Genomic DNA, 55,415 nt, shown 5'->3' on the forward strand with positions numbered 1-55,415 from the left:
GGCGGGCCGGCCGGCTGGGCCGGCGGCGCGGAGGAGCTGGAGAACGGATTGGAGAACTGGCTGAGACTCTGCTGGACGCCGGCGCAGGCCGACAGCAGCGGCGCGCCAACCAACAGGCCGAGCGCGCTCCGCCGGGTCGCACCCGACGATCGGGGCCCCGGAACGGGAGATTTTGGATGACGCGGGCCCAGCATGACAGCTTCTCTTCCGACCTGCTGTCGCCAGCCGGTCACACCATTCTTTGCCGCGACGGAAGCCGCGGATTCAGGCATATTGTCGGCAAATAGTTAACCAAAACAAAAGGATAATGACCGCTTAACGCGGCCGCCTTCCCGTCCTGGCGAGCTGTTCGCCGTTCGTCGCCTAGCATCAAGGGGGCGTTTCCGTCGCGAATATGGCGCGAGGGCCCTCACTCCCTCGCGACGTGATCCCGGATCGATCACATTCCCGTCCGTTCCCGCCCCCTCACCTCGGCACGATCTTTTCCAAGAGCAGTTCCCAGCCCCGCGGATCGTGCCTAAGTTGGCTTCATTATGCGCGCAAAGCCGGCCCCGATAAATACGCCTGAAGACCCAGACGCCGCCCCGCGCGGCTTCTCCATCGATGCCCACCGGCTCCCGGCCCCGAAGGCGGCGCCGGGCCTCCATCTGGTCGCGACCCCCATCGGCAATCTCGGCGACATCACCTTGCGCGCGCTGCAGACGCTCGCCGGCGTCGACGTCATCGCCTGCGAGGACACCCGCATCACGCGGCGCCTGACCGAGCGCTACGACATCTCGGCGCAGCTCAGGCAGTATCACGAGCACAACGCGGAGGCCGCGCGCCCGAAGATACTGGAGGCGCTGGCGCAAGGCGGTTCGGTGGCGCTGGTATCGGATGCCGGCACGCCGCTGATCTCCGATCCCGGCTTCAAGCTGGTGCGCGAGGTCTGCGCCGCCGGCCACGCCGTCTACGCGCTGCCGGGCCCGTCCTCGGTGCTGGCGGCGCTGTCCGTCGCGGCACTGCCGACCGACCGCTTTTTCTTCGAGGGCTTTTTGCCGGCGAAATCTGCCGCGCGAAAATCGCGCCTCACCGACCTCGCGCGCATCGACGCGACGCTGGTGATGTTCGAATCCGGCAACCGGGTGCAGGATACGCTGGCCGAGCTCGCCGAGATCATGGGCAACCGTGAAGCCGCGATCTGCCGCGAGCTGACAAAACTGCACGAGGAGATTTCGCGCGCGACGCTTTCCGAGCTGGCGCGCGATGCTACAACGCTCGAGACGCGCGGCGAGTTCGTGCTGGTGATCGCTCCACCCGCGGCCGACGCCGAGGTGCTGACATCGGATGCGCTCGACGAGCTCCTGCGCGCGCAGCTTGCCGCGCACAGCGTCAAGGATGCTGTTGCACACGCCGTCGCACTCTCGGGCCGGCCGCGCCGCGAGGTCTATGCCCGCGCGCTCGAGCTCGCAAAAGATTCGCGGGGCGGCGATGGCGAAGACTGAGGCGCCGGCGGAACCGAAAGTCGCCTCGCCCGAGCGCGTCGCCGCGTTCCGCACCGGCATCTCGGCGGAGAGCCGCGCCGCCGCCTACCTCATGGCCAAGGGCTATCGCATCCTCGCCAAGCGCTACCGCACCCCGCATGGCGAGATCGACATCGTGGCGCGCCGCCGCAACCTGATCGCCTTCGTCGAGGTCAAGGCGCGCGCGAACCTCGATGAGGCCGCCTTCGCCGTAACCCCACGCCAGCAGCAGCGCATCATCAACGCCGCCCAAGGCTGGCTCGTGGCGCATCCCGAGCATGCCGAATTCGAATTGCGATTCGACGCCATGCTGATTGCGCCGCGCTCGCTTCCGCGCCATGTGTTGGCGGCATTCGACGCCTCGACCTGAAAGGCAGACCATGAAACTGAACGTCGCCGTCCAGATGGACCCGATCGCCCGCATCAACATCAAGGGCGATTCCACCTTTGCGCTGCTCTTGGAGGCGCAGAAGCGCGGTCATGGCCTGTCCTATTACACGCCCGACAAGCTTTCGATGGTCGGCGAGGAGATCGTCGCACCCGTCCAGCTGCTGACCGTGCGCGATGAGCCCGGCGACCACTTCACCTTGGGGGAACCCAAGCGCGAGGCGCTCAACGGCTTTGACGTGGTGCTGCTGCGCCAGGATCCGCCCTTCGACCTCGCCTACATCACCTCGACGCACTTCCTGGAGCGCATCCATCCGAAGACGCTGGTGGTCAACGATCCGGCCTCGGTGCGCAACGCGCCCGAAAAACTCTTTGTGATGAACTTTCCGCAGCTGATGCCGCCGACGCTGATCTCGCGCGACCTCGACGAGATCAACGCGTTCCGCGACAAGCACGGTGCCGTCGTGATGAAGCCGCTGCACGGCCATGGCGGCGCGGCGGTGTTCCGCGTGATGCCGCAGGACATGAACTTCGGCTCGCTGTTCGACATGTTCTCGGTCACGTTCAAAGAGCCTTGGGTGATCCAGCAGTTCATTCCCGAGGTTAAGCACGGCGACAAGCGCATCATCCTCGTCAACGGCGAGTTCGCCGGCGCGGTGAACCGCGTGCCGGCCGCCGACGATCTCCGCTCCAACATGGTGCGCGGCGGCGCCGCGCAGGAGACCGAGCTCACTCCGCGCGAGCGCGAGATCTGCGCCACCGTCGGTCCGGCGCTGCGCGAGAAGGGCCTGCTGTTCGTCGGCATCGACGTCATCAACGGCAATCTCACCGAGATCAACGTGACCTCGCCCACCGGCATCCGCGCCATCGCGCGGCTCGGCGGGCCCGATGTCGCGGCGAAGATCTGGGACGTGATCGAGCAGAAGCGGAAGAAGTAGCTTCGTAGCCTTCTCGCTCTTTCAGCCGCAGAATCCCCGGGCACGGCGAACCGTCTCGGACGGATACAGCCCGAATGCCGAGCGGTAAGACGCAGCAAACCGGCCCATGTGGGTAAAGCCCCACTTCAATGCGACTTCGCTGACCGGAAGCAGATTCTCCGGTCGCGACAGCTCGTCGTGGATCGCCTCGAGCCGAATTCGCCGCAGATAGGCGACGGGCGTCGTCCCGTGGATCCTGCGAAACCCCGACTGCAGCAACCGGCTGCTGATGCCGACATTCCCGGCGATATCGGCGACCGTCAGCGGCAGATGAAGGTTGGCCCGCATGTACTCGACGGCACGCCTGATGTGGCGAGGCGGCGCATCCGGTGGATGGCGGCTCAAGCGGTCGATCAGCCGATGCGGGACATTTTCAAGGATTAGCTGCATCGCTGCTTCCGAGAGCAGGGCGCTGGCTTTCGGAGAGCGCGCCAGGATGCCGTCATACAGGCCGGCCGCACTGGCACGAACGAGCTGAAGCAGGATCTGCCCGGCGCTGGTCGACAAATCGATCTTTGGCGTCAGATCGAGATCGTCCAGTGCCGCGCTTCCGAACGTCGCAGACAGCGCCTTGGTCACCACATCGGTATGCAAGGTCAGGGTGACACTGGAATATCTGCCGTCCACCGCTTCGACGCTCTGCTCCTGCAGCATCGGAAGCGATACGACGGCCACCTCGGAGGAGGTTCGTTGCACGCTCTTTCCCGCGATGAGCATGTCGGCTTTGCCGGCGTTCAGCAGGCTGATCGCAAGCTCGCCCCCCGAACTGCCGTATGAATAGCGCCAGTCCCAGCCTGCGGACAGTTCCGCACGCACGACATCCATGCCGGCTCCGACTGCGACGTCGGCCTGCCAGCGAAATGGTCCGTCAGGCTTCGGCACGGAATGAGCATTGATCCCGTGCGGCTGGAGCATCTCGAGCAAATCCTGAAACGACGAGCCTGATCGTGCGGGAGGCGCGGCGAGTATGTCTTCGACCATGCGATATCCGTCGTTCGGGGCGCGCGCATCGTGCGGTAGATGCATCACCACGCTACCACGATTTGGGTGAATTCAGGTCCGGTGCCCGCGCCCGATATCCGATTGCCGCACCAAACATCCAGATCGCGTAATCGCGCCGTGGCAGTCAGGCCAGAATGCGAACGCCTCCATCCCGAATGCGGCGCCGAGCATGGACTTGCGGCGCGGTTGGCCTAAATCCCCCCGACTGCCTCAAACAGGTAATGAAAACATGCTGACAAGAACAATTTGCGCGGTCGCGCTCATGGCCCTTTCGTCGATGCCGGCGCGGGCCGAGAGCTGCGCAGACCACTACCAGAGCAGCGGCGTGCCGTTGGTGACGGGCACGACCCACAAGGTCTGGATGATTTTTCCGTCCGCCAGTCCCGGCGTCGCTCTCGACAAGGTCTTCCGCGCCGTTCTGGCGGAGGGCTTTGTCGACGTGAACATAGACAAGGCGCTGGGCACGCTGACCACGCAGCAGGAAACCACCGGCTCCGGACGGCCGCAGACATTGCGCGTCGTCGTTCGCAAGGAGGGTAGAGGCAGCCGCGTCGATGCGGTTTTCATCATGCCGCCGGGCCAGGTCGCGCCAGGCATCAGCAACAATCTCTGCCGCGTCGTGGATGCGGCCGGCCGGTAGCTCCGCCCACCCGTGAATTTGCGATGAAACAGGAAATCCAATGCGCATCGATCATGTCTTGAAAGTTGTCTTGATGACCGCCAGCGGTGCCGTGATGCTTTCGGTCTCCGCGATGGCGGCTCCGTTGCAGAGCGTCGCCGGCGTTGCGGGCGAAGTCCCGGCGCTGACCGAGAAGGTCTGGTGCCGTTACGGACCGTGCTATGACAACGGCGCCGGTGTCGGCGGACTGGTCGGCGGCCTCATCGGCGGCGCCATCGCGGCCGCTGCCGCCACCGCCGCCGCGCAGCAGGAAGCGGCGGCCGCCCAGCAGCACGCGGCCTCATGCGCCCAGCGCTACCGCTCCTACGACCCGGCATCGAACACCTACGCGGCAAAGGACGGCCGGCGGTATCCTTGCCAGTAGGCGCTGGAGGCAGCGCATCGGGCTACGAAGCCGCAGCGTTCCGCAGTCGTCCCGGCGAAGGCCGGGACCCATCACCACAGGCGGGGGTTTGGCGAAGACTCGTCGTTGGTTCTCCTGCCGCGCACAATCGAAACATCACGCGGTATGGGTCCAGGCCCTCGTGCGCAATAGCGCACCAGGCCGGGACGACACTGGTGATGTCGCGTGAGGCTTCCATCTCGCGACCGTGAGCCTACGGCGCCCAACCTACGCGTCACTAACCACCCGTTCACCATGACGCTCCGCGCTTCATCCAAACACCGGAGCCGGCATGCGTGAATCTACGGGGCCGCTGGCCGACTGACTAACGCCACGTTCACCATCTGCCGAAAACCAGCAGCGTGACCGGCCGGCGCATTCGGCCTCGCAACACCCCTTATACTTTTACTCCCTACTCATCGACGCAGGGGAACCCGCCAGGTGCAGTTCGAGTGCCCCGCGTAAGAGTAAAAGCGTATGAACACCGCACGCATTGTCGTTCTCGTCATCGCGCTGGGCGCCGGCGGCGTCGCTGCGTATCTGGCGAGCGGCTATCAGAATGCGCCCGCGCCCGTCCTGCCCGTCGCAGAGAAGCTGCCGACGGTCGAGGTTCTGGTCGCCAAGAACGACATCCAGCTCGGTCAGGCCGTGAAGCCCGAGGACCTGCAATGGCAGTCCTGGCCGGCCGGGACCGCGAGCAACGCCTTCATCCGCCGCGATGCGAGGCCCGACGCGCAGATGCAGATCGCCGGCGCGATCGCACGCGTCCCCTTGATGCAGGGCGAGCCGATCCGCGAGCAGAAGCTGGTGCGGGCCGAAGGCTCCGGCTTCATGGCCGCGATCCTGCCCTCGGGCATGCGGGCCGTCTCCACCGAGATTTCAGCCGAGACCGGCGCCGGCGGCTTCATCCTGCCGAACGACCGCGTCGACGTCGTCCTGACGCGCCGCCTGAAGAACCCCGACACCAACGGCCCGACCGGCGGCAACGACCTCATCGTGTCCGAGGTCATCCTGTCCAATATCCGCGTGCTCGCGATCGACCAGGCGCCGAAGGAAAAGGACGGCCAGACCGCCGTGATCGGCAAGACCGTCACGCTCGAGCTCAAGCCCGATCAGGTCGCCACGCTGTCGGCCGCGCGCCAGGGCGGCACGCTCCAGCTCGCGCTGCGCAGCATCGTCGACGTCAACGCAACCGAACTCACGGTCGAGGACCAGGCGGCCAAGCGTTCCGGCGGGGTCAACGTGATCCGCTACGGGGTGCAGGTGCGGCAACTGACGTCACAGAAGTGATGGGGATAGCATGAACTATGGGGATGATCGGACGGGCCTGCGCATTCGGGGGAATCGCGCACGCACGTTCTGGACGGGGGCGATGCTGATGCTGGGGCTGCTCGCGGCCCCTCGCATGGTCAGCGCTGCTGCAGATGCGCCGGTCGGCGACCAGGCACCGATGCAGATGCCGGATCTCGCCTTGTCGTCGGTCGGTTCGATCCCGCCGGCGAAGACGCGTTTTCTCTCGCTTGGCGTCGGCAAATCCGTCGTCATCGACCTGCCCCGCGAGGTCAAGGACGTGCTGGTGGCCGATCCCAAGATCGCCAATGCGGTGATCCGCTCGGCCCAGCGCGCCTACATCATCGGCGGCCAGGTCGGCCAGACCAACGTCGTGTTCTTCACCGCCGACGGCCAGCAGGTCGCTTCCTACGACATCGCGGTGAAACGCGACCTCAACGGCATGCGTTCGGCGCTGCGCCAGTCGCTGCCCGGCGTGCAGATCGAAGGCGTCGGCGACAGCGTGATGCTGACCGGCTCGGTCTCGAGCCCGGTCGAGGCCCAGCAGGCCGGCGACGTCGCCGCCAAGCTCGTCGGCGGCGCCGAGAAAGTCGTCAACAACATCGTCGTGCGCGGCCGTGACCAGGTGATGCTCAAGGTCGTCGTCGGCGAAGTGCGCCGCGACATCGTCAAGCAGCTCGGCGTCGATCTCAGCGCCAGCCTGAACGCCGGCACCGCCGTCGTGAATTTCAACAACTCCAACCCGTTCTCGGTCTCCGGCGGCCCGCTGGTCGGCGGCAACGGGCTCGGTGTTACCGGACTCGCAAAAGGCGTGGCCACCGTCAACGCCACGATGCGCGCGATGGAAAGCGCCGGCGTGATGCGGACGCTGGCCGAGCCGAGCCTGACGGCGATCTCCGGCGAGTCCGCCACTTTCATCGCCGGCGGCGAATTCCCGATCCCTGCGGGCTATTCCTGCGATCCGGTCACCCATGTCTGTACCACCCAGATCACCTACAAGAAGTTCGGCATCTCCCTGAACTTCACGCCGGTCGTGCTCAGCGAGGGACGCATCAGCCTGCGGGTGATGACCGAAGTCTCGGAGCTGTCGAATCAGAACGCCATCTCGGTGACGCAGGCGGTGTCCGCGGGCCAGACCAGCTCGATCACCATCCCCTCGATCCAGACCCGCCGCGCCGAGACCACGCTGGAAATTCCCTCGGGCGGCTCGATGGCGATGGCCGGCCTGATCCAGCAGCAGACCAAGCAGGCGATCAACGGCCTGCCCGGCGTCGATCAGGTGCCGATCATCGGCGCGCTGTTCCGCAGCCAGGACTTCGTCAACAACGAGACCGAGCTCATGGTGATCGTGACGCCCTATGTCGTGCGCGCGGTCGCCCAGAAGGAATTGTCGCGGCCGGACGACGGCTTCGCGCCGGCCTCGGACGCGCAGACCGCTCTGCTCGGCCGCATGAACCGCCTCTATGGCACCACGCGGCGCGTCGACCCGATCAACGGCGCGCCCGGCGATTTCGGCTTCATCATCGACTGAGACGACCGGACGGCTTGGGGAAACGGGGCAAGAGGGGATCAAGCGATGACGAAGACGACAGCGGATCGACGTCGCGGCTTAAGCGTCGCGCTGGCGCTGACGGGGCTCTCCGTCATGCTCGGCGCCTGCAACACCACCGGTGAGATCGTCACCCAGACGGTGCCGACCGACTATCGCCAGCGCCACCCGATCGCGGTGCAGGAAGGCAAGAAGTCGATCGTGATCTTCGTCGGCAAGGCGCGCGGAGGTCTCTCGGACGCGCAGCACTCCGACGTCGCGGGCATCGCCCGGGACTGGGTTCGCGAAGGCAGCGGCTCCGTGGTCGTCGACGTGCCTGTAGACACCGCCAATTCGCGCGCGGCGGCGGCGACCTATCAGGAAATCCGTTCCGTGCTGGCCTCCGGCGGCGTGCCGTCGCGCGCCATCGTCAGGCATCCCTATCGGCCCGAGGATCCCGGCCTGCTGCCCACCATCCGCCTCAGCTATTCCAGGATCGCTGCGGTCGCCGGCCCCTGCGGGCTGTGGCCGGAGGACGTCGGGCCGTCCATTCTCGACCCCGGCTACAACGAGAACCACCCGTACTTCAATCTGGGCTGCGCCAGCCAGCGCAACCTCGCGGCGATGATCGACAATCCCGCGGACCTCGAGCAGCCGCGTTCGGAAACGCCGGTTTACACCGCGCGGCGCGATATCGCCTTCGACCACTATCGCAAGGGCACGCCGATCGCGAGCCCCAATCCCGACGCCGAGAAGGCCAAACTCAGCGATACAGGCAAATGACAGGCTTCAACGACGAAGAGGCGGACGATCCGCGGCACCCCGAGGAACACATTGCACCGGTTCCTCGCATCTCCGTGCAGGCCTTTTGCGAGACCGACCAGACGCTCAAGGCGGTGACCGCGGCGGGCGAGGACCGAAGGCTCGCCAAGGCGCATCTCACCGCCAAGGAAGGCGGCTTAGCTGCGGCGATCGAAGCCTATGAATCGATGCCGACGCCGAACGTGATCGTGATCGAATCCGACGGCACGCGCGACATCCTCGAAGGTCTCGACGATCTCGCCGGCGTCTGCGATCCCGGCACCCGCGTGGTCGTGATCGGCAACCCCAGCGATACCGCGCCCTATCGCGAGCTGGTGCGGCGCGGCGTCAACGACTACGTGGTCGGCCCGGTCGAAACGCTCGACGTGGTCCGCTCGATCTGCAGCCTGTTCTCGGCCTCCGAAGCCATCATCACCGGCCGCGTCATCGCCGTGGTCGGCGCCAAGGGCGGCGTCGGCGCGTCCACCGTCGCGCACAATGTGGCCTGGACCATCGCCCGCGACCTCTCGCTCGATTCCGTCGTGATCGATCTCGACCTCGCCTTCGGCACCGCGGGTCTCGACTACAACCAGGACCCGGCGCAGGGCATCGCCAATGCGGTGCTGTCGCAGGACCGTCCCGACACCGCGCTGATGGAGCGCCTGCTCGCCAAATGCACCGACCACCTCAGCCTGCTCGCCGCGCCCGCGACCCTCGACCGCGTCTATGATTTCGGCGCCGAAGCGTTCGATGCGATCTTCGACACGCTGCGCATGACCACGCCCTGCATCGTGCTCGACGTTCCCCATCAATGGTCCGCCTGGACCAAGCGCGCGCTGGTCAATGCCGACGACATCGTGATCGTGGCCGAGCCCGATCTCGCGAACCTGCGCAACACCAGGAACATGCTGAGCGTACTGAAGGCGGCGCGGCCGAACGACCGGCCGCCGTTGTACTGCATCAACCAGGTCGGCATGCACAAGCGGGCGGAGATCGAGGTCAAGGCATTCGCCAAGACGATGGAGAGCCAGCCGATCGCGGTGATCCCGTTCGATTCGAAACTGTTCTCGACCGCGGCCAATAACGGTCAGATGATCGCGGAGGTCTCCAGGAACCACCGTACCACCGAGCTGTTCCAGACCATGGCCAACCGCCTCGCCGGGCGCGGCGAGGTGAAGAAGCCGAAGCGTTCGCTGCTCGCGCCGCTGCTGAAGAAGCTGAAAGGCCGCGCGGGCCGCGGATCCGCCCCGCATCGCAAGGCGTCGTAGGGTTCGCGTCCAGGAAACGCGGCGCGCGGGCTACTTCTCCGTCCGCTGCTGCTGCTTCTTCGCCAGCAACTGGCGCAGCGCGGTGACCTTGGCCGCGGCTTGCTCCGGCGGCAGATCTGCCTTCACGAGGATCTCGGCCTCGGCCTCGCGGCCTTGCAATCCCAGCACGAGCGCGAGATTGGCACGGATTCGCACATCGTTCTGATTGCGCTGATGGGCGCGGCCGAGCACCTGTTCGGCCCGCGGCAGATTGTTCTGCAGCATGTAGGACAGGCCGAGATTGGACAGGACCTGCGGCTCATCAGGCACGATCTTCAGCGCGCTCGCATAATATTGCTGCGCTTCCTCGTTGCGGCCGAGCTGATCGAGCGCGGCGCCCTGCGCCGACAGTATCCGCCAGTCGGGATCCTCGGGCGAATGCGCGCGGCCTAGAACGTCGAAAGCCTGCTGGAAATTGCCGTTGTCGGCGAGCGCGCGGCCGTAACCGGCGAGCAGCGCCCTGTTTTTGGGATGGGCGAGCACGGCCTGCTCGAGCACCGCGACCGCCTGGGCGCGCTGGCCGCTGTCGCGCAGCGCCTTGCCGTATTCGATGGCAATGGCGGGATCGCTGGGCTTGGCGCGATAGCGCTCGCGCAAGCCGTCCATGTCCGATCTGGCATCGGATTTGCCGGCTGTCTCCGACTTGCCGCCAAGCGCGCCGGTGACGTCCTCGAGGCTCGTCGTCTGACAGCCGCCGAGGGCGAGCACGATGAGCGTGGACAGCAGAAATCTCGCCGGGGGAAAGGCGAGGGAGGGACGCTTGGGCATACTCTGATCACTCGGCAACTGATCAGGGATGCTTACCGATTAACGCTAAAGTCCCGTTAAGGACGCGCTGCTGTTGAGACTCAGTCGACGAATTCGGCACCGAATTCGCAGCCGATGCGCCAGCGCAGGCGGCACTGGCGGGAATAGTCCGGCGCGAAGATGATGGTGAATTGCGGCGGCACTTCCAGGAATTCCGCGACGACCTTCACGCCCCCGTCCGAGATATCCGTGATCGTGCAGTCCCTGGGCAGCGAGCCCGCGCCAAAATGAATCTTGGCGAGCCGGCTGCATACCCGACGTTCGCTTCTCCGGCGATTTACCAGCATTTGAATTGTTCACCCGTTAGACCACGGCCCATCCCGCAGCCCTAGGAGTAGCGGACATTCGTTGGAATGTGCTGAGGACAGAAGCTCGCATTCGAGGCGTAGTGTCGGGATCGCGTTGACGGCTTGTTAGGGTCCTCCCCCGCTGGAAATGTTCCCGTATTGTTCTTGCGAAGCGGCGCACCTCCTGCTACCCTCGATTGTGCAAGAGGGCAGGCTGGTTCGGCATGGTTCAACGGGTTTCTACCGTCGCCTTTGAGGGGATCGAGGCCCGCGCGGTCGACGTGCAGGTGCAGGTCGCGCCGGGGCTGCCGGCCTTTGCCATCGTCGGCCTGCCGGACAAGGCGGTGTCGGAGGCGCGCGAACGGGTGCGCTCGGCGCTGATCGCCTCGGGCCTGGCGCTGCCGGCGCGGCGGATCATCGTCAACCTGGCCCCCGCCGATCTTCCCAAGGAAGGCAGCCATTACGACCTGCCGATCGCACTCGGGCTGATGGCGGCGATCGGCGCGATCCCGCCGGATGCGCTGACCGGCTTTACCGTGCTCGGCGAGCTCGGGCTCGACGGCTCGATCGCGCCGGTCGCCGGCGTTCTGCCCGCTGCGATCGGCGCCAACGAGCGCGAGGAAGGGCTGATCTGCCCGGCCGCCTGCGGTTCGGAAGCGGCATGGGCGAGCCCGGATATCCAGATCATCGCCGCACAATCGCTGATCCAGATCGCCAACCATTTCAAGGGCACGCAGGTGCTGTCGCGGCCCGTGCCCAGGGTGCACGAAGCCGCCGCCTCCCCGCTCGACCTGCGCGACATCAAGGGCCAGGAAAGCGCCAAGCGCGCGCTGGAGATCGCGGCCGCCGGCGGCCATCACCTGCTCATGATCGGCGCGCCCGGCGCCGGCAAATCGATGCTGGCGGCGCGCCTGCCCTCGATCCTGCCGCCGCTGTCGCCGAGCGAACTTCTGGAAGTCTCGATGATCGCCTCCGTCGCCGGCGAGATCGAGGGCGGGGCGCTGACGTCGCGGCGGCCGTTCCGTTCGCCGCATCATTCCGCAAGCATGGCCGCACTCACCGGCGGGGGCATCCGCGCAAAACCCGGCGAGATCTCGCTGGCGCATCAGGGCGTGCTGTTCCTCGACGAATTGCCGGAGTTCGATCCGCGCGTGCTGGATTCGCTGCGCCAGCCGCTGGAGAATGGCGAGGTCTCGGTCTCCCGCGCCAATCACCGCGTCACCTACCCTGCGCGCTTCATGCTGGTCGCGGCGATGAACCCCTGCCGTTGCGGCAACGCCTTCGAGCCCGGCTACGCCTGCAAGCGCGGCCGCATCGATCGCTGCACCTCCGACTACCAGGCCCGCATCTCCGGCCCGCTGATGGACCGCATCGACCTGCGCATCGAGGTGCCGGCCGTGACCGCCGCCGATCTGATCCTGCCGCCGCCAGCCGTAGGCTCGGCCGAGGTCGCCGCACGCGTGGCGGCCGCGCGCGACATCCAGCTCGCGCGTTACGCCGCTGCCGGCCTGCCCAACATCCGCACCAATGCCGAAGCGCCGGCCTCCGTGCTGGAGGAAGTCGCAAAGCCCGATGCGCAAGGCGCCAAGCTGCTGCGCGATGCCGCCGAGACGATGCGGCTGTCGGCGCGCGGCTATCACCGCGTGCTGAGGGTCGCGCGCACGCTCGCCGACCTCGATCACGCCGACAAGATCGGCCGGCTGCATCTCGCCGAGGCGTTGTCCTACCGCGCACTCGCGGAGGATGTGCGCCAGCTCGCCTGATCCTTCCGCGCATCAACCCGGCGGTAACGAGTTTCCTTTACGCTCTGCAAACCATAAGGCCCAACGAGTTCTCCAAGAGTCGTTCACTCGGGCCTGGCGAGTAGAGTGTCATGTTGCGTTTCAAGATCCTGGCCTCGGTTGTTCCCCTGTTGGCGGCAGCCGTTTTTGCCCGCGGCGAGATCGGATCGGTCTCGCATCCCTGCATCGCTGTAGGCGACACCTCCGTCGAGTTGACGACCCTGTTCTGGACCGCCGGCGTCCATGTCGCCTTCACCGACAACCCGGATCGGGCCACGGTTCGGGTTCAGATCACTGACGACGCGAACGGTGCTGACTTCGCGGTCGTGGACGATGGTCTCGGCTCCGAGACCGACTCCTGCCAAGCCAATCCGGCAACCCGCCTCATCACGATTGCCGCACAGCCCGTCGACGGCGGACCGGTCATTTACCTCTCCACCGATGGCCCGGCCGATTACCGCATTTATGTGCGCTCAAGGACGTTCTCGCAGCGAGACGCGGCAGCGCTGATCGTCGGCGCCCATGGCGGTCACCGCCCGCTCCCGGTCCAGGCGGCCTCGCTCTGAGTCATTAACACCTCGCTAACCCTGTTTGGAGGCAGAACCTAAGCCTCAAGCTGTTCGCAAGGTCGGCGCGACATCGTCGGACGCAGCGGCGGTGGGGTTTCGGACAAGAGTCAGGGTTGCGATGGGTCGGATGTTCCGGATCAAGGTGCGCATGCGCCGCTTCAGGCGGCAGCACCCCCGCATCGCCTTCGCGATCCGCTCCTTCATGATCTTCTCGGCGACGTTCGGCGGCGCCTATGGCTTCATCTCCGGCAGCCGCTCGGAAAATTCCGGCTACGATCCGAACGCGTTCGCGATCGGCGCGAGCTTCCTGTTCGCCCTCGCCTGCCTCGGCCTTGCCACGCTCAGCATGCGCCTGCGCTTCGTCAACAAGCGGCTGCGGACCCTTGCCGCGCACAACGAGACGCTGATCGACCGCAATTGGGAGCTCAAGGAAGCCGAGGAGCGCGCCCGCAGCCTGTTCGAGCAGCAGGGCGATCTGATCGTGCTGCGCGATCATCAGGGCCGCATCACCTTCGCCAACGACGCCTATTGCGCGCTCGCCGGACAAGACCGCGGCGCGCTGGTCGGCACGCGTTTCGATTTCGACGTGCTGGAGCAGGGCGACAGCGCCCGCGAAAGCAACGGCACGCGCATCCACGACCAGAGGATCACCACGCCGCTTGGCGCGCGCTGGATCGCCTGGCGCGAAGGTTACGTGCGGCTCGACGCCGGCCAGGCGGCCGAATTGCAGAGCGTGGGGCGCGACGTCACCGACCGTACCGAGACCGAGCGCGCGCTGTCGGAGGCGCGCGACCAGGCCGATGCCGCCAACCGCGCCAAGTCTCGCTTCCTCGCGATGGCCTCGCACGAGATCCGCACGCCCCTGAACGGCATCATCGGCATGGGCGGCCTCCTGCTCGACACCCATCTGACGCCGGAGCAGGCGACCTATGCCAGGGCGGTGAAGACATCGGGCGAAGCGCTGATGGCGCTGATCGAGGAGCTGCTCGACTATTCCAAGATCGAGGCCGGCAAGCTCGATCTCGAGCAGCGCCCGTTCGCGCTCTCGACCCTGATCGAGGAGATCACCGAGCTGCTGGCGCCGCGCGCGCAAGCCAAGCAGCTCGAAATTGCCGCCTATGTCGACGAGCGCCTGCCGCTGGAAGTCGTCGGCGATTCCGCACGGCTCCGTCAGGTGCTGCTCAACCTCGCCGGTAACGCCATCAAGTTCACCGCGAACGGCGGCGTCGCGCTGATCGTCGAACCCGGCATCTGGCCGAACGAGATCAGCTTCCTGGTCCGCGACACCGGCATCGGCATCGCGCCCGACGCACAGCAGCGCATCTTCCGCGAATTCGAGCAGGCCGACGAGCGCGTCGCCCGCACCTATGGCGGCACCGGACTTGGCCTCGCCATCAGCGAACGCATCGTCAAGCGCATGGGCGGCCGCATCACGCTGACCAGCGAGCCGGGCAAGGGCGCGACCTTCGAGGTCGCAGTGCCGCTCGCGCCGTCGCAAGCAAGCACAGGGCAGACGACCTTCCCGAGCCCCGACCTCACCGGCAAGTCGATCCTCGTGATCGCCGAGGGCATCGAGGCCTCGCTGATCACGCGGCGCCTGGAGCGCTGGGGCGCTCAGACCTGCCTCGTGACGGACGCGACCGTCGCGGAGGCGCTGCTGCCGGAACGGTCATGGCATGCAGTGCTGGTCGATCGCGCAATCGGTCCTGCGATCGCCGACCGGCTGGGCGAAGCCGCCCGCGCGCATGCGCTGCAGCGGCTGGTGCTGCTGACGTCGAGCTCCCGCCATGAAAAGCTCGCGCCTGATTTCACCGGCTTTCTGGTGAAGCCGCTGCGCGCGGCCTCGCTTGCCGCACGCCTGGCGCTGACGCCGGAGATCGCCTCGCCCGACCTCGCGCCGGAGCCCCCGGCTGAATCCACGCGCGCAGCGCCGGCCAAAGCCCTGTCGATCCTCGTTGCCGAAGACAACGAGATCAACGCGCTGCTGATGCGCTCGCTGCTGACAAAGCTTGGCCACCGCGTCGTCATCGCCGTCCATGGCGAGGCCGCGCTGGAATCCTGGCTGGCGGCGTCATCCGCCGGCACGCCCTACGATCTCGTGCTGATGGACATCCAGATGCCGCAGCTCGACGGCATCGAAGCGACCAAGCGCATCCGCGCCCATGAGGCCGCCACCGGCGGCCATCACACCCCGATCCTGGCGCTCACCGCCAATACGCTGGTGGAGGATCGCTATGCCTGCTTCGAGGCCGGCATGAACGGGTTTCTGATCAAGCCGCTCGACCGGGAGAAGCTGGACGAGGCGCTGGCGGGGCTGGCTGCGTCACGGCACCTGGCGGTGTAGCAGCAATCAACGCTGCCGCAGCCTGCAGCTCTCTCGCCGTCATTGCGAGCGCAGCGAAGCAATCCAGAATCTTTCCACGGAGGCAATCTGGATTGCTTCGCTGCGCTCGCAATGACGATGTGGTGATAGGTGCGCCTTTCCGACCGACAATCTGCGATTGAAATCGAACCCGCTGCGCGTCATCATCCTTCGGGGGCTCGGTTTCCGACGAGGGTATCGCATGAATGTGCTCTACCGGCTCTCCGTCATTGTCTGTCTCGCCATTTGCTCCCGGGCCGCCGCAGCGGATACGTCGGAGCTCGTCGCCGCACTGAAGCAAGGCGGATACGTTCTCGTCTTTCGGCACACCGCGACCGACGACAGTCAGAAGGACGTCTATCCCTTCAAGTTCGACGACATGAGTGCCCAGCGCCAGCTGAGCGAAAAGGGCAGGGACATGGCGCGTCAGATCGGAGCGGCGATCCAGGAGCGCGCGATTCCGATCGGCGATGTCTACACAAGCCGTCTGAACCGCGCGATCGAAACCGGCAGGCTGATCACCGGCAAGGAATGCAAGCCGGTCGACGCATTGACGGACAGCAGCAACGCCAGCGCATCGGGAATGGCAAACCCCACCGCTGCGAACGCAAAGGCCGCAGCGGCCGTCCGCCAGCTCGTCGATCAATTGCCGGCGCCCGGCACGAACACCGTCCTCGTCACTCACAAGACGAACATTGCCGACGCCTTCGGCAAGGAGGCCGGGGACGTACAGGAGGGCGAAGCCTTCGTCTACCGGGCCAACGGCGCCGGACCCGCGACCTTTGTCGCACGCGTGAAGTCCGCGGATTGGACGGCGAAGGCCGGCAAATAGGAGGCGGCTACAGCCGCCTGAGCGCCACGCTTTCCACCGCGTGATCGGCGCCCTTCTTCAGGATCAGCGTCGCGCGGGGGCGGGTCGGCAGGATATTGTCCTCGAGATTGGCGAGGTTGGTGCGCTCCCAGATCGCGGTGGCGGTGGCGGTTGCTTCCTCGTCCGACAGCAGCGCGTAGCGGTTGAAGTAGGATTTCGGGTTGGTGAACGCGGTGTCGCGCAGCGCCAGGAAGCGCTTGATGTACCAGCGCCGCAGCGCCGCCTCGTCGGCGTCGATATAGACCGAGAAGTCGAAGAAGTCGGAAACGACAGGCACCGCCTTGCCGTCACGCGGCAGCTTGCCGGTCTGCAGCACGTTGACACCCTCGACGATCAGGATGTCGGGCTGGTCCACCTCCGCCCATTCGTTCGGCACGATGTCGTAGGTCAAATGCGAATAGACCGGCGAGCGCACATGGCGGCGGCCCGACTTGATGTCGGACAGGAAGCTGAGCAGCAGCGGCAGATCGTAGCTCTCCGGAAAGCCCTTCTTCTGCAGGATGCCTTGCTGCTCGAGCAGGGCCTTCGGGTACAGAAAACCGTCGGTGGTGATCAGCTCGACCTTCGGACGCGGCGACCAGCGCGCCAGCAAGGCCTGCAGCACGCGGGCGGTGGTGGACTTCCCGACCGCGACGGAACCGGCGACGCCGATGATGTAGGGCACCTTGCGGTCGCGGATGTTGAGGAACTGGCGCTCGGCGTAATACAGGCGCTGCATCGCATCGACATAGATCGACAAGAGGCGCGACAGTGGAAGATAGATGTCCTCGACCTCCTGGAGGTCGAGGCGATCGTGCAGCGAACGCAGCCGGTCGAACTCACCCGGCTCCAGCGTCATCGGCGTGTCGTCGCGAAGTCGCGCCCACTCCTCGCGCGTGTAGACGCGGTAGGGATTATACTGCTGCTCGGGTGCGCGGATATCCATGACGCCGCCTTCTCCGTTGCCAGTCTCTGAAACCCGGGCACGATCTTATCGGAAAACCGCCTCGCACTTTTCCGGATCGTGCCCTAATCGCTTTTGCGCGACGCCTTTTCTTCCAACCCTGACATCGAGGTCCGCTTGCCCAGCGCCGCCTCGACCTCTTCCAGCTTTATGCCGCGTGCCTTCAAAAGCACAAGGAAATGATAGAGCAGATCGGCACTCTCGGCGATCAGATGCGCGCGATCGTTTTCGACTGCTGCGATTACGGTTTCGACTGCTTCCTCACCGAACTTCTTGGCGCAATGCTCGGCGCCCTTGTCCAGCAGCTTGCGGGTATAGGAAGCTTCGCCCCCGGCCGCGGCGCGGGCGTCAATGGTCTCGGCCAGATCGTGGATCGTGAAACGCGGCATCGGACTTGCTCGGGAACACACTTGTCAGCAAACGGCCACGGAGGCCATTCTCCGCTGGCTTGTTTAGCATTTTTACGTGCGGGAGTCGTCAGGCATCGAGGCGCATCGGCAGCCCGCGGCGGGCCATGTGCTCCTTGGCCTCGCGGATGGTGAATTCCCCGAAGTGGAAGATCGAGGCCGCCAGCACGGCCGTGGCGTGCCCGTCGCGGATCCCGTCAACCAGATGGTCGAGATTGCCGACGCCGCCCGAGGCGATCACGGGAACGGTAACACTGTCGGCGATCGCCCGGGTCAGCGGGATGTCGAAGCCCTGCCTCGTGCCGTCGCGGTCCATGGAGGTGAGCAGGATTTCGCCGGCGCCGAGCGAGACCACCTCCTGGGCATACTCGATGGCGTCGATACCGGTGGAGTTGCGGCCGCCATGGGTGAAGATCTCCCAGCGGTCACCGCCCGGCCGCTTGACCCGCTTGGCGTCGATCGCAACCACCACGCACTGCTCGCCGAATTTTTCGGCAGCTTCCTTGACGAATTCGCGCCGCGACACCGCGGCGCTGTTGATCGAGACCTTGTCCGCGCCGGCGCGCAGCAGCGTCTTGATGTCGTTGACCTCGCGCACGCCGCCGCCGACGGTGACAGGCATGAAGCAGGCCTCGGCCGTGCGCCGGACCACGTCCAGCATGATGCCGCGGTTCTCATGGGTCGCGGTGATGTCGAGGAAGGTCAGCTCGTCGGCGCCGGCGGCGTCATAGGCGATCGCGGCTTCGACGGGATCGCCGGCATCGCGCAGATCGACGAAGTTGACGCCTTTGACCACGCGGCCGTCCTTGACGTCGAGGCAGGGGATCACGCGCACCTTGAACATGTGTCAGCTCCTGCGCGCGTCGCGGATCAGAGTGAGGGCGGCGGCGGGATCGAGCCGGCCGTCATACAGCGCCCGGCCGGCGATCGCGCCGGCGAGCTTTTTCGCGCGCGGCGTCAGCATCGCCTTGACGTCCTCGATCGAGGCGAGGCCGCCGGAGGCGATCACCGGAATGGAGATCGCCTCGGCCAGCGCGATGGTCGCGTCGAGGTTCAGGCCCTTGAGCAGGCCGTCGCGTGCGATGTCGGTGAAGATGATGGCGGCGACGCCGGCATCCTCAAAACGCTTGGCGATCTCCAGCACCGTGACCTGCGACGTCTCGGCCCAGCCCTCGACCGCGACCTTGCCGTCGCGGGCATCGAGGCCCACGGCCAGGCGGCCGGGAAACTTCTTCGCGGCAGACTTCACCAATTCAGGATCGCGCACCGCGGCGGTGCCGATGATGACGCGGCTGATGCCCTTGGCGAGCCAGGCTTCGACGGTCTTGAGATCGCGGATGCCGCCGCCGAGCTGCACCGGGATCTTGATCGTCTTCAGCATTGCCTCGACGGCCTCGGCATTCACCGGCTTCCCGGCGAAGGCGCCGTCGAGGTCGACGACGTGGAGATACTCAAAACCCTGCGCGGCAAAGCTCTGCGCCTGGGCGGCGGGATTGAGGTTGAAAACGGTCGCGCGCGTCATGTCGCCTTGCTCGAGGCGTACGCACTGGCCGTTCTTGAGGTCGATTGCCGGAAAGAGGATCACGGTTTCCATCGCAAAAAGTTCGAGATCAGGGCCAAGCCGAAACGCTGGCTCTTCTCGGGGTGGAATTGGGTGCCGATAGCGGTGTCTTTCGCGACGATCGCGGTGACAGGGCCGCCGTAATCAGCGCGTGCGAGCACGTCCGCCTCGCTGGCGGCATTGAGGTGATACGAGTGCACGAAATAAGCGTGCTGCCCCTTCGGCCCGAGCGGCAGCTTGTTCAGCACCGGATGCTCCCTGAGCAGCTCGAGCGTATTCCAGCCCATGTGCGGGATCTTCAGGCTCTCGTCGCGCGGCGTGATCTTCTCGACGTCGCCACCGATCCAGTTCAGGCCTTCGGTGACGACGTGCTCCTTGCCGCGGCTCGCCATCAGCTGCATGCCGACGCAGATGCCGAAGAACGGCCGCGCCTTGACCCGCACCGCCTCTGTAATCGCCTCGACCATGCCGTTGACGGCGTCCAGCCCGCGCCGGCAATCGGCGAAGGCGCCGACGCCCGGCAGCACCAGACGGTCAGCTTCGTAGGCCTGATCGGGATCGCTGGTGACGAAAACCTTTTGCGGATTTTCAAGGCTGCGCGCGGCGCGCTCGAAGGCTTTAGCGGCGGAATGCAGATTCCCGGAACCGTAATCGATGATGGCGACGCTCATCTTGACCCTCCCGGTTCTGGAAACAATCCAATGATGCCGCCGGCCGGAATCGGCGGCGGGTTCGAAAACTGCTCTCCCGGCACACCCCGGGTCGGCGGCGGGCCGCCGCGGTCGACGGCCCATTGATCGTTGACGATGCCGTGCTGCTTCTGGCTCCAGCGCTCGAAGAAGCGACGCTCGGCGGTGTCACGGTTGTCTGCGACGACGATGTCGAGCTGCCGCCACTTGCCGCGCGACAGCGTCCAGCGCCGCAGGCTGGAGGCCTCGAGCCCCATCAGCAGCGCGACGATCACGTTGGCGAAGAAGATCGAGCTGCGGCCGATGCCGATGCTGTGCAGCCCGGCATCGAACGCTCCTAAGAAGACGATCCAGCCGATCAGCGCCAGCCACAGCCGGTGCCAGAGCAGCCAGAATGGGCCGAGCACCATCGCCCAGAAATGGAAGCCGTCGCGCACGAAGACGAACTTGTCGGTCGCACGCAGATCGGCTCCGCCAGGGGAGGGAGCATGAACTGTGTAGACAGGCATGGTGATGCCTCGTTCTCGAAATTCAGTGATGCCGCCAGCAGCGTTCGCCGCAAAACGGAGATGTCAGCCGCCGAGCGAGCCCTTGGTGGACGGGATTTCGCCCGCCGCCTTCGGATCGATCGCAACCGCCGCCCGCAGCGCCCGCGCCAGACCCTTGAAGCAGGACTCGGCGATATGATGGCTGTTATCGCCATATAGGGTCTCGACGTGCAGAGTCACGCCGGCGTTGATGGCGAAGGCCTGGAACCACTCGCGCACCAGCTCGGTATCGAACTCGCCGATCTTGTCGCGGGGGAAGTCGGCCTTGAAGACCAGGAACGGGCGGCCCGAAATGTCGATGACCACGCGCGTCAGCGTCTCGTCCATCGGCATGTACNTACACGCCGGCATAGCGGGTGATGCCCGCCATGTTGCCGAGCGCCTGCTTGACCGCCTGGCCGAGCGCGATGCCGGTGTCTTCGGTGGTATGGTGATAATCAATGTGCAGGTCGCCCACCGCCTTGACCGTGAGGTCGATGCGGGAATGGCGGGCGAGAAGATCGAGCATATGGTCGAAAAAGCCGATGCCGGTCGCGATCTTGGCCACGCCGGTGCCATCGAGGTTCACGGAGACCTCGATGTCGGTTTCCTTGGTCTTGCGCTTGATCGTCGCGGTGCGCATTGAAAGCTTTCGCTGTGGTTCGGTCCGAAAACGCCAGTCTCTTAACAGCCAAATGACACCTTCGCTACTGCGGGAACGGCCGGCCGGGCCTCTACTTCTGCCTATGGTGAGCGAAATTCGGCCCGGAACGGCCCGTTGTGCCCCAGCGCTCGACCCCCTAAATCAGGCCGGACAACGAGGTATTTCATGCAGGATTCCCAGAACAGCTCGCCGGGCTGGCACGGCACCACGATTTTGACCGTCCGCAAGGGCGGCAAGGTGGTGGTCGGCGGCGACGGCCAGGTCTCGATCGGCCAGACCGTGATCAAGTCCAACGCCAAGAAGGTCCGCAAGCTCGGCAAGGGCGACGTGATCGGCGGCTTCGCCGGTGCCACCGCCGACGCCTTCACGCTGTTTGAGCGGCTGGAGAGCAAGCTCGAGCAATATCCGGGGCAGCTGACCCGGGCGGCCGTGGAGCTCGCCAAGGACTGGCGCACCGACCGCTATCTGCGGCGCCTGGAGGCCATGATGATCGTGGCCGACAAGGACGTCTCCCTGGTGCTGACGGGCACCGGCGACGTGCTCGAGCCCGAGGCCGGAGTGATGGCGATCGGCTCCGGCGGCAATTACGCGCTGGCGGCCGCCCGCGCCCTGCTCGATACCGATAAGGACGCCGAGACCATCGTCCGCCGCTCCCTCGACATCGCCGCCGACATCTGCGTCTACACCAACCGCAACCTGACCATAGAGAGCCTGCCGAGCGGCTAGGGCAGACCGAACAGGACATGGCGCCCGCCTACACCTTCCGCCCGTTGAGCACGGCCGACCTGCCGCTGATCCGGCAGTGGCTGGGCGAAGCCCATGTGCGGGAATGGTGGGGCGATCCGGAAGAGCAGCTTGCACTCGTCAGCGGCGACCTCACTGAACCGGCGATGGACCAGTTCATCGTGTTGGCTGGCAGCCGGCCCTTCGGCTATCTTCAGTGCTATCGCCTGACCGCCTGGAATACGGGCTTCGGGCCGCAACCGGAGGGCACGCGTGGCATCGACCAGTTCATCGGCGACAGCGACATGATCGGGCGCGGCCATGGCTCGGCGTTGATCCGCCAGTTCGTCGATGAGTGCTTCCGGCAGGGACTGCCGCGCATGGTCACCGATCCCGACCCGCTCAATGTGCGGGCCCTGCGCGCTTACGAGAAGGCCGGCTTCGTCCGCCTGCGCTTGGTCGAGACGCCGGACGGGGCGGCGTCGTTGATGGTACGCGAGCCATGACGCTGGTCCAGGCGCGCGAGAGCAAGGTCGCATTTCCGCCGCTCGGCTGGGCCGGCCTCGTGCTGCTGCTGCTGGCGCTGCAAGCGGCGATCCTGTTCGCGATGGGGCGCGTGCCGATCTGCAGCTGCGGCTATGTCAAGCTCTGGCATGGCGTGGTGAACAGCTCGGAGAATTCCCAGCACATCGCCGACTGGTACAGTTTCTCGCACGTGCTGCACGGCTTCCTGTTCTACGGCCTGACCTGGTTGCTGTTCGCGCGGCTGCCGTTCCTGCCGCTCTCATGGCCGGCTCGGCTGATCATCGCCATGCTGATCGAGGGCGCCTGGGAGATCGTCGAGAACTCGCCCTTCATCATCGAGCGCTACCGCGCCGGCACGATCTCGCTGGATTATTACGGCGACAGCATCGTCAATTCGGTGTCGGACAATCTGGCCATGATGCTCGGGTTCCTCGTCGCGCGCGTGTTGCCGGTATCTGCGACTGTCCTGCTTGGCCTCGCCTTCGAGATCATGCTGGCGCTCCATATTCGCGACAATCTGACGCTGAATATCCTGATGCTGATCCATCCGATCGAGGCCGTGAAACAATGGCAGTCGGGCCCGCCGATCATCTGATCGCTGAAAAAAGCCGCTTGTCCCGGCCCGCATCTGACCCTAGCTAAGGTGCCATGACAGACTTCTCTCCCCGCGAAATCGTTTCCGAACTCGACCGTTTCATCGTCGGCCAGGGCGACGCCAAGCGCGCCGTCTCGATCGCGTTGCGCAACCGCTGGCGGCGGCAGCAGCTCGAGGGCTCCTTGCGCGAGGAGGTGCTGCCGAAGAACATCTTGATGATCGGCCCCACCGGCGTCGGCAAAACGGAGATCGCGCGGCGATTGGCGAAACTCGCGAATGCGCCGTTCCTGAAGGTGGAAGCGACGAAGTTCACCGAGGTCGGCTATGTCGGCCGAGACGTCGAGCAGATCGTGCGCGATCTCGTCGAGGTCGCGATCGCCCAGGTCCGCGAGAGGAAGCGCAAGGACGTGCAGGCGCGGGCCCAGCTCGCCGCCGAAGAGCGCGTGCTCGATGCGCTGGTCGGCGCCAATGCGAGCTCGGCGACACGGGAATCCTTCCGCAAGAAGCTGCGCGCCGGCGAGCTCAACGACAAGGAAATCGAGATCGAGACGCAATCGTCCGGCGGCGGCATGCCGATGTTCGAGATCCCGGGCATGCCGGGCGCGCAGATGGGCGCGATCTCGATCGGCGATATCTTTGGCAAGCTCGGCGGCCGCAGCAAGACGCGGCGGCTGACCGTGGAAGGCTCGCACGAGATCCTCGTCAACGAGGAATCCGACAAGCTGCTGGACACCGAGCAGCTGACGCTGGAGGCGATCAGCGCGGTCGAGAACAACGGCATCGTGTTCCTCGACGAGATCGACAAGATCTGCGCCCGCGACGGCCGCGTCGGCGGCGACGTCTCGCGCGAGGGCGTGCAGCGCGATCTGCTGCCGCTGATCGAGGGCACCACGGTCTCGACCAAGCACGGCGCGGTCAAAACCGACCACATCCTGTTCATCGCCTCCGGCGCTTTCCATGTCGCAAAGCCGTCCGACTTGTTGCCGGAATTACAGGGCCGCCTGCCGATCCGCGTCGAGCTGCAGGCGCTGACGCGCGACGACATGCGGCGCATCCTGACCGAGCCCGAGGCCTCGCTGATCAAGCAATATGTCGCGCTGATGCAGACCGAGGGCGTGACGCTCGACATCACCGACAGCGCCATCGACGCGCTGGCCGACGTCGCGGTGGCCGTCAACTCCACCGTCGAGAACATCGGCGCGCGGCGGCTCCAGACCGTGATGGAGCGGGTGCTGGACGAGATCTCCTTCACCGCCCCCGACCGCAACGGCGAGACCATCAAGGTCGACGCCGACTACGTACAGAAACACGTCGGCGACCTCGCCAAGAACGCGGATCTGAGCCGGTTCATTTTGTAGTTTTTTGAAGGTCGGCTATCTATCCGTCGTCCCGGCCTGGTGCGCAATTGCGCACCAGGCCGGGGACGACGGCGGAGTTTGACGCGCCGCAGGTGCCACGTGCCCGCTAGTCTCGGCCAAAACCCCTGGCGCCTGCTGCTCGCAATCGACGCCGCAATCATCGGCGGCGTCCTCATTCACAAGATCCGCTGCCGCCTTACGTTCCCTATATCCACCTCCTCGTCGACTATCATTTCGGCTTCATCAAGCGCGCGTTGATCGGGGCGGTTATCGCGCTGTTCACCGACAAGGTGCCGGTCTGGCTGGTGTTCGCGCTCGGCGGCGCGACATGGCTGGTGACGCTGGGGCTCTACGCAAAACTGGTCCAGAGGACCTTCGGCTTCACCCCGAAGACGCTGCCGCTGTTCGTCTTCATCGCGGGCTCGTCGTTCTTCCTGAAGAATTTCATGCACACGCTCGGCCATTTCGACATCTATGGCTGCGCGCTGGCGATTGTCCTGCTGCTGATGCCGGCGGGTTCATTGCCGTTCGTAGCTTTGGCTGCGCTGTTCGCGATCGTGCGTCGGAATCGTTCGGCCGTTTTAGCTGTGCATGATCCGATCGGAAAACCGGTACCAACTTTTCCGGATCGAACTCGCTAAACCCTCGCCCGCCTGATCCGCACGTACAGCGCGCCCTCGCCGCCATGGCCGATATGGGCGGTCTCGAAGCCCACCACGAACGCGCGGAATTCCGGCAGGCTCAGCCATTCCGGCACCTGGCGGCGGAGAACGCCGCTTTCGCCGCCGCTGCGTCCCTTGCCGGTGATGACGAGCACGAAGGTCAGGCCGTCGTGATGGGCGCGGTGCAGGAAGCCGGTCAACGCGCGGTGGGCGCGCATCTGGGTCATGCCGTGCAGGTCGAGCCGCGCCTCGATCTCGCTGCGGCCGCGCGACAGTTTCGTGCGCTCGCGCTTGCCGAGCGGCGCCAAAGGCGGAACAGACGGCTTGGCCATGCGCGGCCCCGGTGCTGCAGCAACCGGCCTTGCCGCTGGCGAAATCCGAGTCGCCTGGGGTGCCACGGGCGATGGCCCGGCAGGCGGCGCGGCAGGCGCCTTGGCCACGCGATGCTTCCTGAGCGGCTTGACCTGCTTTGCGACCGTATCCCACAGCACGCGCTCTTCCTCGCTCAGCGCGCGGCGGCGCGGCGAGGGGCGAGGCTCCAGCACGGGCGGACGGGACGATCGCTTCATTGCTGCCGATGGGGACGATTCTTCACGGGCCGCCGCGGCTCGGGGGCAGGCTCGATCGCGGGACGCGGCACCGGTAGCGGGACGGGGCCGGCGATGGCAACCGTTTCGTTCTTGGCTTGCGGCGTGGCGGCAGCAGGCGTGCCCGTCTTGGCGGGATCAGTCTGCGGAAACAGTTTCGCGATTTTCTCCGAGGGACGCGGATCCGGTACCGGCAGCCGTGCGGCACGCGTCGCAGGATCGAGGCTCTTCGGCACCAGCATGACAAAGTGCATGGGATGGCGCAGCCGGCCGGAGACGCGGCCTGCATCCGCACCAGCACCGAAATAGAGATCGGCGCGCGCAGGTCCAATAATCGCCGAGCCGGTGTCCTGCGCGATCATCAGGCGATGGAACGGCGTCTTGGAGCGTTCGGACTCGATCGGCAGCTCGCCCTCGATGAAGAACGGTGTGCCATAGACATGCAGCGATTTGTCGACCGCGATCGAGCGTCCCGCGGTCAGCGGAATGCCTTGCGCGCCCACCGCCTCGTCCTTGTCGGAGAGGTTGACCTCGCGGAAGAAGATGTAGGCGCGGTTCTGGCGGCGCAGCTCCTTGGCGCCATCAGGATTCTGCGCCATCCACTCCCTGATCTTCTGCATCGACATCTCTTCCTTCGGAATGATGCCGCGCTCGATCAGGATGCGTCCCACCGCCGTGTAGGGATAGCCGTTATAGGCGTCGTAATTGAGCCGGAGCATGGTGCCGTCGTCGAACTTGATCCGCGCCGAGCCCTGGATCTGCGCGAACAACAGATCGGTCGGGTCCTTCAGCCAGGCGATCTCGAGACCACGGCCGGCGATCTTGCCGTCCTCGATCTCGCCGCGGTCGTAATAGGGCACCAGCTTGCGGCGGCCGATCTTGCGGTAGACCGGGCCCTTGTTGGGCAGGCTGACGGCGTCCTGCTTGTAGCCGCGCACGAACAGGTTCGAGGGCCGGCGATAGACCGGGACATTGAAGACGTCGGTCTGCGTGCGCGATCCCTCCAGCACCGGTTCGTAATAGCCGGTGACGAAACCATCTGGCTCTCCTAAGCGGGAGATACGCAGGGCTGCGAAATTCTCCTCGAAGAAGGTCTTTGCCTTGGCGTCGTCGCTGAGCTCGAGCGATTTGGCGACACGACAGGGCTCGCTTAGCGATGCCCCCAGCGCTTTCGGCTCGGGCGCGCCGGTCTGTGCGCTGATCGACTTGCAGCTGGCGCGAAACGTCCTGTAGGCGGCGAGATGATTGTCGTCGCCCCAGCCCTTCACATCAGTCCAGGCCAGCGGCAGATATTGCGCGCCTGAGATCTCGAACGGCAGCGGGAGCTGCGGATAGGGCAAGGCCCGCGGCGGGGCGGCTGCCAATTGCGGCGCGTGGTGATGATGGCTGCGATAGTGCCGCCGCGCCGCCTCGGCGCCGAGCGAAAACGTCGACAGCACGACGGCACCCGCGCAGAACGCCGTCGCGCTGTTCTTCAGGAAGAGTTTAATTCGCGCTTCCGGTGCCAACCAGCTTCCAGTTCGGATCGCGAGAGGTGGTGTCGCGGGCGAAAGTCCAGATATCGGTGATGTCGGCAACCGTGTCGGCGCTGCCGTCGACGATGTTGCCGGCCTTGTCGCGGGTGGCCGAGATCATCTGCGAGACGAAGCGCACGGTGAGCTGTGCGGTCCGGTCGCGCAACTCGGCACCGACGAGTTCGGCCTTGTCGATCGAGACGAAGCGCGTCTCGGTCTTCTGCTCGTTCTTCTCGCGCTCCTTGATCGCGGCGTCGAAGCTTTCATAGACCTCCGACGACAAGAGATCGCGCAGCGCGCGGCGATCGCCATTGGCGAAGGCCAGCACGATCATCTCATAGGCGCCGCGGGCACCCGAGATGAAATGGCGCGGATCGAAGGTGGAGTCTCTCTCGACGATGGCATCGAGACCCTGGGCGAGTGCCGTGCCCGGTTCAGTCAGACCCTTCCAGCGGTCGCTGAGCGCGGCCGGCTCTGCCGTCGGCGCCAGCGGGGCCTGGTCGATCACCTTGCCCGGCATGGTCACGACGTTCTTGTCCTGTGCACCCCCCAGCGCATTGCGGGCGGCCGTGTGATCGAACGGCGGCCGTTCGTTGCCCGTGCGCTGCCCCAGCACGCTGCGCAGCCTCAGGAAGATAAAGACCGCCAGCGCCAGGAAGATGATGGTGTAGATGTCCACGTCGTATTCGCTTTCTGGTCTTTGCTCTGGGTCTTCGCTTCGGGGTCGTTGCCGGGAAAATCAATCCGGCCAGTAGACCGTTCCATACGGGAACGGCAAGTCTACATCACCATTTTAGGTCCGCGCGTCTGGTCCGTGGGATGTAGGCACGAAATCTTGCCCGGCCAATGGCGCCTTTTGGCACAGCGGCGAGTGTAGCGCGTTTTATGCTTAAGGGGAAACCCGATCCTGGCTGGAAATCGCGTATCTTCAATCGTTTAAGGCGCGATTTCGGCGAAAGGCCGCCCCAAGGGTCACAGTTGCGGGCACGGTCTGGATTCCCCGTTTGAGACCGTTCGTCCTTGTGGAACGAGGCGGCCCTATGTTAGCCAACCGCCGCGAAATTCAGCCCCCAATCGGGTAAGGAGACACTTCTATGACCAACGGTAACGGCACCCCTCCCGAGGCGGCCCAGGCTCCCCAGCTCAACGTTCTGGCGCAATATACCAAGGACCTGTCGTTCGAAAATCCGAATGCGCCGAGCTCGCTCCAGCAGCAGGGCCAGCCGCCCCAGATCAACATCCAGATCAATGTCGGCGCCAATAACCTCAGCGAGCAAGAGTTCGAGGTGACCCTGTCGGTCGAGGGCAAGGCCGAGACCGCCGGCAAGGTCATGTTCTCGTTCGAGCTCGCCTATGCCGGCGTGTTCCGGATCGTCAACGTGCCCAAGGAGAACCTGCACCCGCTGGTCATGATCGAGTGCCCGCGCCTGCTGTTCCCCTTCGCCCGCGAGATCATTGCCACCGCCGTGCGCGACGGCGGGTTCCCCCCGCTGATGCTGGACCCCGTCGATTTCGTCGGTCTCTATCGCCAGAACATGGAACGGCAGATGGCCGCCCAGGGTGGCCAGACCGGCCAGGCTTAACCGGCCGGAGGAGCGACTGGAGCGGCGAGATACTCGTTCCAGATCGCCTTTTCGCCCATCGTTGCGATGAAGGCGCGATGGGCCTCCCGCTCGGCATCCGAAACCCGCGGCGCGAGCGGCACTGACCGCTGCCGCCGCGGCGCATCGCCGGCGGAATTGACGCGAATTTCTTCGCGCTCCGAAGCCAGCAGCAATTGCGACTGCCGCGCTCCCACCAGATCGACATAGACTTCCGCAAGCAGTTCTGCGTCGAGCAGAGCGCCGTGCTTGGTGCGGTGTGAATTGTCGATCGCATAGCGCGAACAGAGATCGTCGAGCCGGTTGGACACGCCGGGATGCTTGCGCCGCGCCAGCAGCAGCGTATCGACCAGCCGCTCGCGCGGCACTGCGGGACGCTTGATCCGGTCGAGCTCGGCATTGATGAAGCTGATGTCGAACGAGGCGTTGTGGATCACCAGCGGCGCATCGCCGATGAACTCCAGAAACGCATCGACGACTTCGTGGAACAGCGGCTTGGTCGAGAGAAACTCGGCCGACAGCCCGTGCACGGCGAAGGCTTCCGCCGGCATGTCCCGTTCGGGGTTGATATAGACGTGATAGGTCTGTCCCGTCGGCATGCGGTTGAAAATCTCGACGCAGCCGATTTCGACCAATCGATCGCCGCGGAGCGGATCGAGGCCGGTGGTTTCGGTATCGAGAACGATTTCGCGCATGATTTTGGGATGCCGTTTAGAAGCGGCGAATCAGGCCCGCCGCTGCGGCATCTTAACGACCTCGGCCAGGATGTGCGCGATTTGGGCGCGCACCGGTTCAAGTCCGTGCGAGGTATCCACCACGAAATCGGCGCGGCTGCGCTTCTCGGCATCCGGCGTCTGCTTGGCGATGATGGCATCGAGCTTCGCCGCGTCCATCGTGCCGCGCGCCAGCACCCGCTCGCGCTGCAGTTCCGGCGAGGTCGAGACGACGACGACGGCATCGACCCGCTTCTCGCCGCCGGTTTCGAACAGCAGCGGGATGTCCAGCACCACGACCGGCGCCTTGGCGGCCTCCGCATCGGCGAAGAACTTCTGCCGGGATGCGCCGAGCATCGGGTGGACGATCTGCTCGAGCTGCTTGATCGCGGCGGGATCGTGCACCACGCGCGCCGACAGTTTTGTTCGGTCCACCTTGCCGTTGACGGTAGTACCGGGGAAGGCGGCCTCGATCGCCGGTGCGGCTTCGCCCTCATAGAGCTGATGCACGGCGGCATCCGCGTCGTAGACGGGCACGCCGGCCTCCGCGAACAATTTCGCGGTGGTGGATTTGCCCATCCCGATCGAGCCGGTCAGTCCCAGGATCCGCATCAGCGCCCAGCCTTCTCTCGCATCTACACCGCAATTAGCTGCTGGCTCCGCAGAAACGCAAGCAGCGGCAATAGCGGCAGGCCGAGAATGGTGAAGTGGTCGCCCTCGATGCGCTCGAACAGATGGATGCCGAGGCCCTCGAGCTGGTAGGCCCCGACGCTTCTGGTCACGGCATCGCCGGCGGCGTCGAGATAGGCCGGAAGCTCGGCTTCGCTCATCGGCCGCATGGTCATGCGCGCCACCGAGACGTCCTCGAAAACGATCGTGCCGTCACGGGCCACGGCCACGGCGGAATTCAGCTCGTGGCTGTTGCCGGCGAGATCGCGCAGCTGCGCCAGCGCCTGTGCGCGGCCGGTGGGCTTGTTGAAGAGACGGCTCCCGAGCGCCAGCGTCTGATCGGCGCCGATCACGTAACTTCCGGGACGATCGGCGGAGACCGCCTTGGCCTTTTCGCGGGCCAGGAGCAGCGCGATCTCGCGCGGATCGCTGAGATTGGAACTCGCCTGGATGCCGCGCTCGTCGATATCAGCCGTGACCGCCTCGAATGCGAGCCCGGCATTGGCCAGCAGCATTTTTCGCGCACTGCTTTGCGAGGCCAGAACCAGCGGAGATGTGCCGCGCCACAGAGCCATTGTGGAGACTATTCCGGCGGCCGGTTGCGCTGGCGATCGCTGTAGAGCTTCATGATCGCCGCGGCGGTTTCCTCGATCGAGCGCCGCGTGACGTCCAGCAGCGGCCAGTCATGCTTGGCGCTCAGCTTGCGGGCGAACGCGACCTCCTCGGTCACCGACTGCTTGTCGGTATAGGTGTCGCTGCCGGATTCGGCGCCCATCGAGAGCAGGCGGTTCTGGCGGATCTGGATCAGGCGTTCCGGCGTCGCATGCAGGCTCACCACCAGCGGCCGCGTCAGCGTCTCCAGTTGGGCCGGCACGGGAATGCCGGGCACCAGCGGCACGTTGGCGGTGCGGATGCCGCGATTGGCGAGATAGATCGATGTCGGCGTCTTCGAGGTGCGGGACACACCGACCAGAACCACGTCGGCGTCGTCGAGACCTTCGACATGCTGACCGTCGTCATGGATCATCGTGTAGTTAAGTGCGTCGATGCGCTTGAAATATTCCGCGTTGAGCACGTGCTGGGCGCCGACGCGGCCCGTGGTCGCAGCGCCAAGATAAGCCTCGAACAGCTGCATCACCGGCCCGATGATCGAGAGGCTCGGAACATTGATCTGCTTGCACTTGTCCTCGAGCCTGGCGACGAGGTCCTTCTCGAGCAGCGTGAACAGCACGATCCCCGGCGCTTCCTCGATCTCGTCGAGCACCCGGTCGAGCTGCTTCTGGCTCCGCACCAAGGGATAGACATGCTCGACCGGCGTCACGTTCGCATATTGCGCGGCGACCGCGCGTGCGACGGTGATCAGCGTCTCGCCGGTGGAGTCGGAGACCAGGTGAAGATGGAAATAATTGTTCGAGGTCGGCACAAAAACTCTTGGGATGAGGGCGGGGCGGTTTGTGGATTTCTGTGGAGCTTAACCCCTCGGAAAGGGTTGCGCGACACCAGGGACGGGACAAGTGCCAATTTTCTTCACACCGCTGCCCGCCAGAACAAGTCCAACGCCTCACGATGCGGGAAGCGGGATTGCGCGGACAACCACCTTGATAAGCTGCCGACAGGCGCACGCAAGCCTTTGAGTCCGGACGGCTTATCGGAACCGGCCCAGCCAGCGCAGGATATGTTGATGGATGTGAACAAGCGTGCGCGAACTGGCGGACGGAATTGCGTGAGTCCAATCCACGGTCACTCAGACTCAAACCTTAAGAATCTAAGATTCTAGATTTGAGGAAGGCAATACGGACGGATATGTGTGCAGGGTGAGACCTTAACGAGTTCTTACTATCCCCAGCCCCTTTCGCGGGGCAGCAATCCGGGCCGCGAAAATGTTCGAAGACGTCTATCTCTGGATCAAGGCGCTGCATGTGATCGCCGTCATCTCCTGGATGGCGGGCATGCTCTATCTGCCGCGGCTGTTCGTCTATCACTGCGACGCCGAGATCGGCTCGAAACAGTCGGAGACGTTCAAGGTCATGGAGCGCCGGCTGTTCAAGGCGATCATCAATCCCGCCATGATCGTGACCTGGCTCGCCGGCCTGTTTCTCGCCTGGTCCGGCCATTGGTTCTCGTTCGGCTGGCTGCACGTAAAACTGGCACTGGTCCTGGCGCTGTCGGCGGTCCACGGCTTTTTTTCGCGCTGGCTGAAGGACTTCGCTGCCGACCGGCGTCCGCGGAGCCAGAAATTCTATCGGATTATCAATGAGGTGCCGACCGTCCTGATGATTCTCATCGTCGTCATGGTGATCGTGAAGCCGTTCTAGGCAGGCCCCGCGCGGAATCGCTCAGCGCTTCGGCTTGCGGAGCCGGGAGCGATTTTCTATATTATCGATATCCCACCCAACGCAGGCGGATGTGGTTGTGTCTGAGCTTTCCAGAGGCCGGACACCGCATCAGGTTTGAAGCCTCACCGGCACTCTCCTTGCCAGACCTGCGGACCTAATCTTCTCACGTCCGCATTTCAGAGCCTCCTCGCACCCCCTCCCTAAGGTTACCCCACAGGACCACCCCAATGCGGGAAATTAAACTCCAGGACCTCAAGTCGAAGACCCCGGCCGAGCTGGTCTCGTTCGCGGAAGAGAACGGGGTCGAGAATGCCAGCACCATGCGCAAGCAGGAGCTGCTGTTCGCAATCCTCAAGCAGCTGTCGCTCGCCGAGACCGACATCGTCGGCGAAGGCGTCGTCGAGGTGCTCTCCGACGGTTTCGGCTTCCTCCGCTCGCCCGATGCCAATTATCTGCCGGGCCCTGATGACATCTACGTTTCGCCCTCGCAGATCCGCCGTTTCGGCCTGCGCACCGGCGACACCATCGAAGGCCACATCCGCAGCCCGAAAGAGGGCGAACGCTATTTCGCGCTGCTGAAGGTCAACACGCTCAATTTCGAGGACCCGGAAAAGGCCAAGCACAAGGTCAATTTCGACAATCTCACGCCGCTGTTTCCGAATCAGCGTTTCCGCATGGAAATCGACGATCCGACGCGGAAAGACTTGTCTGCACGCGTGATCGACATCGTCGCCCCGATCGGCAAGGGCCAGCGTGCGCTGATCGTGGCGCCGCCGCGCACGGGTAAGACCGTGCTGATGCAGAACATCGCGCATTCGATCACGCACAATCATCCCGAATGCTATCTGATCGTGCTCTTGATCGACGAGCGTCCAGAAGAAGTCACCGACATGCAGCGCTCGGTGAAGGGCGAGGTCGTGTCTTCGACCTTCGACGAGCCGGCGGTGCGCCACGTCCAGGTCGCCGAGATGGTGATCGAGAAGGCCAAGCGCCTGGTCGAGCACGGCCGCGACGTCGTGATCCTGCTCGATTCGATCACCCGCCTCGGCCGCGCCTACAACACCGTGGTGCCGTCATCGGGCAAGGTGCTGACCGGCGGTGTGGACGCCAACGCGCTGCAACGCCCGAAGCGCTTCTTCGGTGCCGCCCGCAACATCGAGGAGGGCGGCTCGCTGACCATCATCGCGACCGCGCTGGTCGATACCGGCAGCCGCATGGACGAAGTCATCTTCGAAGAGTTCAAGGGCACCGGTAACTCGGAGCTGATCCTCGACCGCAAGGTCTCGGACAAACGCACCTTCCCGGCGATCGACATCTCGCGCTCCGGCACTCGCAAGGAGGAGCTCATCACCGATCCGCAGGTGCTCAAGAAGATGTACGTGCTCCGCCGCATCCTCAATCCGATGGGCACGATGGACGCGATCGACTTCCTGCTCGACAAGCTGCGCTCGACCAAGAGCAATTCGGAGTTCTTCGACTCCATGAACACCTGAGTGCAGTGCAGCAAGGGATCAGAGGGCGCCTTCGGGCGCCCTTTTTGTTGCGCAGCTTTGCTGCAGCGATTTCGCAGCACGAATGGCGCCGCGCAGGTTGGTTGCTCTACTCCACTAACGTGTTGATGTATCAAACTAATAATGGAATTCGGCTTGGCCGAACTCTTTGCCGAAGGGCCATTCCTGCAGCACGAATGCTGATATATATTGCAATGCAATAAGTGACTTGCTGCAAGATTTGCTGCAGCAAAATCCATCCGCCGCGCGGCGTGAAAACGGATATTTGCCTTTTCACTGGCAGCCGCACAAATAGGCCATGCATCCGCGAGACCAGACCATTTTTGCGCTGTCATCCGGCCGGGCCCCCAGCGCGATTGCAGTGGTGCGCGTGTCGGGCACGCAGGCCGGCTTGGCGCTGACGACGCTCGCGGGCAGACTGCCGGCGCCGCGGCAGGCGAGCCGCAGGCTGCTCCGGGACGGCTCCGGCCAGCCGATCGACGATGCGGTCGTGCTCTGGTTTCCAGGGCCGGGCAGTGCGACCGGCGAGGACATTGCCGAATTTCACGTCCATGGCGGCCGCGCGGTGCTGTCGGCCGTCCTCGCCGCTATTTCTTTTATTCCGAATACGCGCGCGGCGGAGCCCGGCGAATTCACCCGGCGCGCCTTTGAGAACGGCAAGCTCGACCTCACCGAGGCCGAGGGTCTCGACGATCTCATACACGCCGACACCGACCGGCAGCGTCGCCAGGCGCTGCGCCAGTTGCAGGGCCTGCTCGGCGACCGCGCGCGCGACTGGCGTGAGCGCATCATCGCGGCCTCGGCGCTGATCGAGGCCGGCATCGATTTTTCCGATGAGGGTGACGTGCCGGCGGAGCTGCGGGCGCCGGCGGTGAAGGCGATCGAGGCGCTTCACAACGAAATCGTGAAAGTCCTTGTGGCACAGGGACATTCCGAACGCCTGCGCGACGGCCTCGTGGTTGCGATCGCGGGCGAGCCGAATGTCGGCAAGTCGACGCTGATGAATCAGCTCGCGCGCCGCGAGGTCGCGATCGTCTCGCCGCATGCCGGCACGACGCGTGACGTGATCGAGGTGCAGCTCGATCTCGACGGCTATCCGGTCACTGTCATCGACACCGCCGGCATTCGCGAGACCGATGACCCGGTCGAGCAGGAAGGCGTGCGCCGCGCGCGCGCGCGAGCCGAGGACGCCGATCTCGTGCTGTGGCTGGTGGAGGGCGGGAGCGCCGTTGACCCGGACGGAAGATCGTCGCTGTGGACGTCCGGCGACGGAGGCGATCGATCCGGCAGCTCGGTCTGGATCGTGCGCAACAAGATCGACCTTGCCGGGCCTGGGGGAGCGGGGCCGGCAGGCGAGTTCGGGATCTCGGCCAGCCGCGGCGACGGCATCCCTGAGCTGGTCGATGCCCTCGTGGCCTTCGCCGCCAGTTTCTTCGGGACGACCGAGGGCGCCCTGGTGACCCGGACCCGGCAGCGCGATTTGTTGCGCCAGGCCGCAGACAGCTTGCGCCGGAGTCTGGACCTTGTAGAAGAGGGCGAAGAGCTGGCCGCCGAAGAGCTACGTGCGGCCGCCTATGCCCTGGGCCGGCTGTTGGGCCGGGTGGATGTCGAAGACGTCCTCGGGGCCATATTCCAGAAATTCTGCATCGGAAAGTAGAGCTAGTTCTTCAATGTAGAACTAGGCCTTGTTCCATTCCTTGCGTTTCGCGTGAAACAGCGCCTGGAATGATTCCGGCGCGTCCCGCTATGAGCTCTCGTTGTTTCACGTGAAACTCCCACGGCGCCTGCCAACCTGTCTCGGCCGCCCGCTGGGTATCCAGCATCGCTTCACAGGAGTAAGGATTGAGGCCGGCGGCCGCGCCTCGTCATTGCGAGGAGCCCTTGCGACGAAGCAATCCAGGCTGCCTCTGCGAGGGATTCTGGATTGCTTCGCTTCGCTCGCAATGACGGAGGAGGGGCCGTTGCTATTGGCCCCGCTCTACCGCGTTGAAAGCAGCGTCGAGTTCGGCAGGTATCCCTTCCTGTTCCCTCCCATTTCGTTTCACGTGAAACACCTGCGTCTTCAACGCCGGTTCTACTGTGCATGGGGTTGTTTTCGCGAAATGCATCGCGCTCTCGGCCGCCTGTTTCACGTGAAACGCCGCCTAACCCAGTTTCTACTTCCGGCTTTTTCCGCTCTGGGATAGAAGTCGGCTCATGCGAACAGAGCGAGAGAGTTTCGACGTCATCGTGATTGGCGGCGGCCACGCCGGCTGTGAAGCCGCGGCCGCCGCTGCCCGGATGGGTGCTGTGACCGCTCTGGTGACGCACCGTTTCTCGACGGTCGGCGCGATGTCCTGCAATCCCGCCATCGGTGGCCTCGGCAAGGGTCATCTGGTCCGCGAAGTCGACGCGCTCGACGGTCTGATGGGACGTGTGGGCGATGCCGGCGGCATCCAGTTTCGCGTTCTCAACCGCCGCAAGGGTCCCGCTGTGCGCGGTCCCCGAGCCCAGGCGGACCGAAAACTCTATGCGGCGGCGATGCAGGCGGCGATCCGCCAGACCGACGGTCTCTCCGTGATCGAAGGCGAGGCCGATGAGCTGATCGTCGTCGATGGCAGGGTCACCGGACTGCGTCTGGCCGACGGCCGGGAGCTACGGGCAGGGGCCGTTGTCGTCACCACCGGCACCTTCCTACGCGGTCTGATCCATCTCGGTGAGCAGAACTGGCCCGCGGGACGGGTTGGAGAGGCGCCCGCAATGGGCCTTTCCAGCGCCTTCGAGCGGGCCGGCTTCACCCTCGGACGGCTCAAGACCGGCACGCCGCCGCGTCTGGACGGCACCACGATCGACTGGTCCGCGGTCGAGATGCAGCCTGGAGACGAGCCGCCGGAGCCGTTTTCGGTCATGACCGAGCGCATCACGACCCCACAGATTCAGTGCGGCATCACCCGGACCACGTCCGCGACCCATGAGGTGATCCGGGCCAATGTCCATCGCTCCCCGATGTACTCTGGCCAGATCAAGAGCTCCGGTCCCCGCTATTGCCCGTCGATCGAGGACAAGATCGTCCGCTTCGGCGACCGCGACGGCCACCAGATCTTCCTGGAGCCGGAGGGGCTCGACGACAGCACCGTCTATCCCAATGGCATCTCCACCTCGCTGCCGGAGGAGGTCCAGCTCGCGATCCTCGCCAGCATTCCCGGGCTGGAGCGGGTGAAGATGGTACGGCCGGGCTACGCCATCGAATACGACCACATCGATCCCCGCGAGCTCGATCCGACCCTGCAGACCAAGCGCCTTCGTGGTCTCTTCCTCGCCGGACAGATCAATGGCACCACTGGATATGAAGAAGCCGCCGGGCAGGGTATCGTGGCGGGCCTGAACGCTGCACTCTCCGCCAGTGGAGCCGCTCTGACGGTGTTTGATCGTGCCGATGGCTATCTCGGCGTGATGATCGACGACCTCGTCACCCGCGGCATCAGTGAGCCCTATCGGATGTTCACCTCCAGGGCCGAGTACCGGCTGACGCTGCGGGCGGACAATGCCGACCAGCGCCTGAGCGAGAAGGGCATTGCGCTCGGATGCGTCGGCAGCGCCCGCGCCCGGCATCACCGCGCCAAGATGGACGCCCTGAACGCCGCCCGGACGCTGTCGAAGTCGCTGACCATCACTCCGAATGAAGCGATCAAGCGCGGGCTGTCCCTGAACCGGGACGGCCAGCGCCGCTCGGCCTTCGAGCTGATGGCCTATCCGGAGATCGGCTGGAGCCAGGTCCGCGCGATCTGGCCGGAGCTGTCCAGCATCGATCCGGTCATCGCCACCCATCTCGAGATCGACGCCAAATACGACGTCTACCTGGAGCGCCAGAGCGCCGACGTCGAAGCCTTCCGGCGCGATGAGGGGATGGTGCTGTCGGATGTGGACTATAGCCTCGTCCCAGGTCTCTCCAACGAAGTTCGTGCCAAGCTGGAGAAGGCACGGCCGTTCACCGTCGGCCAGGCCGGCCGCATCGACGGCATGACGCCCGCGGCGCTCGGCATCCTCGCGGCCTATCTGCGCCGAGAGGCTCGAAAGACTTCCAAGGCAATCGCATAGGCGTTTCACGTGAAACAGCGCGGACCGGGCGGGGACAGGCCGCTATCGCGACGACCCGGAGCGGGGGGCGCGGGTCGTCGATCCGAACCGGCGCCGGCCCGACGGAAGATCGACAAGGCCAGTGCCAACGATCAGGCACTCGACTCCATCATCGCCGCCGACAAACGCGAGGCGCTGAAGCTCGCGCCCGTTTCACGTGAAACCGAGGACCGGCTCGATCGCTACATCGCGCTGCTGCGGGAGTGGCAGGCCAAGACCAATCTGGTCGCGCCCTCGACCCTGCCAAACCTCTGGACCCGGCACATCGCCGATTCGCTCCAGCTCGTCGATCTCGCGTCGACCGCACGGCGCTGGGCCGACCTCGGCAGCGGCGGCGGCTTTCCTGGCGTCGTGCTCGCCTGCGCCATGGCTGGGAGGCCGGGCGCCAGCGTCCATCTCGTCGAGCGAATCGCCAAGAAGGCGGCCTTCCTGCGTGAAGCGATTCGCGTCACCACATCTCCGGGAGTCGTACATCTCGCTGAGATCGGGGATAATGTGGATAGAATCACCGGCCCCGTCGATTGCGTCACCGCGCGTGCGCTGGCTCCGCTACATCAACTTATCGGCTTTGCGGAGCCGCTGATGCGCCAAGGTGCAAAAGCGTTGTTTCTCAAGGGTCAAGATGTAGAGGCTGAATTGACCGAAGCCGCTAAATATTGGAATATTCGGCCGCAGCTCCATCAAAGCCGCACCGGCGACGGTTGGGTCGTCGAGCTGACATCAGTTGAACGGCGCGGGTGAGGCGTTCAGGGGTTGATTGGGGAATTTCGATGACCGTGATTGACGAGCCGCAGCAAGAACAGACTGCTGAAGTCCCGCCGGGCCATCCGCGCATCCTGGCGCTGGCGAATCAGAAGGGCGGCGTGGGAAAAACAACCACAGCGATCAACCTCGGCACGGCGCTCGCCGCGATTGGCGAGCGCGTCCTCATCGTCGATCTCGATCCGCAGGGCAACGCCTCGACCGGCCTCGGCATCGATCGCCGCAATCGCTCCTGCTCGACTTATGACGTGCTGATCGGTGAAGCGCCTCTGCGCGAAGCGGTCGTCTCGACCGCGGTGCCGCGGCTGCACATCGCACCCTCGACCATGGATCTCTCCGGCCTCGAGCTCGAACTCGGCACCACCCCCGGCCGCGCCTTCAAGCTGCGCGACGCGATCGGCGCGCTCAACAACAACGTCTCGCCGGATGCCGACTACACCTATGTGCTGATCGACTGCCCGCCGTCGCTCAACCTGCTCACGGTCAACGCGATGGCGGCGTCGGACGCGATCCTGGTGCCGCTGCAATGCGAGTTCTTCGCGCTCGAAGGTCTGTCGCAATTGCTGCAGACGGTGGAGCAGGTGCGCTCGACGCTGAACCCGAATTTGTCGATCCACGGCATCGTGCTGACCATGTTCGATTCGCGCAACAACCTCTCGAACCAGGTCGTCGCCGACGTCCGCCAGTTCATGGGCGAGAAGGTCTACAAGACCATGATCCCGCGCAACGTGCGCATCTCGGAGGCGCCGTCCTACGGCAAGCCGGTGCTGGTCTACGATCTCAAATGCGTCGGCAGCGAAGCTTACTTGCGCCTCGCCACCGAAGTGATCCAGCGCGAGCGCGAGCTGCGTACGACGCATTGAATCCTGATGATGTCATTCCGGGCAATTCGCGGCACGCGGATTGATCCGGAATCCCGAGATTTGAAATTGAACTACGTCGAGATTCCGGGTTCGCGTGCGCGCGCCCCGGAATGACGGGAACAGAGTAGCAGGAGCGTTCGAGTTGAATCCAAGGGAGTTGGCAATGGCCGACGAAGCGCGTTCGCGACTGGGCCGGGGTCTTGCAAGTCTGATCGGCGACGTCGGCGGCGAGGCCCAGCATGTCGATCGTCCACGCGCGCAGCGCAAGGTGCCGATCGAGTTCATCAAGGCCAATCCGCGCAATCCGCGCCGCACGTTTTCGGACACCGAGCTCAAGGAGCTCTCCGACTCCATCAAGCAGCACGGCGTGATCCAGCCGATCGTGGTGCGCCCCATGAAGGGCGCGCAGGACCGCTATGAGATCATCGCCGGCGAACGGCGCTGGCGCGCCTCGCAGATGGCCGGTCTGCACGAGGTGCCGATCGTCCCGGTCGACATCAGCGACAGCGACGCGCTGGAATTCGCGATCGTCGAGAACGTGCAGCGCGAGGACCTCAACCCGATGGAAGAGGCGCAGGGCTATCACGCGCTCGCCAACGAGTTCAAACGCAGCCAGGACGACATCGCAAAAGTCGTCGGCAAGAGCCGCAGCCATGTCGCCAACATGATGCGGCTGACCAAGCTGCCGGCCGAGGTGCAGGCCTTAATCGCCAGCGGGGAATTGACGGCGGGTCACGCCCGCGCGCTGATCGGCGTGCCCGATCCGCTCGCCGCCGCCAAGCGCATCGTCGAGGAAGGCCTCAACGTCCGCCAGGCCGAAGCACTCGCACATGAAGAGGGCGTGCCGGAGCGCAAGCCGCAGAAGGCGCGCGCTACCGGCGGCAAGGAAAAGGACCCTGATACGATCGATCTGGAGAAGCGCGTCAGTGACGCGCTCGGCCTCAAGGTCACGGTCAATCACCGCGACCCCGGCGGCTCCGTCCAGATCAACTACCGCAACCTCGATCAGCTCGACGAGGTCATGAAGCGGCTCGCCAAGGGCGGGCTGTAACTCTCACGGTGTCGTCCTGGCGAAAGCCAGGACCCATACCGCGTGATCTCTCGATCGCGGAAGGTCGCAGTACCGAACCACGAATCTTCGCCAAACTTCTCCCTGTGGTTATGGGTCCCGGCCTTCGCCGGGACGACGGCTGGGGATGTGGCGCGCGTCTGTATCCACATCGTCATTGCGAGCGCAGCGAAGCAATCCAGAAATGCATCTGCGGAAAGACGCTGGATTGCTTCGCTGTGCTCGCAATGACGCGTGGAGAGAGTTTTGCCCGCAATGACGTGGAGCGACTCAGCCCCGCCGCTTCGCATTCGCGGCGATCGCCATCAGCGTGCGCTGGGCGATGGCAGCGGCGAGCGTCGACTGCTTGCGAGTGTCGAGCGCGGCGGTGGCGAGCTGCTCGATGATGGCGGCGAGCCGCGCCACGCTGAAATTGCGCAGCGCGGTTTCGACCATCGGCTTTCGTGAAAAATGCAGGCGCGGATAGCCGCCGTCCAGCACGGCGGAGGCAGGCTGGCCGTCCGCGATCGCGAGTGCGGATTTGTGCAGCCACGCGGCCTGGCGCTGTGCAGCCGAGATGATCACGCCGGGATAGGTGCCGGCGATCATGGCTTTTGCAAATTCGGTCTCGACGATGTCGGGCCGGCCGGCGAAGGCGCCGTCGACGATCGGATCGAGCTTCAGTTCCGAGGCGTCGGCGACCACGGACATCACGTCCTCCAGCGTGATCTCGCCTTTGCCATGCGCATAGAGCGTCAGCTTGCGCAGCTCGTTGCGCGAGGCCTGGCGGTCGCCGCCGAGAAACGACATCAGCGCCGCGCGGGCATCCTGCGCGATGCGCAAGTTTGCGACGCGGAGTTCGTCCTCCATCAGCTTGGCGAGGTCGCGCTCGGTGTCGGGATAGCAGGCGATTGCGACCGCCGTCTTGGCCTTCTCGCAGGCCTTGCGCAGCGGCGATTCCGGGCGCAGCTCGCCGGCTTCGATCACGATGCGGCAATCCTTCACGCTCATCTCGGCCAGCGTGTCGATGCCGCCGGCGAAGCTGCGCGAGCCGGCGCGAACGCGGATGGCGCGGCGGCCGCCGAACAGCGGCACCGTCATGGCTTCGTCGACGAGCCGCGACGGCTCGGCGGCGAGCTCGTCGCCGTCGAGCTTCACCAGAGAGAACGGATCGTTGGGATCATCGACCGCCGAGGCGATCAGCGCGTCGGCGCGTTCACGCACGAGGCCGGCATCGGGACCGTAGAGCAGGATGATCGGCCGGCCCGCATCGGGGCGGGCGAGGAAGGCGTCGATCTCTTTTCCGCGCAGCGCGACCATTGAGCTAGATCGTCATTCCGGGGGCCTCGTCAGAGGCGAACTACGGTGCGCAATTGCGCACCTGGGAGTCCAGAGGTTGGGGATCGAGATTCCGGGTTCACGCTCCGCGTGCCCGGAATGACGGGAATGAACTACGTGCCCGCAGTGAAGAACGCGGCGAGCCGGGTATTGATGTTGTCGGCGATCTCGTTGGCGGCACGATCCTCGGCATCGCGAACGGCGCGGTTGCGCGAGAAGCGCTGGTATGAGCCGGGCATGTCGTAGGACACGCGCGAGAAGGTGGTGCCGGTCATGACCGACTTGCCGCTGACGATCTCGATCAGATTGTACTGGCAGTCGATACCGTAATTCTCGCTGCTCGGCAGACCCGTGTTGGGATCGACGATCAGGGACGAGCGGCTGGAGTTGAAGCGGATCACCAGGCGGTGGGTCGGCGGCATGCCGGTGGCCGTGCCGTACAGCTTGAAGGCGAGGGCATTGCGGACCTCGACGCCGACGCGGGCCTCGCGCGAGGCGTTCGGCTTGTCGACCGGGGGCAGCTCGACCCCCATCAGCTTCTCGCGCAGGCCTGGGGTGCCGTCGCCGCGGTCGGCATACATCGGCTGGAAGCAGCCGGCCGTCAGCGCCGCCAGTGCGGCGACTGCCAGCAGGCGGGCTGCGATGCGGATCCTAGCCGACAACATTCACGATCCTCTTGGGGACGATGATCACCTTGCGGACGGGCTTGCCGTCCAGGGCCAGCTTTACCGCATCGAGGGCCAAAACGGCAGCCTCGATTTCCGGATTCTGGGCCGCTGTTGCAACTGTGACCTCACCCCGCTTCTTGCCGTTGACCTGGACCACCAGGGTCACGCTGTCTTCAGCCAGCAAATCGCGTTCGATTTGGGGCCAATCGGCCTCCGAAACCAGCCCGGTCTGGCCCAGGACCTGCCAGCACTCCTCAGCGAGGTGCGGCATCATCGGAGAGAACAGCTGGACCAGGATCTGGCCGGCCTCGCGGATCGCCCAAGCCAAATCTGGAGCGAGGTCGGGGGTCGGCTGGCCGGAGCGCTGGAGCACTTCCGAGAAGGCGTTGGCGAATTCGCGGATATGGGCGAGGCAGACGTTGAAGTGCAGCCGCTCGATCCCGGTGGTGACCTTGTCCAGCGCGCCATGGGCGGCCTTGCGCAGGGTGGTCGCATCCGGGCCGAAGCTGGCGGGCCGGGCCGCCGGCGCGGCCTTGCCGAGTTCGACGGAATCGTTCACCAGCCGCCACAGCCGCTGCACGAAGCGCGAGGCGCCCTGGACGCGCTCGTCGCTCCAGATCACGTCGCGGTCGGGCGGGGAGTCCGACAGCATGAACCAGCGGGCGACGTCGGCGCCGTAAGTCTCGATGATGTCGTCGGGGTCGACCGTGTTCTTCTTCGACTTCGACATCTTCTCGATGGGGCCGATCTGGACGTCCTCGCCCGACGACAGCAGCGTCGCGCGGCGGCCGTTGCCGCCAACCTCGATCTTCACCTCGGCCGGCTGCACATAGGTGCCGTCGGCCTTCTGGTAGGTCTCATGCACCACCATGCCTTGCGTGAACATACCGGCGAACGGCTCGTCCAGCGCAACGTGCCCGGTCGCCTTCATGGCCCGGGTGAAGAAGCGGCTGTAGAGCAGATGCAGGATCGCGTGCTCGACGCCGCCGATATACTGGTCGACCGGCAGCATGCGGTTGGCGACGGCAGGCGTCGTCGGCGAATTTTCGTTCCAGGGATCGGTGAAGCGCGCGAAGTACCAGGACGAATCCACGAAGGTGTCCATGGTGTCGGTTTCGCGTTGCGCCTTGCCGCCGCATTGCGGGCAGGTGACGTGCTTCCAGGTCGGGTGATGATCGAGCGCGTTGCCCGGTTTGTCGAAAGTCGCATCATCCGGCAGCTTTACGGGCAGGTCCGCATCCGGCACCGGCACCACGTCGCACTTCGGGCAGTGGATGACGGGAATCGGGCAGCCCCAATAGCGCTGGCGCGAAATCCCCCAGTCGCGCAGGCGGAAATTCACCTGCCGCTCGCCGACCGGCGCGTTGCCGCGCATTTCGCCCTCGAGACGCTTCGCGACCTCTTCCTTGGCCTGATCGATGGTCATGCCGTCGAGGAAGCGCGAATTGATCATGCGGCCGTCACCGTCATAGGCGGTGTCGGTGATGACGAATGTCTTCGGGTCCTGTCCTTCCGGACACACCACGGGCGTGTTGCCGAGATTGTACTTGTTGACGAAGTCGAGGTCGCGCTGGTCGTGTGCGGGGCAGCCGAAGATGGCGCCGGTGCCGTATTCCATCAGCACGAAATTGGCGACATAGACCGGCAGCGTCCAGCTCGGGTCGAACGGATGCAGCGCGCGGATGCCGGTGTCGAAACCCTGCTTCTCCGCGGTGTCGATGATCTCCTGCGCCGTGCCGATCTTCTTGATCTCGGCGATGAACTCCGCAAGCTCAGGGTTCTTGGCGCTCGCTGCCTGCGCCAGCGGATGATCGGCCGAGATCGCCATGAACTTCGCGCCGAACAGCGTGTCCGGACGCGTCGTGAAAATCCTCAGCTCGCTCTCGCCGGCCGGCGTCGTCGCCTGATCCAGCGCGAAGCGGACCAGCAGGCCCTCCGAGCGGCCGATCCAGTTGCGCTGCATCAGCCTGACCTTGTCGGGCCAGCGGTCCAGGCCGTCCAGCGCCGACAGCAGCTCCTGCGAGTACTTCGTGATCTTGAAGACCCACTGGTTCATCTCGCGCTGTTCGACCACAGCGCCCGAACGCCAGCCGCGGCCGTCGATCACCTGCTCGTTGGCGAGCACGGTCATGTCGACGGGGTCCCAGTTCACCTTGCGCTTCTCGCGCTCGGCAAGGCCAGCGCGCAGGAAGTCCAGGAACATCTTCTGTTGGTGCTTGTAGTAGGAGGGATCGCAGGTCGCGATCTCCCGGGACCAGTCCAGCGACAGCCCGATCGAGCGGAGCTGCTTCTTCATCGCGGCAATGTTGTCGTAGGTCCAGGCCTTGGGCGCGACCTTGCGCTCGATGGCGGCATTCTCGGCCGGCAGGCCGAACGCGTCCCAGCCCATCGGATGCAGCACGTTGAACCCCTTGGCGCGCATGAAGCGGGCCAGCACGTCGCCGAGCGTATAGTTGCGGACATGGCCGATATGGATGCGCCCGGACGGGTAGGGGAACATCTCCAGCACATAGTATTTCGGCCGCGGATCGTCGTTCTTGGAGACGAAGATCGCCTGCTGGTCCCAGGCAGCTTGCCAGCGCGGTTCGGAATCGCGGGCGTTGTAGCGTTCGGAGGTCATGGAATCGTTGGTTTTTCTTGGGTTCGGCCGTCTAAAGACGGCGGACTAGGCCATAGAAGTCGTCGGGGGGTCAATGGGTTGCCGCGGGGGGCAGGAACCTGCCGGGCCGCTCCGCATAACTACCTAGGTCGCTGTTGGGGTGTGATTAAGGGGTCGATGCGAGGTTGCGGCTGGCCAGGGACCCAAAAATACTTCCAATGGACGCCAGCTTCGACGATCCCGACTACGATTATGCCGCGTCCATCGCCGGACGGGCGATGCGGAGCATGGCCGAGCAGCAGATCGCGCCGACGCCGATCAATTTTGCCGTCTGGTTCCAGTATTTCGCAGGCAGCCACGATGACTTGCGCAACGCCATCGACCTTCTGATCGACCACAATCGTCCGTTCGATGCCCGGACCAATCAGAACCTGTTCGAGACCTATATCGCGCCCCAGGTGAGTGCCGCTGTCGTCGACACCTCCGAGCGGCTGCACGCCGTGATGGGTGCGGCCAAGGAGTTTCTGGCGACCGCGATCGCCGACAACCATTCGCAGATGCAGGCGATCAGCGAGGTCGCCGACCAGGGCAAATCCGGCCTCGACCCGAAGGCGCTGGTCGCCCAGCTCATGAACGAGCTGGCCCGCGCGGCCACGAGGGCGACGCGGCTGGAAGCGGGATTTGCCGAAAAGGCCCGCGAGCTCGACGTGATCCGGGATTCGCTCTCCAAATCCGAGGAGCGCGCGCGGACCGACACGCTGACGGGCCTCGCCAACCGGCGGGCACTGGACGAATTCCTGCGCAAGGCGCAAGTCACGGCGGATTGGGGCGAGCCGCTCAGCGTGCTGTTGCTCGACATCGACCACTTCAAGACCTTCAACGACAGCTTCGGCCATGGCGTCGGCGACCAGGTGCTGCGGCTGATGGCCAGGGTGTTGCGCGAGAAGGTTCGCGCGCAGGATCTGCCGGCGCGCTATGGCGGCGAGGAGCTGATCGCGGTGCTGCCGGGCGCCGATCTCGCCACCTGTGCCGAGCTTGCCGAGCGCATCAGGCGCGCGATCGCCGAATGCACCATCACCCGCCGCTCGACCGGTGAGACCTTGCCCTCCATCAGCGTCTCGATCGGCGTGGCGCAGTATCGTTCCGGTGAAGCCATCTCCGATCTCATCGAGCGCTGCGACCGCGCGCTCTACCTCGCCAAGGGCGGCGGCCGCAATCGCGTGGTGACCGAGATCGAGCTCGATCGCGCGGGGGCCGCCGGATAGCGAGTGAGGCGACGGTGTGCTCCGTCACCCCGCTTCCGGGGAGAGGTGGAAATAGCGGCGGAGGTTATTCGCGCAGGTTAGGCGCTCGCCGCCATCATGATGTCAGCCGCGCTGGTCTCGATCGCCTGCACGCCGTGCTCGACGACGTTGTTGCGGCCGCGGTGCTTGGCGGCATAGAGCGCAGCGTCTGCAGCTTCGATGAGATCACCGGGACGCAAGGTCTCGTTGGGCTTGGTCGCGGCGACGCCGATCGAGACGGTGACGATCATGTGGGCGGAGGTGATGTGCGGCAGGCACAGCTTCAGCACCGCCGCGCGCGCCTGTTCGCCGATCTCGACGGCGCGGTTCACGTCGGTGTTCGGCAACAGCAGGCAGAATTCCTCGCCGCCATAGCGCGCGGCAAAGCCCATCGTGTCGGCGGCGATGCCGGAGAGCGATTCGCCGAGCCGCGTCAGGCAGGAATCGCCTTCGAGATGGCCGTAGGTGTCGTTGAACAGCTTGAAATGGTCGACGTCGATCATCAGCAGCGCGAGGTCGCTGCCATATTGCTGCGCGCGCATCCATTCGAAATCGAGCCGGCTCTGGAAGCCGCGGCGGTTGGCGAGGCCCGACAGCATGTCGATCGAGGCCATCACGGTCAGGCGGTCGTTGCTCGCGATCAGCTCGCGCTCGCGCTGGCTCAGTTGCGCGGCCATCGCGTTGAAGGCGCGGGCCAGCGGCACGAACTCGGCCGGCAGCCGGTTACGCGCCGCGCGCGCCGAGAGATCACCCTCGCCGAGACGCTTGGCCATGTCGGCGAGCATCTCGATCGGCTTGATCACGAGTTTCTCGGCGGCGATGAGTGCGCCGAGCAGGACGAACACGACGACGAAAGCGAGCTGGAGATAGGCGGTGCGGATGTCGCGGTTCACCGCCGCGGACACCTTGTCCTCGTCGATGCTGGCGATCAGGCGGGCATTGGTGCCGGCGATGCGGATGTAGCTGACCGCGCGGCGGGAGCCGTCGGCGGCGAGGAAGGACAGCGAGCCTTCGTCCTGGTTCGACCGCAGCGCCTTGTCGGCGATCGCGGACATCAGCGGCATGTTGTCGAGCGGATGGCCGACCGCGCTGGACTGGTCGGCAGGAGCCGCCAGCACGGTGCCGGCGCTGTCGACCAGCACCGCGGTGATGCCGGCGCGGCCGCCGAGATTGTTCATGACCTTCGACATCCAGTCGAGGTTGACGGTGGCGAGCACGACGGCATCCGCGACGCCGCTGAATGCCGACACCGGATAGACGGCCATGACGGTCGGGGACGGCACCGGCCGCGACAGGATGAAATCGCTCAGCACGAAACGGCCGGTTTCCTGCGCCTGCTGGAAGTAGGGCCGGTCACTGAGATCGAGGCCGACATACATGTTGTTGGTGGCGCACTGGATGCGTCCGTCCTGGCCGGCGATCAGAAGCGTGCGGATCCAGGGAAGGTTCGAGGGCAGGCTCGCGCGCAGCACGTCGCAGCTCTTGCTGATGCCGCCGGCGGAGGCGCGGATGAAGGCTTCCGATTTCAGGATGGTCTCGACCGACGAGATCACCTCGCGCTGCGCATCGGCGCTGTGCCGCGCCACGGTGGTGAATTCTGCCGCAGCCTGTGCGATCTGCCGCGTGCGCGCATCCTCGAGCGAACGAATGCGCTCGAGCATCAGGGGCGCAACCAGAATGACGGCGAGCAACGCAAGCCGCGCCCGGATTCCGAGAACCCGCTTGAGTTTCGCTCGTTTGCGGTTGAAACTGACGTTTGCCATCTTCGCTGCCCACCCGCGGGCTAAGGTAAAGCGAAGGGTTCAAAAACTCTTTCTTGAACTCGGTAAAATTGGACTTACCTCCGTCACGATCACAGCCGATCCAACGTCATGACAGATAAAAGCGCCGCGCCGGTAACCGGCGATTCACCAAACGCACTCGCCGCGGTCGAAGCCGAAATTGCACGCGCCTGCAGGGATGCGCGGCGTGATCGCAACTCCGTCACGCTGATCGCGGTGTCCAAGACGTTCGACGCCGGCGCAATTACCCCGGTTATCGCCGCCGGACAGCGCGTATTTGGCGAGAATCGGGTGCAGGAGGCCAAAGGCAAGTGGCCGGCGTTAACCTCTGTTTACCCCGACATCGCGCTGCACCTGATCGGGCCGCTGCAGTCCAACAAGGCGAAAGAGGCGGTCGCGCTGTTCGATGCCATCCATTCGGTTGACCGTCCGAGCATTTGCCAGGCGTTAGCCAAGGAAATCGAATCCCAGAAAAAGCGTCCCGAGCTATTCGTCCAGATCAACACCGGCGAGGAGCCGCAGAAGGCCGGCGTGGCGCCCGGCGAGGCCGATGCCTTCCTCGCAAGCTGCCGCGACACCTATGGGCTGACCATCTCCGGGCTGATGTGCATCCCGCCGGTGGACGAGCCGCCGGCCGCGCATTTCGCGCTGACCGCCAAGATCGCGCAGCGCAACGGCCTGAAGAATCTCTCGATGGGCATGAGCGCGGATTTCGCGACCGCGATCATGCTGGGCGCCACCCATGTCCGCGTGGGCAGCGCGATCTTCGGGCATCGGTAATTGCCGTAAGCGGAGAGCGTGCCTGGCCACCGCTCTCGAATTCGTCATTGCGAGCGGAGCGAAGCAATCCAGAATCTTTCCGCGGAAGGACCCTGGATTGCTTCGCTGCGCTCGCAATGACGGGTGGAGAGAGATGGGCTCGCGATGACAGCGGTGTGCGCCGCGCCTACGCAAACCCCACCGACACCTTGCCCAGGACGCCAAAATCCGCCGCGAAATGATCCGCCGCCTGGATCGGCAGCGGCGGATGACACGTGCCTGTCGTCACCACCTCCCCTGCCCGCAAGGTGAGGCCAAGCCCGCGCAGCTCGTTGGCGAGCCAGGCGAGCGCAACGCGGGGATCGCCGAGCACGTTCTTGCCGTGGCCGACATGGCGCTCACCGCGCAACGTGATCTGCGGCCGCTCCTCGACGAGATCCATCGCGCGCCAGTCCGCGGATGTTGCCGCGCCCAGCACGAACAGATGCGCGCAGGCATTGTCGGCGATCAGCTGCGCTTCACCGGCCGCGGCGAAATCGACAAAGCGCGAATCGGGAATCTCGATCGCGGGATGGAAGCTGCCAACGGCGGCCAGAACCTCGTCGACCGTGTATGGCACCGCGCGCGGCGGCAGATCGCGGCCCATGCGGAAGGCGAATTCCGGCTCGCCGACGCGCATCGCGTTGCCCTTCATCGACGCGGTGCCGCCATCGGCGATCACGGTGTCGCTCATGATGCGCCCGGCCAGCGGTCCCGTGACATTGATGTGCTTCTGTCCGGATACGCTCGTGGCCGCGATCTTCCAGCCGAACAATTGTCCACGCGACAGCGTTTCGAGGCCCGCCTGAACCGCATAACCCTCCGCGCGGCTCTGCGGCCGCAAGTTCGCCTCCAGCGCCTCGAGCTTGGTGCCGTCGCGCCAATGTTGAAAGAGAACGCGCGATGCGGCGGCGATCTGATCTTTCTCGAGCATGTGCCCTCACCCGATGATGATTCTTGTTCTTGGTCCCAGCCGCCGCAGCAATTGCAGCATCGCGGATTTGGTCATGGAGACGCAGCCTGCGGTCGGGCCGAAATTGTCGCGGGCCAGATGCAGGAACACGGCGCTGCCGCGGCCGGCGATGCGCGGCCGCGTGTTGTGGTCGATCTCGATGATGAAATCATAGAGATGATCGGCGCGCTTGAGCCGGTCACCGCCCTGCCCCTCGCCGAGCCGGATTCCCTGGTTGTAGTGACGATCCCGGGGATCCTCGCACCAGGCGTCCGCGCCGGTGATGATCCGCGCCGGCAGGAAAGTCTGCGGACGGCTGTGCCGGTCGCCGCGCCACCACAGGCGCCTGGGACGGAAACTGCCTCTCGGAGTACCGCCGTCGCCCTCGCGCTTGTTGGCGAGGATGCCGCCCCGCCCCAGCGCCACCGGTATCGTCAGCTGTCCGGCTGTCAGCCAGCCCCGGCGGGGATTGCCGGCAGCAGGCTTAACGCGGATCGCCGAGAGCGGTCCGGAGCTCCGATTTCTGGTGTAAGTAGCTGAAACGACGTTATTTTTCATGTGCACGTGCGATGTCGAATTCATTACAGGACATTCATCAAAGCGCCCTGCTATTCTGGGTTAGAGTGGTTCTGGCTTGAGAATCGGTAACAGCCCACTACTTCAACACGAACAACAATAATAACGGCGACCCCCTAAACTTCCCCTCGCGGCTGGGCGCGGCATGCATGCGCGCCGAGCCGGACTCCAAAAGGATGATACCCCATGGCCAATGCCCGCAAGATCCTGATCGTGGATGACGATACCGATCTGCGCGATACGTTGGTGGAGCAATTATCGCTGCACGAAGAATTCGAAGCCTCCGCTGTCGATACCGGCGCCAAGGGCGCGAGCGCCGCAAAGGCCAATTCCCCCGATCTCGTTCTGATGGATGTCGGCCTGCCCGACACCGATGGCCGCGAAGTTGTCCGCTCGCTGCGCAAGGGCGGCTTCAAGGCACCGATCATCATGCTGACCGGGCACGACACCGATTCCGATACGATTTTGGGCCTGGAATCCGGCGCCAACGACTATGTCGCAAAGCCGTTCCGCTTCGCCGTGCTGCTGGCTCGCATCCGCGCCCAGCTTCGCCAGCACGAGGCCAGCGAGGACGCGGTGTTCTCGGTCGGCCCCTACTCCTTCCGCCCAGGCTCGAAGATGCTGACCGCGGCCAATGCGCGCAAGGTGCGGCTCACCGAGAAGGAAACCGCGATCCTCCGCTTCCTCTACCGCGCCGGCCAGATGCCGGTGTCGCGCGAGACCCTGCTCCAGGAGGTCTGGGGCTACAATTCCGGTGTCACCACCCATACGCTGGAGACCCATATTTACCGCCTCCGCCAGAAGATCGAGAAGGACGCGGCCAACCCCGAGATCCTGGTCACGGAAGCCGGTGGCTACAAGCTGGTGCCGTGATACGCTTCAGGGGCGCGCGAATCGTTTTAGATGGCGTGCCTTTGAGCCTCGGACCTGAATGTCAATCGACGACGACGTAGCGCTTCTCGAGCGAGTCCCGACATTGCGCCTGTTGGGAGACGCCTCGTTGCGCATGCTGGCGATCGGCTCCGAGCAGCGAGACTTCGTCCGCGGCGACGTCCTGTTCAATCTCGGCGACGACGCCGATGCCGGCTTCGTGGTCCAGCGCGGCGCCTTTCGGGTCGAGGATGGCGCCGGCGCCGAGATGATCGCAGGACCCGGCGCGCTGATCGGCGAGCTCGCGCTGGTGGTGCCGATGAAGCGGCCGTCGAGCGCGATCGCGCTGGAGCATTCCTCCGTCATCCGCGTCGCGCGCAGCCTGTTCCAGCGCGTGCTGGAAAGCGATCCCGCCGCCGCGGTTCGCCTGCGTGACGAATTCGCGGTGCGCGCGAGCCAGATCGCCAGCGATATCCTGATGGCGGGCGCGAAGCTGACGTCGTAGCCGCGCGTCATTCCGGGGCGCGACGAAGTCGCGAGCCCGGAATCCATTCATCCACCGTCTGCGCCGTCCGATGGATTCCGGGCGCGCGCTGCGCGCGCCCCGGAATGACGATGGGGGGCTTATACCTCCAGCGTCACCGTGACAGGCACATGGTCCGACGGACGCTCCCAGCTCCGGGCATCGCGCAGAATCTTGAAATCGCTGACCGCGTCCTTCAGCGCGCGCGAAACCCAGATGTGGTCGAGCCGGCGCCCGCGGTCGCCGACGGTCCAGTCGGCGGAGCGGTAGCTCCACCACGTGTAGACTTTCTCCGACATCGGGATGCGATCGCGCGCGACGTCGACCCACTCGCCGGCTGCCAGGGCGGCCTTCAGTTTTTCGGTTTCGACAGGCGTGTGCGATACCACTTTCAAAAGCTGCTTGTGCGACCACACATCGTTCTCGTGCGGGGCGACGTTGAGATCGCCGACCAGGATGTGGCGATCTTGCCCACGCGGATGCAGCGGCTCGCACGCTGTCATCTCGTCGAGGAAGCGGAGCTTGTGGTCGAATTTCTCGTTCAGTGCGGGATCGGGAATGTCGCCGCCCGCAGGCACGTAGAAATTATGCAGCACCAGCGGTTGTGCGATGCCTGCCTTCTCGCCGAACGACACCGAGATGTGGCGCGAATCCACCTTGTCGCAGAAGGTGCGGATGTCCTTCGATTCGAACGGGACCTTCGAGACGATGGCGACGCCGTGATAACCCTTCTGCCCATTCAGCGCGACATACTCGTAGCCGAGCCGCTTGAAGCGTTTCAGCGGAAAGGCGTCGTCGATGCACTTGGTCTCCTGCAGACACAGCACCTCCGGCCGCGCGCTCTTGAGGAATTTCGCGACCAGGTCGATGCGCAGCCGCACCGAGTTGATGTTCCAGGTTGTCAGGGAAAAACGCATGGGAAATGCGTCTTAGCAAGCTCTCACAGGGTGGGCAAAGGCGCAAAGCGCCATGCCCACCGCCTTTTGGCTAAGAATGGCGGGACAAGCTTTCTCAGGCCCCGGGCGCAGCACAGCACGTCAGTGACGCGCTGCTGAACCGGGGCCATCTCGCGGCACACCGGGTCCCGGCTCCGCGCCGCACCGCCATGCGCTGCATCGCGTCCTGGGACACGAGTCCGGACTAGCCCGGCGACGGGCCGTAATTGGTGAAATCGATCTTGAACATGCTGGGATCGAGCTTCTTGCTCGAATCCAGATTGTAGACCGCGATGGTGGTGTCGTAGCCCTGCGGGTCGGTGACGGTCCACTGCTTGAGCTGGCCGTCCTTGGCGCCGAACATCAGCAGGAGGCGGCTGGTGCCGACGAGAGCCTGCTTCTCCTCGATGGTGACGCTGACGAAGACGTCGTCGGCCGAGACGTTGACGACATTGGTGTCCTTCATCAGGTCGATGCGATCGGACAACAGGAAGCGCAGCGGCGTCTGCGACAGCGGATAGACGTCCTGGGTCGCCAGCTTGCGGTCGCGCACGACCAGGGACGACCCGTCGGCGACGATGTCGATCGGGCTCGGGGCGTCATATTCGAAGCGTACCTTGCCGGGCTTCTGGATGTAGAAATCGCCCTGCGTCTTGCTGCCGTCGGGGCCGACCTGGACGAAATTCCCGACCAGGGTCTGGAGCGAGGACAGGTAGGCACTGACCTTGGCCGCCTGTGCCTTCTGGTTGGCATCGAAGGTCTGGAAGATGCTGCTCGGCACGTTGCGGCGCGGATCCGGGATGACCGGATTCGGCGGCGTTTGCGTCGCGCCGGTGACGGCCGGTCCGCCGGCGGAGGCGCCGCCGTCGCGCCCCTTCGGCGCGGGCTTCGGCACCGGCACGCTCTGTGCGAACACGGTCTGTGCGAACGAGGACGCAGTCACCATCGCGCCGGTGACGAGAAGCACGCTGGCCATGCGTGCGCCCCGCGCGGCAAAGGTGGCAGCGAATCGAATGTCCTTATGTCTGATCAACGCGTCGTCCTGTATGGCTGGGCGCCTTTTTAGCGTGATTTCGGGCAAAAGCAGATAACGATTTCGCGTGAAAATTATGATTTGAGGCGCCTCGCCTCACATATGGCTGTCTTCTTCCTCGACCAGAATCTCGCGCTTGCCGGCGTGGTTGGCGGGGCCGACGATGCCCTCCAGTTCCATCCGCTCCATCAGCGATGCGGCGCGGTTATAGCCGATTTGCAGCCGGCGCTGGATGTAGCTGGTCGAGGCCTTGCGGTCGCGTTTGACGATCGCGACAGCCTGCTGGAAGAGGTCGCCGCCGCCATCCGCGCCCATGCCGCTGGCGTCGAACACGGCGCCGCCGTCCTCGTCCTCGGTCGGCTCTTCGGCGGTAACAGCTTCGAGATATTCCGGCTGGCCCTGCGTCTTGAGGTGACGCACCACCTTCTCGACTTCCTCGTCCGACGCGAACGGTCCGTGCACGCGGCTGATGCGGCCGCCGCCTGCCATGTAGAGCATGTCGCCCTGGCCGAGCAACTGCTCGGCGCCCATCTCGCCCAGAATGGTGCGGCTGTCGATCTTGGACGTGACCTGGAAGGCGATGCGGGTTGGGAAGTTGGCCTTGATGGTGCCGGTGATGACGTCCACCGACGGGCGCTGCGTCGCCAGAATCACATGCAGGCCGGCGGCGCGGGCCATCTGCGCCAGGCGCTGCACCGCGCCCTCGATGTCCTTGCCGGCGACCATCATCAGGTCGGCCATTTCGTCGACGATGATGACGATGTAGGGCAGCGGATCGAGCGAGAGCTTCTCTTCCTCGTAGATCGCCTTGCCGGTCTCCTTGTCGAAGCCGGTATGCACCGTGCGCGTCGGCTCTTCGCCCTTGGCCTTCAGTTCGAGCAGGCGCGTGTTGTAGCCGTCGATGTTGCGCACACCGAGCTTGGCCATGTTCTTGTAGCGCTCTTCCATCTCGCGCACGGCCCATTTCAGCGCGACCACCGCCTTCTTCGGGTCGGTCACGACGGGTGTGAGCAGATGGGGAATGCCGTCATAGACGGAGAGTTCGAGCATCTTCGGATCGACCATGATCAGCCGGCACTGATCGGGGCGAAGCCGATAGACCAGGCTGAGGATCATGGTGTTGATGGCGACCGACTTGCCGGAGCCGGTGGTG

Annotated in this window: 54 protein-coding genes and 4 pseudogenes (1 of these 58 only partly in view); 30 read left to right on the forward strand and 28 right to left on the reverse strand. The window is 65.0% G+C overall.

All coding sequences use genetic code 11. From position 1 onward, the window contains the following. Positions 1–194 (reverse strand): annotated as a pseudogene (locus A5906_RS43765) (penicillin-binding protein activator); the annotation flags it as partial. Positions 195–533: 339 nt separating this feature from the next. Here A5906_RS43765 and rsmI point away from each other — a divergent pair. The 3 genes from rsmI to gshB are packed head-to-tail and all read left to right on the forward strand — an operon-like array spanning position 534 to position 2,827. Beyond that, positions 534–1,484 (forward strand): 16S rRNA (cytidine(1402)-2'-O)-methyltransferase, encoded by a 951-nt coding sequence (gene rsmI, locus A5906_RS03680; protein ID WP_080133850.1) that lies wholly within the window; start codon positions 534–536, stop codon positions 1,482–1,484. After that, complete coding sequence (locus A5906_RS03685; protein ID WP_080133851.1) at positions 1,471–1,872, forward strand: YraN family protein; 402 nt, start codon at positions 1,471–1,473, stop codon at positions 1,870–1,872. The genes rsmI and A5906_RS03685 overlap by 14 nt, the downstream gene beginning before the upstream one ends. A gap of 10 nt (positions 1,873–1,882) precedes the next feature. After that, the gene (gene gshB / locus A5906_RS03690; protein WP_080133852.1) at positions 1,883–2,827 is read left to right on the forward strand and encodes a glutathione synthase; all 945 of its coding nucleotides are present in this window, start codon (positions 1,883–1,885) and stop codon (positions 2,825–2,827) included. Between the two features lie 21 nt (positions 2,828–2,848). On the opposite strand, the gene A5906_RS03695 is transcribed toward gshB, so the two are convergent. Next, the gene (locus A5906_RS03695) at positions 2,849–3,781 is read right to left on the reverse strand and encodes an AraC family transcriptional regulator (RefSeq protein WP_080134061.1); all 933 of its coding nucleotides are present in this window, start codon (positions 3,779–3,781) and stop codon (positions 2,849–2,851) included. 316 nt (positions 3,782–4,097) lie between these two features. Here A5906_RS03695 and A5906_RS03700 point away from each other — a divergent pair, with 316 nt between their 5' ends. The 6 genes from A5906_RS03700 to A5906_RS03725 all read left to right on the forward strand — a co-directional run bounded on the left by A5906_RS03700 (position 4,098) and on the right by A5906_RS03725 (position 9,816). Continuing rightward, entirely contained in the window at positions 4,098–4,508 is a 411-nt protein-coding gene (locus A5906_RS03700; RefSeq protein WP_245326575.1) for a hypothetical protein, read from the forward strand. 40 nt (positions 4,509–4,548) lie between these two features. Next, positions 4,549–4,911, forward strand: a complete 363-nt coding sequence (locus A5906_RS03705) for a BA14K family protein (protein WP_080133853.1) — start codon at positions 4,549–4,551, stop codon at positions 4,909–4,911. Positions 4,912–5,406: 495 nt separating this feature from the next. Then, the gene (gene cpaB / locus A5906_RS03710) at positions 5,407–6,219 is read left to right on the forward strand and encodes a Flp pilus assembly protein CpaB (protein ID WP_080133854.1); all 813 of its coding nucleotides are present in this window, start codon (positions 5,407–5,409) and stop codon (positions 6,217–6,219) included. Between the two features lie 10 nt (positions 6,220–6,229). Then, complete coding sequence (locus A5906_RS03715) at positions 6,230–7,750, forward strand: type II and III secretion system protein family protein (protein ID WP_080133855.1); 1,521 nt, start codon at positions 6,230–6,232, stop codon at positions 7,748–7,750. A gap of 45 nt (positions 7,751–7,795) precedes the next feature. Further along, entirely contained in the window at positions 7,796–8,530 is a 735-nt protein-coding gene (locus A5906_RS03720) for a CpaD family pilus assembly protein (RefSeq protein ID WP_080133856.1), read from the forward strand. Continuing rightward, complete coding sequence (locus A5906_RS03725; protein ID WP_080133857.1) at positions 8,527–9,816, forward strand: CpaE/TadZ family protein; 1,290 nt, start codon at positions 8,527–8,529, stop codon at positions 9,814–9,816. Before A5906_RS03720 ends, A5906_RS03725 begins: the two co-directional genes overlap by 4 nt. A gap of 30 nt (positions 9,817–9,846) precedes the next feature. On the opposite strand, the gene A5906_RS03730 is transcribed toward A5906_RS03725, so the two are convergent. Both A5906_RS03730 and A5906_RS03735 read right to left on the reverse strand, forming a co-directional pair. Then, positions 9,847–10,623, reverse strand: coding sequence for a tetratricopeptide repeat protein (locus A5906_RS03730; protein ID WP_080133858.1), 777 nt, complete (start codon positions 10,621–10,623; stop codon positions 9,847–9,849). Positions 10,624–10,703: 80 nt separating this feature from the next. Further along, on the reverse strand, positions 10,704–10,949 hold the full coding sequence (locus tag A5906_RS03735; RefSeq protein WP_028145870.1) for a PilZ domain-containing protein: 246 nt from the start codon (positions 10,947–10,949) through the stop codon (positions 10,704–10,706). A 224-nt stretch (positions 10,950–11,173) separates the two neighbouring features. On the opposite strand from A5906_RS03735, the gene A5906_RS03740 reads away from it, so the two are divergent. The 4 genes from A5906_RS03740 to A5906_RS03755 all read left to right on the forward strand — a co-directional run bounded on the left by A5906_RS03740 (position 11,174) and on the right by A5906_RS03755 (position 16,493). Beyond that, positions 11,174–12,712, forward strand: coding sequence for a YifB family Mg chelatase-like AAA ATPase (locus tag A5906_RS03740; protein WP_080133859.1), 1,539 nt, complete (start codon positions 11,174–11,176; stop codon positions 12,710–12,712). 110 nt (positions 12,713–12,822) lie between these two features. After that, positions 12,823–13,296, forward strand: coding sequence for a hypothetical protein (locus A5906_RS03745; RefSeq protein WP_080133860.1), 474 nt, complete (start codon positions 12,823–12,825; stop codon positions 13,294–13,296). Positions 13,297–13,417: 121 nt separating this feature from the next. Continuing rightward, entirely contained in the window at positions 13,418–15,643 is a 2,226-nt protein-coding gene (locus tag A5906_RS03750; RefSeq protein WP_080133861.1) for a PAS domain-containing hybrid sensor histidine kinase/response regulator, read from the forward strand. A 220-nt stretch (positions 15,644–15,863) separates the two neighbouring features. Further along, a complete protein-coding gene (locus A5906_RS03755; RefSeq protein WP_080133862.1) occupies positions 15,864–16,493 on the forward strand; it encodes a histidine phosphatase family protein in 630 nt (209 codons plus the stop codon). A 7-nt stretch (positions 16,494–16,500) separates the two neighbouring features. Here the strand turns inward: A5906_RS03755 and coaA are convergent, their stop codons facing one another. The 8 genes and pseudogenes from coaA to A5906_RS43775 all read right to left on the reverse strand — a co-directional run. Further along, positions 16,501–17,457 carry a type I pantothenate kinase gene (gene coaA / locus A5906_RS03760; RefSeq protein WP_080133863.1) on the reverse strand — a complete coding sequence of 319 codons (957 nt, stop codon included), beginning with the start codon at positions 17,455–17,457 and terminating at the stop codon, positions 16,501–16,503. 83 nt (positions 17,458–17,540) lie between these two features. Continuing rightward, positions 17,541–17,864 (reverse strand): phosphoribosyl-ATP diphosphatase, encoded by a 324-nt coding sequence (locus A5906_RS03765; protein WP_080133864.1) that lies wholly within the window; start codon positions 17,862–17,864, stop codon positions 17,541–17,543. 88 nt (positions 17,865–17,952) lie between these two features. After that, entirely contained in the window at positions 17,953–18,726 is a 774-nt protein-coding gene (hisF, locus tag A5906_RS03770; RefSeq protein WP_080133865.1) for an imidazole glycerol phosphate synthase subunit HisF, read from the reverse strand. Positions 18,727–18,729: 3 nt separating this feature from the next. Continuing rightward, the gene (gene hisA / locus A5906_RS03775; protein ID WP_080134063.1) at positions 18,730–19,467 is read right to left on the reverse strand and encodes a 1-(5-phosphoribosyl)-5-[(5-phosphoribosylamino)methylideneamino]imidazole-4-carboxamide isomerase; all 738 of its coding nucleotides are present in this window, start codon (positions 19,465–19,467) and stop codon (positions 18,730–18,732) included. Continuing rightward, positions 19,464–20,114, reverse strand: a complete 651-nt coding sequence (gene hisH / locus A5906_RS03780; RefSeq protein ID WP_080133866.1) for an imidazole glycerol phosphate synthase subunit HisH — start codon at positions 20,112–20,114, stop codon at positions 19,464–19,466. The genes hisA and hisH overlap by 4 nt, the downstream gene beginning before the upstream one ends. Then, positions 20,111–20,641: a DUF2628 domain-containing protein gene (locus A5906_RS03785; protein WP_080133867.1), complete on the reverse strand. Its 531-nt coding sequence runs from the start codon at positions 20,639–20,641 to the stop codon at positions 20,111–20,113. The genes hisH and A5906_RS03785 overlap by 4 nt, the downstream gene beginning before the upstream one ends. A 63-nt stretch (positions 20,642–20,704) precedes the next feature. Further along, positions 20,705–21,017: pseudogene (locus A5906_RS43770) on the reverse strand (imidazoleglycerol-phosphate dehydratase); the annotation flags it as partial. Position 21,018: 1 nt separating this feature from the next. Continuing rightward, positions 21,019–21,302: pseudogene (locus A5906_RS43775) on the reverse strand (imidazoleglycerol-phosphate dehydratase); the annotation flags it as partial. 186 nt (positions 21,303–21,488) lie between these two features. Between A5906_RS43775 and hslV the strand changes: the two are divergent. From hslV to A5906_RS03815, 5 genes and pseudogenes are all read left to right on the forward strand, one after another. Further along, positions 21,489–22,049, forward strand: a complete 561-nt coding sequence (gene hslV / locus A5906_RS03795; protein WP_080133868.1) for an ATP-dependent protease subunit HslV — start codon at positions 21,489–21,491, stop codon at positions 22,047–22,049. A gap of 17 nt (positions 22,050–22,066) precedes the next feature. Further along, positions 22,067–22,552, forward strand: coding sequence for a GNAT family N-acetyltransferase (locus A5906_RS03800; RefSeq protein ID WP_080133869.1), 486 nt, complete (start codon positions 22,067–22,069; stop codon positions 22,550–22,552). Continuing rightward, positions 22,549–23,166: a DUF2585 domain-containing protein gene (locus tag A5906_RS03805; protein ID WP_080133870.1), complete on the forward strand. Its 618-nt coding sequence runs from the start codon at positions 22,549–22,551 to the stop codon at positions 23,164–23,166. The genes A5906_RS03800 and A5906_RS03805 overlap by 4 nt, the downstream gene beginning before the upstream one ends. A 53-nt stretch (positions 23,167–23,219) precedes the next feature. Next, positions 23,220–24,524, forward strand: a complete 1,305-nt coding sequence (gene hslU, locus A5906_RS03810; protein ID WP_080133871.1) for an ATP-dependent protease ATPase subunit HslU — start codon at positions 23,220–23,222, stop codon at positions 24,522–24,524. Positions 24,525–24,623: 99 nt separating this feature from the next. Beyond that, a pseudogene (locus tag A5906_RS03815) lies at positions 24,624–25,084 on the forward strand (hypothetical protein); the annotation flags it as partial. Positions 25,085–25,161: 77 nt separating this feature from the next. Here the strand turns inward: A5906_RS03815 and A5906_RS03820 are convergent. From A5906_RS03820 to A5906_RS03830, 3 genes are read right to left on the reverse strand one after another with little or no spacing between them, the layout of a single operon-like run. Next, positions 25,162–25,755: a Smr/MutS family protein gene (locus A5906_RS03820; RefSeq protein WP_080133872.1), complete on the reverse strand. Its 594-nt coding sequence runs from the start codon at positions 25,753–25,755 to the stop codon at positions 25,162–25,164. After that, positions 25,752–27,281: a murein transglycosylase A gene (gene mltA, locus A5906_RS03825; RefSeq protein WP_080133873.1), complete on the reverse strand. Its 1,530-nt coding sequence runs from the start codon at positions 27,279–27,281 to the stop codon at positions 25,752–25,754. The genes A5906_RS03820 and mltA overlap by 4 nt, the downstream gene beginning before the upstream one ends. Next, positions 27,259–27,966 (reverse strand): Tim44/TimA family putative adaptor protein, encoded by a 708-nt coding sequence (locus A5906_RS03830; RefSeq protein WP_080133874.1) that lies wholly within the window; start codon positions 27,964–27,966, stop codon positions 27,259–27,261. The genes mltA and A5906_RS03830 overlap by 23 nt, the downstream gene beginning before the upstream one ends. Before the next feature lie 415 nt (positions 27,967–28,381). Between A5906_RS03830 and secB the strand changes: the two genes are divergently transcribed. After that, positions 28,382–28,870 carry a protein-export chaperone SecB gene (secB, locus tag A5906_RS03835; RefSeq protein WP_063685373.1) on the forward strand — a complete coding sequence of 163 codons (489 nt, stop codon included), beginning with the start codon at positions 28,382–28,384 and terminating at the stop codon, positions 28,868–28,870. Here secB and dnaQ read toward each other — a convergent pair. From dnaQ to A5906_RS03855, 4 genes are read right to left on the reverse strand one after another with little or no spacing between them, the layout of a single operon-like run. Then, complete coding sequence (dnaQ, locus tag A5906_RS03840; protein WP_080133875.1) at positions 28,867–29,583, reverse strand: DNA polymerase III subunit epsilon; 717 nt, start codon at positions 29,581–29,583, stop codon at positions 28,867–28,869. The genes secB and dnaQ overlap by 4 nt on opposite strands. A 30-nt stretch (positions 29,584–29,613) precedes the next feature. After that, positions 29,614–30,213, reverse strand: a complete 600-nt coding sequence (gene coaE, locus A5906_RS03845) for a dephospho-CoA kinase (RefSeq protein WP_080133876.1) — start codon at positions 30,211–30,213, stop codon at positions 29,614–29,616. 23 nt (positions 30,214–30,236) lie between these two features. After that, on the reverse strand, positions 30,237–30,845 hold the full coding sequence (locus tag A5906_RS03850; protein WP_080133877.1) for a Maf family nucleotide pyrophosphatase: 609 nt from the start codon (positions 30,843–30,845) through the stop codon (positions 30,237–30,239). Between the two features lie 8 nt (positions 30,846–30,853). Further along, positions 30,854–31,693, reverse strand: coding sequence for a pyruvate, water dikinase regulatory protein (locus A5906_RS03855; protein WP_080133878.1), 840 nt, complete (start codon positions 31,691–31,693; stop codon positions 30,854–30,856). Between the two features lie 457 nt (positions 31,694–32,150). On the opposite strand from A5906_RS03855, the gene hemJ reads away from it, so the two are divergent. The 7 genes from hemJ (at position 32,151) to A5906_RS03900 (ending at position 40,909) form a co-directional block, all read left to right on the forward strand. Then, positions 32,151–32,585, forward strand: a complete 435-nt coding sequence (gene hemJ, locus A5906_RS03865) for a protoporphyrinogen oxidase HemJ (protein ID WP_080133879.1) — start codon at positions 32,151–32,153, stop codon at positions 32,583–32,585. Positions 32,586–32,833: 248 nt separating this feature from the next. Continuing rightward, complete coding sequence (rho, locus tag A5906_RS03870) at positions 32,834–34,099, forward strand: transcription termination factor Rho (protein WP_011083462.1); 1,266 nt, start codon at positions 32,834–32,836, stop codon at positions 34,097–34,099. 316 nt (positions 34,100–34,415) lie between these two features. After that, positions 34,416–35,774 carry a tRNA uridine-5-carboxymethylaminomethyl(34) synthesis GTPase MnmE gene (gene mnmE, locus A5906_RS03875; protein ID WP_080133880.1) on the forward strand — a complete coding sequence of 453 codons (1,359 nt, stop codon included), beginning with the start codon at positions 34,416–34,418 and terminating at the stop codon, positions 35,772–35,774. Between the two features lie 539 nt (positions 35,775–36,313). After that, the gene (gene mnmG / locus A5906_RS03885) at positions 36,314–38,194 is read left to right on the forward strand and encodes a tRNA uridine-5-carboxymethylaminomethyl(34) synthesis enzyme MnmG (RefSeq protein WP_080133882.1); all 1,881 of its coding nucleotides are present in this window, start codon (positions 36,314–36,316) and stop codon (positions 38,192–38,194) included. 108 nt (positions 38,195–38,302) lie between these two features. Next, on the forward strand, positions 38,303–38,974 hold the full coding sequence (gene rsmG, locus A5906_RS03890) for a 16S rRNA (guanine(527)-N(7))-methyltransferase RsmG (RefSeq protein ID WP_245326587.1): 672 nt from the start codon (positions 38,303–38,305) through the stop codon (positions 38,972–38,974). A 29-nt stretch (positions 38,975–39,003) separates the two neighbouring features. After that, a complete protein-coding gene (locus A5906_RS03895) occupies positions 39,004–39,858 on the forward strand; it encodes a ParA family protein (RefSeq protein WP_080133884.1) in 855 nt (284 codons plus the stop codon). A gap of 163 nt (positions 39,859–40,021) precedes the next feature. After that, entirely contained in the window at positions 40,022–40,909 is an 888-nt protein-coding gene (locus A5906_RS03900) for a ParB/RepB/Spo0J family partition protein (protein ID WP_080133885.1), read from the forward strand. A 288-nt stretch (positions 40,910–41,197) separates the two neighbouring features. Here A5906_RS03900 and holA read toward each other — a convergent pair whose 3' ends face one another. From holA to leuS, 3 genes are all read right to left on the reverse strand, one after another. Next, on the reverse strand, positions 41,198–42,226 hold the full coding sequence (gene holA, locus A5906_RS03905) for a DNA polymerase III subunit delta (protein WP_080133886.1): 1,029 nt from the start codon (positions 42,224–42,226) through the stop codon (positions 41,198–41,200). A 131-nt stretch (positions 42,227–42,357) separates the two neighbouring features. Beyond that, positions 42,358–42,909, reverse strand: a complete 552-nt coding sequence (lptE, locus tag A5906_RS03910) for an LPS assembly lipoprotein LptE (protein ID WP_080133887.1) — start codon at positions 42,907–42,909, stop codon at positions 42,358–42,360. After that, positions 42,896–45,532: a leucine--tRNA ligase gene (gene leuS / locus A5906_RS03915; protein WP_080133888.1), complete on the reverse strand. Its 2,637-nt coding sequence runs from the start codon at positions 45,530–45,532 to the stop codon at positions 42,896–42,898. Before leuS ends, lptE begins: the two co-directional genes overlap by 14 nt. A gap of 197 nt (positions 45,533–45,729) precedes the next feature. Here leuS and A5906_RS03920 point away from each other — a divergent pair, with 197 nt between their 5' ends. Continuing rightward, positions 45,730–46,776, forward strand: coding sequence for a GGDEF domain-containing protein (locus A5906_RS03920; RefSeq protein WP_186465146.1), 1,047 nt, complete (start codon positions 45,730–45,732; stop codon positions 46,774–46,776). Between the two features lie 77 nt (positions 46,777–46,853). Here the strand turns inward: A5906_RS03920 and A5906_RS03925 are convergent, their stop codons facing one another. Continuing rightward, positions 46,854–48,557 carry a diguanylate cyclase domain-containing protein gene (locus A5906_RS03925; RefSeq protein WP_080133889.1) on the reverse strand — a complete coding sequence of 568 codons (1,704 nt, stop codon included), beginning with the start codon at positions 48,555–48,557 and terminating at the stop codon, positions 46,854–46,856. Positions 48,558–48,665: 108 nt separating this feature from the next. On the opposite strand from A5906_RS03925, the gene A5906_RS03930 reads away from it, so the two are divergent. Next, positions 48,666–49,355, forward strand: a complete 690-nt coding sequence (locus tag A5906_RS03930) for a YggS family pyridoxal phosphate-dependent enzyme (protein ID WP_080133890.1) — start codon at positions 48,666–48,668, stop codon at positions 49,353–49,355. 166 nt (positions 49,356–49,521) lie between these two features. Here the strand turns inward: A5906_RS03930 and A5906_RS03935 are convergent, their stop codons facing one another. Both A5906_RS03935 and A5906_RS03940 read right to left on the reverse strand, forming a co-directional pair. After that, on the reverse strand, positions 49,522–50,307 hold the full coding sequence (locus A5906_RS03935; RefSeq protein ID WP_080133891.1) for a 2-keto-4-pentenoate hydratase: 786 nt from the start codon (positions 50,305–50,307) through the stop codon (positions 49,522–49,524). Positions 50,308–50,313: 6 nt separating this feature from the next. Further along, positions 50,314–50,883, reverse strand: a complete 570-nt coding sequence (locus A5906_RS03940) for a L,D-transpeptidase family protein (RefSeq protein ID WP_080133892.1) — start codon at positions 50,881–50,883, stop codon at positions 50,314–50,316. Positions 50,884–51,087: 204 nt separating this feature from the next. Here A5906_RS03940 and A5906_RS03945 point away from each other — a divergent pair, with 204 nt between their 5' ends. Both A5906_RS03945 and A5906_RS03950 read left to right on the forward strand, forming a co-directional pair. Next, entirely contained in the window at positions 51,088–51,774 is a 687-nt protein-coding gene (locus A5906_RS03945) for a response regulator transcription factor (protein WP_008142830.1), read from the forward strand. Positions 51,775–51,832: 58 nt separating this feature from the next. Further along, positions 51,833–52,276, forward strand: coding sequence for a Crp/Fnr family transcriptional regulator (locus tag A5906_RS03950; RefSeq protein WP_080133893.1), 444 nt, complete (start codon positions 51,833–51,835; stop codon positions 52,274–52,276). Between the two features lie 119 nt (positions 52,277–52,395). On the opposite strand, the gene A5906_RS03955 is transcribed toward A5906_RS03950, so the two are convergent. The 3 genes from A5906_RS03955 to A5906_RS03965 all read right to left on the reverse strand — a co-directional run. Further along, positions 52,396–53,211 carry an exodeoxyribonuclease III gene (locus tag A5906_RS03955; RefSeq protein WP_080133894.1) on the reverse strand — a complete coding sequence of 272 codons (816 nt, stop codon included), beginning with the start codon at positions 53,209–53,211 and terminating at the stop codon, positions 52,396–52,398. A gap of 223 nt (positions 53,212–53,434) precedes the next feature. After that, positions 53,435–54,205 (reverse strand): outer membrane lipoprotein carrier protein LolA, encoded by a 771-nt coding sequence (locus tag A5906_RS03960; protein WP_080133895.1) that lies wholly within the window; start codon positions 54,203–54,205, stop codon positions 53,435–53,437. A 153-nt stretch (positions 54,206–54,358) separates the two neighbouring features. Then, positions 54,359–55,415, reverse strand: partial view of a DNA translocase FtsK gene (locus A5906_RS03965; RefSeq protein WP_080133896.1) — the end only. It continues 1,427 nt past the right edge of the window; only the last 1,057 of its 2,484 coding nucleotides appear in the window; the start codon falls outside the window, past its right edge; its stop codon occupies positions 54,359–54,361.

It is taken from the genome of Bradyrhizobium sacchari, assembly GCF_002068095.1.
Taxonomy (GTDB): Bacteria; Pseudomonadota; Alphaproteobacteria; order Rhizobiales; family Xanthobacteraceae; genus Bradyrhizobium; species Bradyrhizobium sacchari.

Excerpts from the sequence above, each read along its gene's own strand:
- rsmI (WP_080133850.1), top strand. The coding sequence starts at position 534 with ATGCGCGCAAAGCCGGCCCCGATAAATACGCCTGAAGACCCAGACGCC.
- A5906_RS03685 (WP_080133851.1), top strand. The coding sequence starts at position 1,471 with ATGGCGAAGACTGAGGCGCCGGCGGAACCGAAAGTCGCCTCGCCCGAG.
- gshB (WP_080133852.1), top strand. The coding sequence starts at position 1,883 with ATGAAACTGAACGTCGCCGTCCAGATGGACCCGATCGCCCGCATCAAC.
- A5906_RS03695 (WP_080134061.1), bottom strand. The coding sequence starts at position 3,781 with ATGCTCCAGCCGCACGGGATCAATGCTCATTCCGTGCCGAAGCCTGAC.
- A5906_RS03700 (WP_245326575.1), top strand. The coding sequence starts at position 4,098 with ATGCTGACAAGAACAATTTGCGCGGTCGCGCTCATGGCCCTTTCGTCG.
- A5906_RS03705 (WP_080133853.1), top strand. The coding sequence starts at position 4,549 with ATGCGCATCGATCATGTCTTGAAAGTTGTCTTGATGACCGCCAGCGGT.
- cpaB (WP_080133854.1), top strand. The coding sequence starts at position 5,407 with ATGAACACCGCACGCATTGTCGTTCTCGTCATCGCGCTGGGCGCCGGC.
- A5906_RS03715 (WP_080133855.1), top strand. The coding sequence starts at position 6,230 with ATGAACTATGGGGATGATCGGACGGGCCTGCGCATTCGGGGGAATCGC.
- A5906_RS03720 (WP_080133856.1), top strand. The coding sequence starts at position 7,796 with ATGACGAAGACGACAGCGGATCGACGTCGCGGCTTAAGCGTCGCGCTG.
- A5906_RS03725 (WP_080133857.1), top strand. The coding sequence starts at position 8,527 with ATGACAGGCTTCAACGACGAAGAGGCGGACGATCCGCGGCACCCCGAG.
- A5906_RS03730 (WP_080133858.1), bottom strand. The coding sequence starts at position 10,623 with ATGCCCAAGCGTCCCTCCCTCGCCTTTCCCCCGGCGAGATTTCTGCTG.
- A5906_RS03735 (WP_028145870.1), bottom strand. The coding sequence starts at position 10,949 with ATGCTGGTAAATCGCCGGAGAAGCGAACGTCGGGTATGCAGCCGGCTC.
- A5906_RS03740 (WP_080133859.1), top strand. The coding sequence starts at position 11,174 with ATGGTTCAACGGGTTTCTACCGTCGCCTTTGAGGGGATCGAGGCCCGC.
- A5906_RS03745 (WP_080133860.1), top strand. The coding sequence starts at position 12,823 with ATGTTGCGTTTCAAGATCCTGGCCTCGGTTGTTCCCCTGTTGGCGGCA.
- A5906_RS03750 (WP_080133861.1), top strand. The coding sequence starts at position 13,418 with ATGGGTCGGATGTTCCGGATCAAGGTGCGCATGCGCCGCTTCAGGCGG.
- A5906_RS03755 (WP_080133862.1), top strand. The coding sequence starts at position 15,864 with ATGAATGTGCTCTACCGGCTCTCCGTCATTGTCTGTCTCGCCATTTGC.
- coaA (WP_080133863.1), bottom strand. The coding sequence starts at position 17,457 with ATGGATATCCGCGCACCCGAGCAGCAGTATAATCCCTACCGCGTCTAC.
- A5906_RS03765 (WP_080133864.1), bottom strand. The coding sequence starts at position 17,864 with ATGCCGCGTTTCACGATCCACGATCTGGCCGAGACCATTGACGCCCGC.
- hisF (WP_080133865.1), bottom strand. The coding sequence starts at position 18,726 with ATGTTCAAGGTGCGCGTGATCCCCTGCCTCGACGTCAAGGACGGCCGC.
- hisH (WP_080133866.1), bottom strand. The coding sequence starts at position 20,114 with ATGAGCGTCGCCATCATCGATTACGGTTCCGGGAATCTGCATTCCGCC.
- A5906_RS03785 (WP_080133867.1), bottom strand. The coding sequence starts at position 20,641 with ATGCCTGTCTACACAGTTCATGCTCCCTCCCCTGGCGGAGCCGATCTG.
- hslV (WP_080133868.1), top strand. The coding sequence starts at position 21,489 with ATGCAGGATTCCCAGAACAGCTCGCCGGGCTGGCACGGCACCACGATT.
- A5906_RS03800 (WP_080133869.1), top strand. The coding sequence starts at position 22,067 with ATGGCGCCCGCCTACACCTTCCGCCCGTTGAGCACGGCCGACCTGCCG.
- A5906_RS03805 (WP_080133870.1), top strand. The coding sequence starts at position 22,549 with ATGACGCTGGTCCAGGCGCGCGAGAGCAAGGTCGCATTTCCGCCGCTC.
- hslU (WP_080133871.1), top strand. The coding sequence starts at position 23,220 with ATGACAGACTTCTCTCCCCGCGAAATCGTTTCCGAACTCGACCGTTTC.
- A5906_RS03820 (WP_080133872.1), bottom strand. The coding sequence starts at position 25,755 with ATGAAGCGATCGTCCCGTCCGCCCGTGCTGGAGCCTCGCCCCTCGCCG.
- secB (WP_063685373.1), top strand. The coding sequence starts at position 28,382 with ATGACCAACGGTAACGGCACCCCTCCCGAGGCGGCCCAGGCTCCCCAG.
- dnaQ (WP_080133875.1), bottom strand. The coding sequence starts at position 29,583 with ATGCGCGAAATCGTTCTCGATACCGAAACCACCGGCCTCGATCCGCTC.
- coaE (WP_080133876.1), bottom strand. The coding sequence starts at position 30,213 with ATGCGGATCCTGGGACTGACCGGCTCGATCGGGATGGGCAAATCCACC.
- A5906_RS03850 (WP_080133877.1), bottom strand. The coding sequence starts at position 30,845 with ATGGCTCTGTGGCGCGGCACATCTCCGCTGGTTCTGGCCTCGCAAAGC.
- hemJ (WP_080133879.1), top strand. The coding sequence starts at position 32,151 with ATGTTCGAAGACGTCTATCTCTGGATCAAGGCGCTGCATGTGATCGCC.
- rho (WP_011083462.1), top strand. The coding sequence starts at position 32,834 with ATGCGGGAAATTAAACTCCAGGACCTCAAGTCGAAGACCCCGGCCGAG.
- mnmE (WP_080133880.1), top strand. The coding sequence starts at position 34,416 with ATGCATCCGCGAGACCAGACCATTTTTGCGCTGTCATCCGGCCGGGCC.
- mnmG (WP_080133882.1), top strand. The coding sequence starts at position 36,314 with ATGCGAACAGAGCGAGAGAGTTTCGACGTCATCGTGATTGGCGGCGGC.
- A5906_RS03895 (WP_080133884.1), top strand. The coding sequence starts at position 39,004 with ATGACCGTGATTGACGAGCCGCAGCAAGAACAGACTGCTGAAGTCCCG.
- A5906_RS03900 (WP_080133885.1), top strand. The coding sequence starts at position 40,022 with ATGGCCGACGAAGCGCGTTCGCGACTGGGCCGGGGTCTTGCAAGTCTG.
- holA (WP_080133886.1), bottom strand. The coding sequence starts at position 42,226 with ATGGTCGCGCTGCGCGGAAAAGAGATCGACGCCTTCCTCGCCCGCCCC.
- lptE (WP_080133887.1), bottom strand. The coding sequence starts at position 42,909 with ATGTTGTCGGCTAGGATCCGCATCGCAGCCCGCCTGCTGGCAGTCGCC.
- leuS (WP_080133888.1), bottom strand. The coding sequence starts at position 45,532 with ATGACCTCCGAACGCTACAACGCCCGCGATTCCGAACCGCGCTGGCAA.
- A5906_RS03920 (WP_186465146.1), top strand. The coding sequence starts at position 45,730 with ATGGACGCCAGCTTCGACGATCCCGACTACGATTATGCCGCGTCCATC.
- A5906_RS03925 (WP_080133889.1), bottom strand. The coding sequence starts at position 48,557 with ATGGCAAACGTCAGTTTCAACCGCAAACGAGCGAAACTCAAGCGGGTT.
- A5906_RS03930 (WP_080133890.1), top strand. The coding sequence starts at position 48,666 with ATGACAGATAAAAGCGCCGCGCCGGTAACCGGCGATTCACCAAACGCA.
- A5906_RS03935 (WP_080133891.1), bottom strand. The coding sequence starts at position 50,307 with ATGCTCGAGAAAGATCAGATCGCCGCCGCATCGCGCGTTCTCTTTCAA.
- A5906_RS03940 (WP_080133892.1), bottom strand. The coding sequence starts at position 50,883 with ATGAAAAATAACGTCGTTTCAGCTACTTACACCAGAAATCGGAGCTCC.
- A5906_RS03945 (WP_008142830.1), top strand. The coding sequence starts at position 51,088 with ATGGCCAATGCCCGCAAGATCCTGATCGTGGATGACGATACCGATCTG.
- A5906_RS03950 (WP_080133893.1), top strand. The coding sequence starts at position 51,833 with ATGTCAATCGACGACGACGTAGCGCTTCTCGAGCGAGTCCCGACATTG.
- A5906_RS03955 (WP_080133894.1), bottom strand. The coding sequence starts at position 53,211 with ATGCGTTTTTCCCTGACAACCTGGAACATCAACTCGGTGCGGCTGCGC.
- A5906_RS03960 (WP_080133895.1), bottom strand. The coding sequence starts at position 54,205 with ATGGCCAGCGTGCTTCTCGTCACCGGCGCGATGGTGACTGCGTCCTCG.